Annotated in this window: 50 protein-coding genes and 1 pseudogene (1 of these 51 only partly in view); 26 read left to right on the forward strand and 25 right to left on the reverse strand. The window is 74.0% G+C overall.

The annotated features are described in order from the left end of the window. Window positions 1-91 precede the first annotated feature (91 nt). The 4 genes from AC0B61_RS32135 to AC0B61_RS32150 form a co-directional block, all read right to left on the reverse strand. Window positions 92-904: a metallophosphoesterase gene (locus AC0B61_RS32135; protein WP_471745231.1), complete on the reverse strand. Its 813-nt coding sequence runs from the start codon at window positions 902-904 to the stop codon at window positions 92-94. A 19-nt stretch (window positions 905-923) separates the two neighbouring features. Next, window positions 924-5,570 carry a hypothetical protein gene (locus AC0B61_RS32140; protein ID WP_471745233.1) on the reverse strand — a complete coding sequence of 1,549 codons (4,647 nt, stop codon included), beginning with the start codon at window positions 5,568-5,570 and terminating at the stop codon, window positions 924-926. A gap of 96 nt (window positions 5,571-5,666) precedes the next feature. After that, window positions 5,667-6,542, reverse strand: a complete 876-nt coding sequence (locus AC0B61_RS32145; RefSeq protein ID WP_471745235.1) for a hypothetical protein — start codon at window positions 6,540-6,542, stop codon at window positions 5,667-5,669. Between the two features lie 109 nt (window positions 6,543-6,651). Further along, window positions 6,652-8,205: a hypothetical protein gene (locus tag AC0B61_RS32150; protein ID WP_471745237.1), complete on the reverse strand. Its 1,554-nt coding sequence runs from the start codon at window positions 8,203-8,205 to the stop codon at window positions 6,652-6,654. A 196-nt stretch (window positions 8,206-8,401) separates the two neighbouring features. Between AC0B61_RS32150 and AC0B61_RS32155 the strand changes: the two genes are divergently transcribed. The 5 genes from AC0B61_RS32155 (at window position 8,402) to AC0B61_RS32175 (ending at window position 12,734) form a co-directional block, all read left to right on the forward strand. Next, on the forward strand, window positions 8,402-9,454 hold the full coding sequence (locus tag AC0B61_RS32155; protein ID WP_471745239.1) for an IPT/TIG domain-containing protein: 1,053 nt from the start codon (window positions 8,402-8,404) through the stop codon (window positions 9,452-9,454). 230 nt (window positions 9,455-9,684) lie between these two features. Further along, complete coding sequence (locus tag AC0B61_RS32160) at window positions 9,685-10,218, forward strand: hypothetical protein (RefSeq protein ID WP_471745241.1); 534 nt, start codon at window positions 9,685-9,687, stop codon at window positions 10,216-10,218. 177 nt (window positions 10,219-10,395) lie between these two features. Beyond that, a complete protein-coding gene (locus tag AC0B61_RS32165; protein WP_471745329.1) occupies window positions 10,396-11,160 on the forward strand; it encodes a LamB/YcsF family protein in 765 nt (254 codons plus the stop codon). Continuing rightward, window positions 11,157-11,783, forward strand: coding sequence for a 5-oxoprolinase subunit PxpB (gene pxpB, locus AC0B61_RS32170; RefSeq protein WP_471745243.1), 627 nt, complete (start codon window positions 11,157-11,159; stop codon window positions 11,781-11,783). Before AC0B61_RS32165 ends, pxpB begins: the two co-directional genes overlap by 4 nt. A gap of 87 nt (window positions 11,784-11,870) precedes the next feature. Continuing rightward, window positions 11,871-12,734 carry a 5-oxoprolinase subunit C family protein gene (locus AC0B61_RS32175; protein WP_471745245.1) on the forward strand — a complete coding sequence of 288 codons (864 nt, stop codon included), beginning with the start codon at window positions 11,871-11,873 and terminating at the stop codon, window positions 12,732-12,734. Window positions 12,735-12,793: 59 nt separating this feature from the next. On the opposite strand, the gene AC0B61_RS32180 is transcribed toward AC0B61_RS32175, so the two are convergent. After that, a complete protein-coding gene (locus AC0B61_RS32180) occupies window positions 12,794-13,564 on the reverse strand; it encodes an alpha/beta fold hydrolase (RefSeq protein ID WP_471745247.1) in 771 nt (256 codons plus the stop codon). A gap of 136 nt (window positions 13,565-13,700) precedes the next feature. Between AC0B61_RS32180 and AC0B61_RS32185 the strand changes: the two genes are divergently transcribed. The 3 genes and pseudogenes from AC0B61_RS32185 to AC0B61_RS32195 all read left to right on the forward strand — a co-directional run bounded on the left by AC0B61_RS32185 (window position 13,701) and on the right by AC0B61_RS32195 (window position 16,084). After that, window positions 13,701-14,237, forward strand: coding sequence for a PadR family transcriptional regulator (locus AC0B61_RS32185; protein ID WP_471745248.1), 537 nt, complete (start codon window positions 13,701-13,703; stop codon window positions 14,235-14,237). 74 nt (window positions 14,238-14,311) lie between these two features. Beyond that, a pseudogene (locus AC0B61_RS32190) lies at window positions 14,312-15,023 on the forward strand (class I SAM-dependent methyltransferase). A 218-nt stretch (window positions 15,024-15,241) separates the two neighbouring features. Next, window positions 15,242-16,084 (forward strand): undecaprenyl-diphosphate phosphatase, encoded by an 843-nt coding sequence (locus AC0B61_RS32195; protein WP_471745331.1) that lies wholly within the window; start codon window positions 15,242-15,244, stop codon window positions 16,082-16,084. Between the two features lie 118 nt (window positions 16,085-16,202). Here the strand turns inward: AC0B61_RS32195 and AC0B61_RS32200 are convergent, their stop codons facing one another. Further along, window positions 16,203-17,714 (reverse strand): HEAT repeat domain-containing protein, encoded by a 1,512-nt coding sequence (locus tag AC0B61_RS32200; protein ID WP_471745250.1) that lies wholly within the window; start codon window positions 17,712-17,714, stop codon window positions 16,203-16,205. 288 nt (window positions 17,715-18,002) lie between these two features. On the opposite strand from AC0B61_RS32200, the gene AC0B61_RS32205 reads away from it, so the two are divergent. Beyond that, the gene (locus tag AC0B61_RS32205; protein WP_471745252.1) at window positions 18,003-18,584 is read left to right on the forward strand and encodes a PAS domain-containing protein; all 582 of its coding nucleotides are present in this window, start codon (window positions 18,003-18,005) and stop codon (window positions 18,582-18,584) included. Window positions 18,585-18,612: 28 nt separating this feature from the next. Here the strand turns inward: AC0B61_RS32205 and AC0B61_RS32210 are convergent, their stop codons facing one another. Next, window positions 18,613-20,094 (reverse strand): DNA-binding protein NsdB, encoded by a 1,482-nt coding sequence (locus AC0B61_RS32210; RefSeq protein WP_471745254.1) that lies wholly within the window; start codon window positions 20,092-20,094, stop codon window positions 18,613-18,615. Window positions 20,095-20,581: 487 nt separating this feature from the next. Between AC0B61_RS32210 and AC0B61_RS32215 the strand changes: the two genes are divergently transcribed. Further along, window positions 20,582-21,820 (forward strand): aminoglycoside phosphotransferase family protein, encoded by a 1,239-nt coding sequence (locus AC0B61_RS32215; RefSeq protein WP_471745256.1) that lies wholly within the window; start codon window positions 20,582-20,584, stop codon window positions 21,818-21,820. Window positions 21,821-21,847: 27 nt separating this feature from the next. On the opposite strand, the gene AC0B61_RS32220 is transcribed toward AC0B61_RS32215, so the two are convergent. The 4 genes from AC0B61_RS32220 to AC0B61_RS32235 form a co-directional block, all read right to left on the reverse strand. Further along, window positions 21,848-23,191: an acyl-CoA dehydrogenase family protein gene (locus tag AC0B61_RS32220; protein ID WP_471745258.1), complete on the reverse strand. Its 1,344-nt coding sequence runs from the start codon at window positions 23,189-23,191 to the stop codon at window positions 21,848-21,850. A 166-nt stretch (window positions 23,192-23,357) separates the two neighbouring features. After that, window positions 23,358-23,441, reverse strand: coding sequence for a putative leader peptide (locus tag AC0B61_RS32225; RefSeq protein ID WP_350603588.1), 84 nt, complete (start codon window positions 23,439-23,441; stop codon window positions 23,358-23,360). Window positions 23,442-23,507: 66 nt separating this feature from the next. Continuing rightward, the gene (locus AC0B61_RS32230) at window positions 23,508-24,002 is read right to left on the reverse strand and encodes a hypothetical protein (protein ID WP_030058989.1); all 495 of its coding nucleotides are present in this window, start codon (window positions 24,000-24,002) and stop codon (window positions 23,508-23,510) included. A gap of 718 nt (window positions 24,003-24,720) precedes the next feature. Further along, a complete protein-coding gene (locus AC0B61_RS32235) occupies window positions 24,721-24,945 on the reverse strand; it encodes a DUF397 domain-containing protein (protein WP_471745333.1) in 225 nt (74 codons plus the stop codon). Window positions 24,946-25,318: 373 nt separating this feature from the next. Between AC0B61_RS32235 and AC0B61_RS32240 the strand changes: the two genes are divergently transcribed. Continuing rightward, window positions 25,319-25,858, forward strand: a complete 540-nt coding sequence (locus tag AC0B61_RS32240) for a PTS-dependent dihydroxyacetone kinase phosphotransferase subunit DhaM (RefSeq protein WP_471745260.1) — start codon at window positions 25,319-25,321, stop codon at window positions 25,856-25,858. Between the two features lie 50 nt (window positions 25,859-25,908). Here AC0B61_RS32240 and AC0B61_RS32245 read toward each other — a convergent pair whose 3' ends face one another. From AC0B61_RS32245 to AC0B61_RS32255, 3 genes are all read right to left on the reverse strand, one after another. Then, window positions 25,909-26,397 carry an NUDIX hydrolase gene (locus AC0B61_RS32245; RefSeq protein WP_471745262.1) on the reverse strand — a complete coding sequence of 163 codons (489 nt, stop codon included), beginning with the start codon at window positions 26,395-26,397 and terminating at the stop codon, window positions 25,909-25,911. Between the two features lie 34 nt (window positions 26,398-26,431). Beyond that, the gene (locus AC0B61_RS32250; protein ID WP_471745264.1) at window positions 26,432-27,010 is read right to left on the reverse strand and encodes a sugar transferase; all 579 of its coding nucleotides are present in this window, start codon (window positions 27,008-27,010) and stop codon (window positions 26,432-26,434) included. Window positions 27,011-27,220: 210 nt separating this feature from the next. Next, on the reverse strand, window positions 27,221-27,493 hold the full coding sequence (locus AC0B61_RS32255; RefSeq protein ID WP_471745266.1) for a hypothetical protein: 273 nt from the start codon (window positions 27,491-27,493) through the stop codon (window positions 27,221-27,223). 728 nt (window positions 27,494-28,221) lie between these two features. On the opposite strand from AC0B61_RS32255, the gene AC0B61_RS32260 reads away from it, so the two are divergent. Beyond that, the gene (locus AC0B61_RS32260; RefSeq protein WP_471745268.1) at window positions 28,222-29,037 is read left to right on the forward strand and encodes a polysaccharide deacetylase family protein; all 816 of its coding nucleotides are present in this window, start codon (window positions 28,222-28,224) and stop codon (window positions 29,035-29,037) included. 294 nt (window positions 29,038-29,331) lie between these two features. Here AC0B61_RS32260 and AC0B61_RS32265 read toward each other — a convergent pair whose 3' ends face one another. After that, complete coding sequence (locus AC0B61_RS32265) at window positions 29,332-30,102, reverse strand: glutamate racemase (protein ID WP_471745270.1); 771 nt, start codon at window positions 30,100-30,102, stop codon at window positions 29,332-29,334. Window positions 30,103-30,159: 57 nt separating this feature from the next. Between AC0B61_RS32265 and AC0B61_RS32270 the strand changes: the two genes are divergently transcribed. Together AC0B61_RS32270 and AC0B61_RS32275 are read left to right on the forward strand one after the other, a co-directional pair. Then, complete coding sequence (locus AC0B61_RS32270; protein WP_471745272.1) at window positions 30,160-31,308, forward strand: glycosyltransferase; 1,149 nt, start codon at window positions 30,160-30,162, stop codon at window positions 31,306-31,308. A gap of 103 nt (window positions 31,309-31,411) precedes the next feature. Next, window positions 31,412-32,158 carry an SAM-dependent methyltransferase gene (locus AC0B61_RS32275; protein ID WP_471745274.1) on the forward strand — a complete coding sequence of 249 codons (747 nt, stop codon included), beginning with the start codon at window positions 31,412-31,414 and terminating at the stop codon, window positions 32,156-32,158. A gap of 18 nt (window positions 32,159-32,176) precedes the next feature. On the opposite strand, the gene AC0B61_RS32280 is transcribed toward AC0B61_RS32275, so the two are convergent. From AC0B61_RS32280 to AC0B61_RS32290, 3 genes are all read right to left on the reverse strand, one after another. Further along, a complete protein-coding gene (locus AC0B61_RS32280) occupies window positions 32,177-33,052 on the reverse strand; it encodes an alpha/beta fold hydrolase (protein WP_471745276.1) in 876 nt (291 codons plus the stop codon). Window positions 33,053-33,133: 81 nt separating this feature from the next. Next, window positions 33,134-33,808, reverse strand: a complete 675-nt coding sequence (locus AC0B61_RS32285; protein WP_471745278.1) for a thiol:disulfide interchange protein DsbA/DsbL — start codon at window positions 33,806-33,808, stop codon at window positions 33,134-33,136. A 312-nt stretch (window positions 33,809-34,120) separates the two neighbouring features. After that, window positions 34,121-35,287, reverse strand: a complete 1,167-nt coding sequence (locus tag AC0B61_RS32290; RefSeq protein ID WP_471745280.1) for a glycosyltransferase family 4 protein — start codon at window positions 35,285-35,287, stop codon at window positions 34,121-34,123. A gap of 432 nt (window positions 35,288-35,719) precedes the next feature. Between AC0B61_RS32290 and mscL the strand changes: the two genes are divergently transcribed. The 4 genes from mscL (at window position 35,720) to AC0B61_RS32310 (ending at window position 41,290) form a co-directional block, all read left to right on the forward strand. Further along, window positions 35,720-36,166, forward strand: a complete 447-nt coding sequence (gene mscL / locus AC0B61_RS32295; protein ID WP_471745282.1) for a large conductance mechanosensitive channel protein MscL — start codon at window positions 35,720-35,722, stop codon at window positions 36,164-36,166. A 378-nt stretch (window positions 36,167-36,544) separates the two neighbouring features. Continuing rightward, window positions 36,545-37,360, forward strand: a complete 816-nt coding sequence (locus tag AC0B61_RS32300) for a DUF6643 family protein (protein ID WP_471745284.1) — start codon at window positions 36,545-36,547, stop codon at window positions 37,358-37,360. A gap of 270 nt (window positions 37,361-37,630) precedes the next feature. Continuing rightward, complete coding sequence (locus tag AC0B61_RS32305; RefSeq protein WP_471745286.1) at window positions 37,631-38,506, forward strand: MOSC domain-containing protein; 876 nt, start codon at window positions 37,631-37,633, stop codon at window positions 38,504-38,506. Window positions 38,507-38,782: 276 nt separating this feature from the next. After that, a complete protein-coding gene (locus tag AC0B61_RS32310; RefSeq protein ID WP_471745288.1) occupies window positions 38,783-41,290 on the forward strand; it encodes a right-handed parallel beta-helix repeat-containing protein in 2,508 nt (835 codons plus the stop codon). 289 nt (window positions 41,291-41,579) lie between these two features. On the opposite strand, the gene AC0B61_RS32315 is transcribed toward AC0B61_RS32310, so the two are convergent. Both AC0B61_RS32315 and AC0B61_RS32320 read right to left on the reverse strand, forming a co-directional pair. Next, window positions 41,580-42,722 carry a PLP-dependent cysteine synthase family protein gene (locus AC0B61_RS32315; protein ID WP_471745290.1) on the reverse strand — a complete coding sequence of 381 codons (1,143 nt, stop codon included), beginning with the start codon at window positions 42,720-42,722 and terminating at the stop codon, window positions 41,580-41,582. Between the two features lie 112 nt (window positions 42,723-42,834). Then, complete coding sequence (locus AC0B61_RS32320) at window positions 42,835-44,109, reverse strand: ROK family protein (RefSeq protein ID WP_471745292.1); 1,275 nt, start codon at window positions 44,107-44,109, stop codon at window positions 42,835-42,837. Between the two features lie 17 nt (window positions 44,110-44,126). Between AC0B61_RS32320 and AC0B61_RS32325 the strand changes: the two genes are divergently transcribed. Beyond that, window positions 44,127-45,437, forward strand: a complete 1,311-nt coding sequence (locus AC0B61_RS32325; protein WP_471745294.1) for an MFS transporter — start codon at window positions 44,127-44,129, stop codon at window positions 45,435-45,437. Window positions 45,438-45,568: 131 nt separating this feature from the next. Further along, window positions 45,569-46,141: a HutD/Ves family protein gene (locus AC0B61_RS32330; protein WP_471745296.1), complete on the forward strand. Its 573-nt coding sequence runs from the start codon at window positions 45,569-45,571 to the stop codon at window positions 46,139-46,141. Between the two features lie 96 nt (window positions 46,142-46,237). On the opposite strand, the gene AC0B61_RS32335 is transcribed toward AC0B61_RS32330, so the two are convergent. Further along, entirely contained in the window at window positions 46,238-47,098 is an 861-nt protein-coding gene (locus AC0B61_RS32335; protein ID WP_471745335.1) for an esterase/lipase family protein, read from the reverse strand. Between the two features lie 345 nt (window positions 47,099-47,443). On the opposite strand from AC0B61_RS32335, the gene AC0B61_RS32340 reads away from it, so the two are divergent. Next, window positions 47,444-48,757, forward strand: coding sequence for a PucR family transcriptional regulator (locus tag AC0B61_RS32340; RefSeq protein WP_471745298.1), 1,314 nt, complete (start codon window positions 47,444-47,446; stop codon window positions 48,755-48,757). A gap of 162 nt (window positions 48,758-48,919) precedes the next feature. Here the strand turns inward: AC0B61_RS32340 and AC0B61_RS32345 are convergent, their stop codons facing one another. After that, complete coding sequence (locus tag AC0B61_RS32345; RefSeq protein ID WP_471745300.1) at window positions 48,920-49,282, reverse strand: peptidoglycan-binding domain-containing protein; 363 nt, start codon at window positions 49,280-49,282, stop codon at window positions 48,920-48,922. Between the two features lie 162 nt (window positions 49,283-49,444). Next, a complete protein-coding gene (locus tag AC0B61_RS32350; RefSeq protein ID WP_471745302.1) occupies window positions 49,445-50,200 on the reverse strand; it encodes an acyltransferase in 756 nt (251 codons plus the stop codon). Window positions 50,201-50,421: 221 nt separating this feature from the next. On the opposite strand from AC0B61_RS32350, the gene AC0B61_RS32355 reads away from it, so the two are divergent. Further along, window positions 50,422-51,186, forward strand: a complete 765-nt coding sequence (locus AC0B61_RS32355) for a maleylpyruvate isomerase family mycothiol-dependent enzyme (RefSeq protein WP_471745304.1) — start codon at window positions 50,422-50,424, stop codon at window positions 51,184-51,186. A gap of 160 nt (window positions 51,187-51,346) precedes the next feature. Here AC0B61_RS32355 and AC0B61_RS32360 read toward each other — a convergent pair whose 3' ends face one another. After that, window positions 51,347-52,120, reverse strand: a complete 774-nt coding sequence (locus tag AC0B61_RS32360; RefSeq protein ID WP_471745306.1) for an enoyl-CoA hydratase family protein — start codon at window positions 52,118-52,120, stop codon at window positions 51,347-51,349. Between the two features lie 451 nt (window positions 52,121-52,571). On the opposite strand from AC0B61_RS32360, the gene AC0B61_RS32365 reads away from it, so the two are divergent. Continuing rightward, a complete protein-coding gene (locus AC0B61_RS32365) occupies window positions 52,572-52,763 on the forward strand; it encodes an ATP-grasp domain-containing protein (RefSeq protein WP_471745308.1) in 192 nt (63 codons plus the stop codon). A gap of 64 nt (window positions 52,764-52,827) precedes the next feature. Further along, on the forward strand, window positions 52,828-53,232 hold the full coding sequence (locus AC0B61_RS32370) for a RidA family protein (protein WP_471745310.1): 405 nt from the start codon (window positions 52,828-52,830) through the stop codon (window positions 53,230-53,232). 71 nt (window positions 53,233-53,303) lie between these two features. Here the strand turns inward: AC0B61_RS32370 and AC0B61_RS32375 are convergent, their stop codons facing one another. Further along, on the reverse strand, window positions 53,304-54,776 hold the full coding sequence (locus AC0B61_RS32375) for an MFS transporter (protein WP_471745312.1): 1,473 nt from the start codon (window positions 54,774-54,776) through the stop codon (window positions 53,304-53,306). 157 nt (window positions 54,777-54,933) lie between these two features. Here AC0B61_RS32375 and AC0B61_RS32380 point away from each other — a divergent pair, with 157 nt between their 5' ends. Together AC0B61_RS32380 and AC0B61_RS32385 are read left to right on the forward strand one after the other, a co-directional pair. After that, complete coding sequence (locus AC0B61_RS32380) at window positions 54,934-55,920, forward strand: ArsR/SmtB family transcription factor (RefSeq protein ID WP_471745314.1); 987 nt, start codon at window positions 54,934-54,936, stop codon at window positions 55,918-55,920. Window positions 55,921-56,176: 256 nt separating this feature from the next. Beyond that, on the forward strand, window positions 56,177-56,640 hold the start of the coding sequence (locus AC0B61_RS32385; RefSeq protein ID WP_471745316.1) for a glycosyl hydrolase family 18 protein. Its footprint extends 1,840 nt past the window's final position; the window shows 464 of its 2,304 coding nt (coding positions 1-464); the start codon lies at window positions 56,177-56,179; its stop codon lies beyond the right edge, outside the window.

The following is a 56,640-nucleotide window of genomic DNA, read 5'->3' on the forward strand; positions in this document are numbered from 1 at the left end:
ACCAACTCCCCATCCCACTGTCCCAGCACACCAGCAGTCTGACCCCACACCGAGTGACGCGGGGCCAGAACCCCTGATTTTCAGTGAACTTCTAGTCGACCGGGACGACCCGGTAGTGGGTGGTGATCCGGCCCTCCCCGTCCAGGACGTGGAAGGCGAGCATCGGCGGCTGGTCGAAGGAGATGCCGTCCCCGCCCTCGCAGGGCAGCGTGACGGTGGAGACCACGCCGGGCGCGACCAGCAGCGGCAGGCCCGCGAAAGTGGTCGCGGCAGCCGTGTGGGAGTGGCCGCAGAGCAGGGCCGCCACCCGGGGGTGGCGGCGCAGCACCCCCGCGAGGTCGGCCTCGCCGAACTGGCGGATCTCGTCGACCATCGGCAGGTGCAGCTCGACCGGCGGGTGGTGGAAGGCCACCAGGGCGGGCAGGTCGGTGCGGCCGGCGGCGAGCCGGGTATCCAGCCAGTCCAGCGTCTCCTCGTCCAGCAGGCCGTCGTCCCGGCCGGGTATCGACGAGTCGAGCATCAGCACGTCGGCGCCGGGCAGTTGGTGGAGGCGGTTGATCGGCCCCGCCGCCGGCCCCTCCCCCTGCTTCGCCGCCTGCGCCTCCCCTGCGGCCTCCGCCGCGGCCTCGCCGAGCAGCACCTCCCGGTACGGCACCCGGGAGTCGTGGTTGCCGGGGCAGACGAGTACCGGGTGCCGGGAGGTCAACGCCTCGGCCACCTGCCGGTACTCGCCGGGCAGGCCGTGGTCGGCGAGGTCGCCGGTGACCAGCACCCCGTCCAGCGGGCCGGGCAGGGCGTCGAGGTACGCCATCACCTGCTCGGCCCGCCGCCGGGCGCGCTTGCCGCCGTCCCGGCGGTGGACCTGGCCGAGGTGGATGTCACTGAGGTGCGCGATCGTCAGCATGGCGGTCACGCTAGTCAGTTCACGGCCGTTCGGGAACCTCGGCCCCTTGCTGCGCGGGGATCTCCGCTGCCGGCTGGACGGGAGCCTCCGCGGGGCGCTTGAACATCCGGGTGGCCGTGATCTCGCCGTGGATGGCGGGGCCGTCCGGGTCCTGGGCGGCGGGCAGGCCGGGGCGCAGGTGCTCCTCGACCGAGATGTACTTCAGGCCCGCCCGCAGGTCGGCGTCGTTGCGCAGCCGGATCACCAGCGGGAACTCGGCGAGCGCGGTGGTGTCGAACAGGCCGGTGGTGTAGATGAGTTGGACGCCGAGCGCGTCGGCCACGGCGCGCTGGAGCTCCAGCAGGTAGGTGGCGTTGGCGCGCCCGATCGGGTTGTCCAGGAACAGCGTGCCGGCGTGCCGCAGTTGGGACTGGCCGCGGTCGTTGGCGCGCAGTGCGGCCATCGTGCAGTACAGCGCGATGGCCGCGGTGAGCAGCTGCCCGCCGGAGAACACGTCGGACATCTGGCCGACGCCGACCCGCTCGGCGCGCAGCACCGCGTCGGGCTTGAGGATCTCGACGCTGACGCCCTTGGGGCCGATCGCGGCGGCGACCCCGCGCAGCAGCAGGGACATGCCGTCGCGGCGCAGGTCGCTGTTCTTCCTGACGGCGGCGCGGGTGGCCTCGTCGATGACCTCGCCGAGGCGTTCGACCAGGGTGGTGTGGTCCGGGTCCTCGAAGCGGATCCGCAGGAACTCCTGGCCGGACCACTCCCCCAGGCCTTCGGGCAGCCGGGAGAGGCGCTGGGCGGCGCGCAGGGTGGTGAGCGAGGACTCGACCAGGCCGCGCAGGCGGTCCACGATCGAGCCGCGGTTCTTCTCCAACTGGGTGAGTTCGTCGGTGAGTACGCGCAGCCGGGGGGCGAAGGCGGCGGCCCAGGCGGCGGCGTGCTCGGGCAGCGCGGCGGCGGGCAGTTCGCGGATCTGCTGGCGGGCGGGGGTGCGGACGGCCTCGAAGCGGGCGGCGTTGGCGTGCCGGACGAGCGCGTCGGAGGCGTCGCGGACGGCGAGTTCGGCGCTGGACAGCTCGCCGGTGGCGGTGCGCAGGCTGCGGCGGGCCTCGGTGGCGCCGGTGCGGGCCTCGGCGAGGGAGGCCAGGTACGGCTCGACCGGGTCGTCCGGGTCGTCCTGGTGGTCGCGCAGGCCGTCGCGCAGCTGGCCGGCCAGCTCGTCGAAGTCGGCGGCGGAGGACTGGGCGGTGTCGAAGGTGCGCTGCAGGTCGGTGTGCGCCGTGCGGGCGGCGTCCAGGGCCTCGCGGCGTTCGGCGAGGCGGCCGGCGGCGGTGCGCAGCAGGGCCTGGGCGTGCTCCGGGTCGGTGGGGACGAGGTCGTCGGGCAGCTCGGTGTGCGCTTCGCCGTCAGTGGGGGCGGAGCGCTCGACTTCGCCGCGCAGGCGGCCGAGCTGCTCGCTGGCGGTGGCGGAGCGGGCCTCGATGGTGGCGACGAGTTCCTCGGCCCGGGCGGCGGCGGCCTGGCGGGCCGGGCCGTCGGCGCCGTCGGGGCTGCCGAGGAGTTCCTCGGCGCGGGTGCGCACCTTGTTGGTGAGGCGGTCGAGTTCGGTCGCGGCGGCGGCCTCGTCGCCCTCGGCGCGGGCCTGCTCGGCGCGCAGGTCGGCGCCGACGCCGACCTTCTCGTACAGCTGGGAGGCGGCGCGGTAGGCCTCGCGCAGGGCGGGCAGGGCGGCGGGGGCGGTGTCGGCGGGCTCGTCGCTCTGCTCGGCGGCGGGGATCTCGGCGCGTTCGGCGCGCAGCGCGCGGGCCGTACGGCGGGCGTCGTCGGCGGCGCGTTGGGCGGCGCGGCGGTCCTCGTCGCAGGTGCGGGCGCGTTCGGCGCACAGGGCCTGGCGGCGGTCGCACTCGGCGGCGTCCTCGGCGAGTTCGCGCTGGCGGCGGCTCCAGTTGGCGCGCTCCCGGAGGCGGAAGGCGAGGCCGGAGAGGGCGTCGGCGCGGCGGCGGGCGCGCTGGGCGCGCTCGCGGTGCTCCTCGTGGGCGGAGGCGGCGGCGGCGTGGTCGGTCTCGGCCTCGTCGTGGTCGGCGCGCAGGGTGGCCAGGGTGGCGGCGGCCTGTTCGGCGTGGGCGCGGGCGGCCTCGGCGGCGGCGGCGAGTTCGGCGAGGGTGCCGGGCGGGCAGCTGGCGTGCCAGGAGGCGAGGCGGGCGGCGAGGGCGCGGTCGGCGCCGAGGCGGGCGGCGAGTTCGCGGATGTGTTCCTCGCGGGCGCTCGCCCGGGCGCGCAGGTCGCGGCGCTCGTCGTCGGCGGCGGACTCGTCGTGCATGGCCGGGTTCGGTGGTACGACGAAGAAGGGGTAGGAGGCGGGGCCGTCGGGCTGGGTGATGGGGGCGATCAGCGAGGCCGCGGCGCCGACGGCCACGGTGGAGCGCGGCAGCAGGGCGGCGGCCTGCACGGCCTCGCGGGCGCGCTCCAGCGAGTCCGGGTCGGTGACGACCACGCCGTCGACCAGTTCGGGGCGGGCGGCCAGGATCGCGTCGTGGTCGGCCGGGTCGACGGACTGGGCGAGGTAGCGCCAGCCGGGCAGGGCCGGGATGCCGTGCTCGGCGAGGTACTCGACGGTGGCCAGCACGTCCGGGCCGGGCGGCAGCAGGCCGCCGTCGCCGAGGGCGGCGAGGATGCGGGCGTCGTCGGCGGCGGCCGTGCGCAGGTCGAACAGGGTGCGCTCGGCGGTGGCGATGGCCTCGTCGAGGAGTTCGCGCAGGTACTCGGCGTTGCGGTCGAGGACGGCGGGGGTGAGGAAGCCGGCGTCCTCCTCGGCACCCGAACCGTCCTCGCTCCAGTCCGTGGGGGCGGGTGTCAGGGAGAGCAGGTCGGCGAGGCGCTGCTCGGTGGCGAGGAGGGCGGCGGTGCGCTGTTCGGCGGCGAGGGCCCGGGCGGCGGCCTTGCGGGAGTCCCCGGCGCGTTCGGCGGCGAGTTCGGCGCGGCCGGTGGCGGCGGCGGATTCGCGCAGCCGGGCGGCGGCGGCCTCGGCGACCGTACGGGCCTGGGCGAGTGCGGCGGCGGCGGCCTGCTCGACGTCGGCGGCGTGCAGCGCGGCGCGGGCCGGGTCCACGTCGCCGTCGGCGTCGATGAAGCCGGCGGCGACGGCGGCTTCGGTCTCCTGCTCGACCTCGGCGAGGCGCTGGCGCAGGTGGTCGGCCTCGCTGCGGGCCTTCTGGGCGGCGGTGGCGGCCTCGGTGGCGTCGGACTGGGCCTTGGCGCCGTCCTCCTGGAGCTCGCCGGCGCGCTGCTCCTCGGTGTCGGCGCGGGACTCGGCGGCCGCTGCGGCGGCCTCCAGGGCGCGGGCGAGGGCGGTCGCGGCAAGGGCGCGGGCGGCGAGGGCGGGGGCGGCGTCCAGCTCGGCCTCGCGGATGGCGGCGGCGACCCGGGCGACCCGGTCGGCGGCGGCGCGCTGGCGCAGCACCGCCTCGGCGGCCTGCCAGGCGGCGTGCAGGGTGCGGGCGTCGATGAGTTCGCGGCGCAGCGCGGCGGCTTCGGCGGTGGCCGCGGTGAGGCTCAGCGTGGCGTACCGGTAGGTGAGTTCGTCGGCGATCAGGGTGTGCCGGGTGCGGTCGGCCTCGGCGGCGGTGACGGCGCTCGCGGCGGCGGCGACCTCGATGGCGAGGTCCTGGGCGCGGTCGCGTTCGGCACTGGCGCGGGAGCCGAGGGCGTGGGCGAGGCGGCGGGTGCGGCGCTCGGCGGTGCGGTGGACCTCGCGGACGGTTTCGCGGGCGGTGGTGGCCTCGGCGATGCGTTCCAGCAGCTCCAGCGAGCCGGCGGTGAAGTCGCGTTCGGCGGTGAGTTCGGCGCGGCGGCCGAGTTTGGCGGCGAAGCCGTGGACGAGGTCGGCGAGGCCGTCGGTGTCCCGGGTGTCGGTGACGGCGCGCAGCAGGAGGTCGGTGAAGTCGCTGTCGTGCTTGACCGCGAAGAGGCCGGCCGCTTCGCCCTCGTCGGCGTTCATCTCGCGCTGGTAGCGGAAGAGTTCGGGGTCGAGGCCGAGTTCGCCGAGGTGCTCCGTCCAGCGGTCGTGGCCGTCCTCGAAGACCAGGTCGAGGTGGGGGTGGGCCTTGCCGGCCTCGGTGAGGGCGTCGCGGAAGCCCTTCATGGTGCGGCGGCGGCCGCGGGCCTTCTGGTCGCCGGCCAGGCTGACCCGTTCGGCGACCGGCAGCGAGTCGAGGGTGAGGCCGGGGCCGGGGCGGAAGGAGTACCAGGTCTCGGCGAACTTGCGCGGGTCGGAGGAGACCTGGCGGCCGCGCCACTCGCTGACCTTGCCGACCACGATCGGCTCACCGGTGACGGTGTGCTGCCACTCCAGGGCGACGTGGCCGCAGTCGTCGGCGAGCAGGAACTTGCGCAGCACGCCGGAGCTGGCGCCGCCGAGGGTGTTGCGGTGGCCGGGGAGCATGACCGAGAAGATCAGTTTGAGGAGGACGGACTTGCCGCCGCCGTTCTCCAGGAAGAGCACGCCGGCCGGGGCGGGGCGGCGGACCGGGCCGTCGGGCTCCTCGCCGAACAGGCCGATCTGCTGCGGGGCCGGGTCGGCGACAGGCTCGCCGACGCCGCGCAGGTCGAGCACCGTGTCGGCGTATCGGGCGCCGGCCGGTCCGATCGAGTAGAGGCGGACCCGGTTGAGCTCGTACATGTGCGGCGGTTCTCCGTGGCTTGCGTGGCGGGAGGGGTGGGTGGGCGCTGGCGCGGAGCCGGTGGATCCGACTCTCGGCGCGGGTGGATCCGGTTCTCAGAGCGAGTGGAACGGCAGGCCCGCGTCGGCGACCAGTTCGTCGCCGGTGTCCGGCGGCAGCAGGCTGGCGGTGCCGTCGGAGACCGGGACGACGCCCAGGTCGAGCAGTTCGGCCATGGCGGCGCTGCCCGCCAGGTCGCGTACCTGGAGCTGGTAGCGGGCGGTGGTGCGATAGGTGCCGCCGGAGTCGTCGGAGACCTTCTGCAGGAAGCCGGACTCGACCAGGAACATCACGGCCTTGGCGACGATGCCGATGGTGGAGCCGGACAGCCGGCGGGCGTCCTTGGTGGCGCCGGTGGCGGTGCGCCGGGCCCAGACCCGCCAGGCGGCCTCCAGGCCGGGGGCGTCGGACTGCGGGTCGGTGTTGGCGCCCTCGGCGTCGGCCTGCTCCTCCAGGCGGCGGCAGGCCTGGCGGACGAAGGAGTCGATGCCGTTGACCGTGATCCGGCCGAGGTAGGTGTCGTCGGCGAGGTCCTCGGGTCGGGGGAAGGCCATCGCGGCGACGGCCAGGTGGGCCAGGCCGTGCAGGAAGCGGTCGGTGGACTCGGAGGCGGCGCGGCGCGAGTAGTCGCCCATCCGGACGGCGAACAGCGAGTCCTCGGCGGCGGCGACGGCCATGCCGGCGCGCGGCGAGACCTCCAGGACGACCAGGCCCATGCCGGTGGCGATGGCGTCGGCGAGCCGGGCGAACGGCGGGTCCTCGCGGTGGCGGCGCACCAGCTCGGCGTACTCGGCGTCCCGGGCGGGCAGCAGCTTGGCCTGGAGGCCGAAGGAGACCAGCCGGGCGGCGTCGGCGACGTCGGCCGGGGTGATCGGTGCCGGGGCCGCGGGTTCGGTCTCGGCCGCCCAGGACGTGTCGTGGTGGGTCGTCACGGGCGGTACTCCTCGGGGGTGGCGCGGTGCTTGCGGTCGGTCAATGTGGTGTCCCGGAGCTCGTGTGTCCCGGAGCTCGGACGGGCCGGAGCTCGGGTGGGCCGGCCGGTCAGCCGGCGTCCTTGCGGTCGGCGGCCATGCCGGCCGCGTCGAGCAGGGCGCTGCCGACGATCAGGTCGGCGCCGCCGAACTCCGGGTCGTGCAGCGCGGTGCCGTCGTCCACGGCGAACAGCAGCCGCTCCTCGCCCTGGCGGTAGGCGGTGCCGACCGGAGGGCTCGCGGCGTGCACGGCGAGCAGGGCGACCAGGTACGGCAGCTCCGGGTCCTGCTTGCGGGCGTCGGCGAGCAGGCCGGAGAGCCGGCGGGGGGCGTCCGGGGGCAGGTCGAGCAGGACCAGCGCGGATTCCAGCTGGGCCTCGGAGAACCGGCTGTCGTCGGGGGTGGCGACCAGGTCCGGGTCGGGCAGCTCGGCGCCGAGGTGCTCGCGCTCGACCGGCGGGGTGAGCAGCAGCTCGACCAGGTCGGCGACCCGGACGGAAGCCGGGGTGCGCAGCCCCGCTCCGCGGGCGAAGAAGGCGTCGGTGGGGCGGACGGCCTGCTCGACCGGCAGCCGCAGCAGGGGGGCGAGCAGCTGCCCGTACAGGTCGATGCCGCTGCGGGCGCCGGGGGCGGCGAAGGCCTGCCGGTCCTGCTCGGCGCGGAACAGCGGGCCGGCCTCCAGCAGACGGGTCTGCAGCTTCGTGTGGCGGCGGATGCAGTCCTTGACGATGTCGAGCAGCTCGGCGGCGCGGCGCTTGTGCTCGGCGCCTTCGGCCGTGTGGGGCTCAGCCTCGTCACGGGCCTTGCGGATGTTGGTGAGAATCGCGTTCTCGTGCCGGTAGCGGTCGGCGATGTGGTCCAGCGCCTCCTCGATGAGGTCGGGGACGGTGCGCATCCAGTCGACCGCCCGGACGTTGCGGCGGGTGGCGTCGAGGGCGCGGCGCAGCGTCTCGGTGTACTGGACGGTGCGGTAGCGGGCCTGCTCGGCGGCGAGCTGGGCGTCGGCCAGGCGGCCGCGGCGGATCAGCACCTCCAGCTTGACCTCGGCGGCGATCTGGGCCGAGGTGACGTCGGTGTCGAGCGCGCCGACCAGGACGTTGACCGCCTCGTCGGTGGTGCGCAGGTAGACGCCGCCGTCGGGGCCGGGGACCTCCTCGATCAGCTTGAAGTCGTAGTCGCGGCGCACGTACGCGCCGTCGGCGCCGAAGGTGCCGTAGACGGCGCGGAAGCCGCGGTCCACGCTGCCGACGTTGATCAGCGACTCCAGCACCCAGCGGGCGACCCGCTCGTGCTCGGCGGTGGGGCGGCCGACGGCCTGGGCGGCGACCCGGGGCAGCAGGCGGGCGAGGACTATCTCGCGGTCGGCCCCGGTGTCGAAGTCCATGTGCAGGGTGACCAGGTCGATCGCGGCGAGGCCGACCTCGGCCATCGCATAGCCGCCGTACTCGCCCGCCAGGTTGACCTTGCGGTTGTCGAGGTCGTGCAGGGGGGCGGTGCAGGCCAGCGCCTTGAGCCGGCGGGCCAGGCCCTCGTCGGCGGCGGGGCCGGGCGCGGGGCGCGCGGCGGCCGGGCCGGCGGACGGTCGGAGGCCGGGCCCGGTGGTCGGGTCTGCGATGGCGGTCACGGAGGACAAGATTAGAGGTTCGCACCGACATCGACCGAAACGGCCCTTGTGGGCACCCGGAGCGGCCGGTGCGGAGCAGGTGGGAGGCACTTCGGGGGGTTCGTCCGGAACGCGGTTTCGACGGTATTCCGCCATTCTCGAACCGGTATTCGATAAACCCGTGGGGGCTGCGCGTCGGTTCGGTGATGATCGACCAATGATCACCCGACTGGCCAAAGCGGGCCTTGCCGCCGCGCTGTCCGTGACCACCCTCGCCACCGGCGCCACCGGCGCCGCGGCCACGCCGGCCGCCACACCGGCCGCCACACCGTCGACCTCCGCGCAGCACGTGACCGTGTCGCAGAGCGGGAACTACCCCGGCGGGTTCTTCACCTCCGGCACCATGTCGGCGAGCTGGGTGTCCGCCGGGAGCGCGGACCTGACCGGCCCGACGCACTTCACCGTCGACCTGCCGCCCGGCGTCACCACCGACGGCGCCCAGTTCTACTCCACGCCGTACGACTACACCTTCACCGAGACGCTCTCGCCCGACGGCCGCCACCTGGAGGCCGTCCTCACCGGCACCCGGGTGGTCGGGAAGAGCGAGTTCATGAAGCTCAACCTGCGCACCACGCCCGGGGTGCCGATCGCCGGCGTGATCACGGTGACGGCCGCCAACCCGAACGACACCGACCCGACCGGCCACGTCTCCCGCTACGACCTCGGCGCCGGCGGCTACCTGCCGCCGACCGTCCAGTCCGCGCCCGCCGTCACCGGCCTCGCCACCACCACCGGCCCGGGCACGGGCGGCACCGCGGTGACCGTCAGCGGCAGCAGCCTCGCCCACGGCATGGTGCTGGTCGGCGGCGTCCCGGCGGCGGGCAGCTGCACCGACACCGCCTGCACGGTGACCACGCCCGGCGGCTCGGGCACCGCCGCCGTCAGCGTGGTGACGCCCGGCGGCAACGCCGTCGCGCCGACGGGCTTCGACTACACCGGCGCCGCACCCCCGGCCCCGCCCGCCCCGGCGGTCACCAGCCTCAGCCCCACCGGCGGTCCGGTCGCCGGCGGCACCCGGGTGAACGTGATCGGCAGCAACCTCACGTACGGGACGGTCGCGTTCGGCGGGGTGCCGGCGGCGCACGTCTCCTGCGGCCCGTCCTTCTGCACGGCCACCGCCCCGGCGGGCTCCCAGCCTGGGCCGGTGGGCGTCACGGTCACCACGGCGGGCGGGACCAGCGCGCCGGTGACGTACACCTATACGGCGTAGCGCTGCCGCCATACGGCGTAGTGCCACCGCTTTCGGTGCCCGGGTGCTTCGGCGCCCGGGCACCGTCGTGTTCCCGGACACCGTCGCGTTCCCGGGCGCGGAAGGCGGCGGAGCCGGCGCCGCACCCGACCTCCACGGCGAGTTGAACACGTTCAAAAGAAGGGTCTAGAGTCGGTTCCGCGCAGGCGGGACAAGACCCCGCCCGTTCTTCGGCATGGAGGTTTCGCGACATGGACGACGACCCCGAGGTCACGGCGGCCATCCTCCGCAAGGTCCGGCGCCGGCTGTGGTTCTTCCTGGCCTGCCTGGTGCTCAGCGGCCTGACCGCCTTCCCGCTGGAGACCGAGACCCGCTGGCTGGTCGACTTCGCGACCGGGCCGGCCGCCCCGCTGAGCGACCACTTCCCCGCCGCGACAGCGTGGTTCGAACGGGTCCACGAAGGCGTCACCGAGACCAACCGGCACTACCCCTTCCTGGCCTACGGCACCGACTGGCTGGCCTTCGCCCACCTGGTGATCGGCGCCGCCTTCTGGGGGCCGCTCAAGGACCCCGTCCGCAACATCTGGGTGATCCGCTGGGCGGCGCTCGCCTGCGGGGCCGTCATCCCACTGGCGCTGATCTGCGGGCCGCTCCGGGGCATCCCGCCGGTGTGGCGACTCATCGACATGTCGTTCGGCGTCTTCGGCGTCATCCCTCTGCTGATCGTGTTGCGGGCGCTGCGTCCGCTGGAACGTTCCTTCCCGGAGCCGCAGCCCGCGCGCTGAGCCACGCGCCCGAGTCACCTCGGCCCGCACGCCCTCGTGGCGCCACCCTGGGGCGTGCGGGTCGGCTCGCACGCCGCGGGGCCCGCCGGGGCCAGGGCCGCGGACAACGGCCTTCACTCACAGGCCCTACCATCTGGCTCAACAGCTGCTGGGAGGCGGACGGGCGTGGCCGATGCGGTGATCGATCTCAATGCGGACCTCGGTGAGGGGTTCGGGCGCTGGACCCTGACCGACGACGAAGCACTCCTGTCCGTGGTGACCAGCGCCAACGTCGCCTGCGGCTTCCACGCCGGAGACCCGTCCACGATGCGCCGGGTCTGCGCGCTGGCCGCCGAACGCGGTGTCCGGATCGGCGCCCAGGTCTCCTACCGCGACCTCGCCGGCTTCGGCCGCCGCGCCATGGACGTCCCGCCGGAGGAACTCGCCGACGAGATCGCCTACCAGATCGGCGCACTCCAGGTCTTCGCCCGCGCCGCAGGATCCAAGGTCTCCTACGTCAAACCGCACGGCGCCCTCTACCACCGGGTGGTCTCCGACTCCGACCAGGCCGAAGCCGTCGTGGCCGGCGTGCTGCGGGCCGGCGCGGTCTGCGAGGGGCCGCTGCCCGTACTCGGCCTGCCCGGCTCCCGGCTGCTGGAGGTCGCCGAGGGCGTCGGACTCCCGGTGGTCACCGAAGCGTTCGCCGACCGCGCGTACACCCGCACCGGCACCCTCGTCCCGCGCCGCGAGGCCGGTGCGGTGGTGCACGACCCCGAGGCGGTGATCACCCGGGCCGTCGCCATCGCCCGCGACGGCGCCGTGGAGGCCATCGGCGGCGAGCGGATCGCCGTCGAAGCCCGCTCGCTCTGCGTCCACGGCGACACCCCCGGCGCCGCCCAGCTCGCCTGGCGGGTGCGCGGCGCCCTGGCCTCCGCCGGGGTCCGGGTCGAGGCGTTCACGTGACGGCCCGCGCCGTACGGCGGGTCGGCGAGCGGGCGCTGCTGGTCGAAGTCCCCGGGACGGCCGACGTCACGTCGCTGTACGGATGGCTGCGCGAGCAACAGGAGGCCGGAGCCCTCGGCGAGGTCGAGGAGCTGGTACCGGCCGCCCGCACCGTCCTGCTGGACGGCGTCGCGGACGTCGACGCGGTCGCTCGGCTGCTGCGCACGGCCCGTCCGACGGCGGCCGAGACGGCGCGCGGGCCGCTGCTGGAGGTCCCGACGGTCTACGACGGCGCCGACCTCGCCGAAGTCGCCGCACTGTGGGGGGTGTCCGAGGAAGCGGCCGTCCGCATCCACACCGAGCCCGAGTACGTCGTCGCCTTCTGCGGCTTCGCCCCCGGCTTCGGCTACCTCACCGGCCTGCCCGCCCAGTACGAGGTGCCGCGCCGGGACACCCCGCGCAGCACCGTACCGACCGGCTCCGTCGCCCTGGCCGGCCCGTACACCGGCATCTACCCGCACCCTTCCCCCGGCGGCTGGCGGCTCCTCGGCCGCACGGCGCTCCCCCTCTGGGACACCGACCGCGAACCCCCGGCCCTGCTGTCCCCGGGGGTCCGGGTCCGGTTCACGGCGCAACGGGCGTGAGGGCGGGCGTGGCGACGGGCGTGAGGGCTCCGCGGGCCCGGTGCCGGGACGACCGGCCGAACCAGGAGGCGGGATGAGGAGGCGGGGATGAGCGGGCTGGTGGTGGTGCGGCCGGGGCCGCTGACCACGGTCCAGGACCTCGGGCGGCGCGGTGTCGCGCACCTCGGAGTGCCGAGGGCCGGGGCACTGGACGAACCGGCGCTGCGCGCGGCGAACCGGCTGGTGGGCAACGAGCCGGGGGCCGCCGCCCTGGAGACCACGCTCGGCGGGGTCGCCCTGCGGGCCGTCGGCGCGACGGTGGTCGCCGTCACCGGCGCGCCCGCGCCCGTGCGGGTGGACGGACGGGCGGCCGCGTGGGGTGCGTCGGTCGTGGTACCGGACGGGGCGGTCGTCGACGTGGGGACGGCGACCGACGGGGTGCGCTGCTACCTGGCGGTCGCGGGCGGGATCGCCGTCCCACCGGTGCTGAGCAGCCGCTCCGCGGACCTGCTCGCCGGCCTCGGGCCCGCCCCGCTGAGCGCCGGCGACCGGCTGCCGGTCGGCGACCCACCGCCGTACCGGGCCCGGCCCGAACTGGTGCCGCTGCCCGCTCCCCCGACCGAACTGGTGCTGCGGCTGCGGCTCGGGCCGCGCGCGGACTGGTTCACCCCGGACGCGGTGGTCCGGCTCGGCCGCGACGCCTACCGGGTCTCCTCCACCGGCAACCGGGTCGGGCTGCGCACCGAGGGCCCGGCGGTCGCGCGCGCCCGGGACGGTGAACTGCCCAGCGAGGGCATGGTGGTGGGCGCGGTGCAGATCCCGCCGGACGGGCAGCCGGTGGTCTTCCTCGCCGACCACCCGACCACCGGCGGCTACCCGGTGATCGGCGTCGTCCCGGCCGCCGACCTCCCCGCCGCAGCGCAGGCCCGACCGGGGACACCGGTGCGGTTCGTGCCGCTGCGAGAACGGTGAGCGGCGGCGGCACGCGGCAACGATGAGCGGGCACGGCGGCGGCAGGTCGGCCGTTCCGTTCAGCTCGCCCCGAGCGCCTCCGCTGCGGCGGCCGCGAAGCCGTCCGGATTGTCGAGCATGATGTTGTGCCCGCAGTCCGGGACGGCGACCACCCGTACGCCCGCCGCGCGCAGCGCTTCCGTGCCCGCCGGTTCGCCGTCCGCCGCCGGGTGGAGGAAGGTGCGCGGCAGGTCGAGGCCGTGCAGCAGTTCGCGCATGGTCGGCGTCGTCGCCCGGGCGAGGTGGCGGGCGCTGCGGTGGAGTGCCTCCGGGCCGGCCAGCCGCATCGTGGCCCACCAGAACGCGCCCACCCGCTCGGCGACTTCCTCCCGACCGCCGGCCAGGAACTCCGCCTCGGTGTAGCCCGCGAGGCCGCTGCTGCCGGGCCGCTGCCGGTCGGGGTCGATCCGGTCCAGGTTGGCGTCCACCAGGACCAGCCGGGAGACCAGCCCGGGGTGCCGGTGCGCGAGGACGATGGCGACCGCGCCGCCCATGCTGTGGCCGACCACCTCGACCCGGCGCAGACCGGCCGCCCCGACCGCCGCCGCGACGGCGTCGGCGTGCTCCTCCAGCGTGTACCCGAAGTCCGTCGGCCGGTCGCTGATGCCGAAGCCGAGGAAGTCGAGCAGCAGCGGACGGTGCCCGGCGAGCAGCGGATGGGCGGCGGCAGCGGAGAAGTACACCGGCGACGTGGCGCCCAGGCCGTGCAGGTAGAGCCGGGCGGGCTCGGCGCCGGGCAGTTCGACCCAGCGGATCAGGTCGCCGTTCGGCGTGACCGGGGCGTGGCGCATCGCGCGAACTCCTCTTGCAGGGGAAACCGGACGTCCGGGACACCGTCCGGGCATGCCGGAGACCATACCTCGACACCGAGGTATCACGCATTCGACATACCATCGGACCGAGGGCGGCACATGAGAGAGTGGCGCCATGGTCAAGCTCGCGATCCTCGGGTTCCTGTACGACCGGCCGCTGCACGGCTACGAGCTGCGCCGACACCTCTCCGCGCTAACCGGACACGTCCAGCCGATCAGCGACGGCACGCTCTACCCGGCGATCAAGCGCCTGGAAACCGCCGGACTCCTCACCCGCAGGACCGAGCCCGGCAGCGCCGCCGCACCCCGGCACACCCTGCACCTCACCGAAGCCGGCCGGAGCACGCTGCTCGACCGGCTGCGCGAGCCCGAACCGCTCGACATCAGCGACGAGAACCGCTGGTTCACCCTGCTCGCCTTCCTGCGCCACCTCGACGACCCCGCCGCCCAGGCCGCCGTGCTCCGCCGCCGACTGGCCTTCCTCTCCGAGCCGGCGAGCTTCTACTACGACGGCGACCGCCCGCTGGGCGCCGAGGAGTTCACCGACCCGTTCCGCCGCGGCCAGCTGCTGATCGCCCGCGCCACCACCGAGGCCGAACTCGCCTGGCTGCACGCGACGCTGGCCGAACTCGACGGCGCTCCCCGCACCTGACCCGCCCGACAACCTGGCCGAAACCGCCCAGCCGCCCCTTCCCCGCCCGCTCCACCCGTGTTCCGATGACCGCCATGGGCAACGAAACGCACGGCAACGGCGAGCGCCGCGCGGGCTACGACGGAACGGGCGCCGGCGCGATCACCCCCGACGGCTGCGCGGTCGAGGTGTGGAGCCGCCTCCCCGTCGGCAACGCCCCGGACGTGATCGAGGCCGCGGTGCCGCCCGGCGCGAGCATCCTCGAACTGGGCTGCGGCGTCGGCCGGATGACGCACCCGCTGGCCGACCGCGGCTTCGATCACGGCCGTGGACGAGTCCGCCGACATGCTGGCCCGGGTCCGTGCGGACGTCCGTACGGTGCGCGCCCCGATCGAGAAGCTGGACCTCGGCGAGCGCTTCGACGTCGTCCTGCTCGCCTCCTTCCTGGTGCACGCCGGCGAGGTGGCCGTCCGCCAGGGCCTGTTGGAGACCTGCCGCCGGCACGTCGCCGAGGCCGGCTGCGTGCTGGTGCAGCGCGAGGGCGAGGACTGGCACCGGAACGTGCCCCGCGAGACCCCGATCGGCCCCGACGCGTGGTCCCGGCTGGTCTCGGCCACGCCGGTCGGCGACGGCGTGAACTCCGTCCGTTGCGAGTACGTCTTCCCGGACGGCGTCTGGACGCAGACCTTCCTGTCCCGCCCGCTCAGCACCGGGGCCTTCGAGCAGGCGCTGGCGGACGCCGGCCTGGCGGTCGAGCGGTATCTGACGGAGGACCACACCTGGGCGCGGGCGCGGCCCGTCCGGTAGGCGGGGGGCCCTGCGCGCAAAGGCCGGACAAAGGGTGGACAAAGAACTGTCACTTTCACCCCGTACCATCGGCCGCGCGCCGGGCCCGCGTGCGCGGCCTGCGGGCCGGGCGGGTCGCGGTCGTCCGCACGCCCTTCGACCCGCGAGGACCCGCCCATGCCGCCGCCCATGCCGTCCCTGCCCCATGCCCGACGGATACCCCCGGCGGGTGCCCGGTGATCGACTGGTTCCACGGGGCCGTCCTCGGCCTGATCCAGGGGCTCACCGAGTTCCTGCCGGTCTCCTCCAGCGCCCATCTGCGGGTCTTCTCCGCGCTGCTGGGCTGGGACGACCCGGGCGCGGCCTTCACGGCCGTGACCCAGCTAGGCACCGAGACGGCGGTGCTGATCTACTTCCGCCGGGACATCGCCTCGATCGTGAGGACCTGGGCACTGTCGCTGTTCCGCCCGGCGCTGCGCTCGGATCCGGACGCCCGGATGGGCTGGTTCGTGATCATCGGCACGCTGCCGATCGGCATCCTCGGCAAGCTGTTCCAGGACTCCATCGAGACCCATCTGCGCGACCTGCGGATCATCGGCACCACACTGATCGTCTTCGGTCTGGTCCTGGCCTTCGCCGACCGCACCCGCGCGATCCGCCGCGCCCGTCCGATCACCGACCTCACGCTGCCGCACGCGGGCGTCTACGGCTTGGCCCAGGCGCTGGCGCTGATCCCGGGCGTGTCCCGCTCCGGCGGCACGATCAGCGCGGGCCTGCTGCTCGGCTACAGCCGGGAGGCGGCGGCGCGCTACTCGTTCCTGCTGGCGATCCCGGCGGTGCTCGCCTCGGGGGCGCTGGAGCTGTTCAAGATCGGTGAGGGACCGGCCCCGGCCTGGGGGCCGACCGTGCTGGCGACCGCGATCGCCTTCGCGGTCGGCTACGCGGCGATCGCCTGGTTCCTCAAGTACATCTCCAGCCACAGCTTCCTCCCGTTCGTGGTCTACCGGGTGCTGCTCGGCGTCCTGATCATCGGGCTGGTGGCCGGCGGCGTCCTGGCCCCCGACGCGGGCTCGGTGAAGTAGAACCACGTTTCACAACCGCGCGGCCGGGAGACGCCCGCGCCCCCGCAAAGCAGTGGGCCGGGACACCCGACGGTGTCCCGGCCCACTGGCCCACTGGCCCACTTGGCGTTGCGAGGACCTAGCGCCCGTACTCCCGGGCGGCGGTCAGCCGCCCGCGGACGGCGGCGTGGACCTCGGCCTCCTCGGCCGGGTCGGCGGCGAGCCTGCGCAACCGCTCCAGCACCCGTGCGTCGCCCGTGGTGGCGACGTGGCGCGCGGCGAGCTCACGCGTGGACTCCTCGCAGTCCCAGAGGCACTCGACGGCCGGCCCCTCGGGAAAGTGCACGTCAGTGGCGGCGAGTGCCTGGGCGGCGCGGCCGCGCAGCTCCGAGGAGGCGGCCTCCCCGTAGATGTGGCGCAGGACCGGTACGGCGTCGGCGGCGGCCAGCCGCCCCGCACCGTCCACCAGGGAGCCGAGCCCGGTACCGCCGACCCCGCGTACGGAGATCCAGCGGCGCAGACCGGCGACCACCAGCGGTGCGTCCGCCGGCTCCCCGGCGTCGGCGAGCAGTCGGACGGCGGCCTCGCCGAGGGCGCTGTCCGCGCCGCCGCCGGCCGGGTCGGCCCAGCGGCGGGCCTGGGCCAGCACCTCGGGGCCGCGCATCCGGCCGAGCAGTTCGAGGGCGGCCCGGACCATGCGGTCGTCCACGTCGGCGGCGGCGGCCTCGATCAGCCCGACGGCGGCCGGGTCGCGCTGCTCGACGAGGTAGCGCAGGGCCGCGCGGCGGGCGCCGGGCAGGCCGTCGCGGGCCGCTTCCAGCACCGCCGGACGGTCCTCGGGCCGGACGACGGCGGTCAGGCAGCGGGCGGCCGCCGCGGCGCGGCGGTCCACCGCGTCGGGGCCGGTCGGGGAGTCGCTGCCGCGCGGGGGCTCCGGGCGGGCGTCGGGCCGGCCGAGGAAGGCGCCCGCGCCGAGGCCGCCCAGGTCGCCCTGGTCGGCCCAGGCCAGCACGTCGGCGGTGGACCAGCCCGGGGTGACGCCGCTGCGGTTGACCTGGCGTTGCCACAGGTCGAAGGGTGACTGTTCGACGGCCGCGGCCACCCTCGGGTGGTAGGCGGCCCACAGCCGCCAGGGCCGGGGCTCGTACGCGTTGCGGATGAACTCGCGCAGTTCGGCGTCGCCCTCGGGGCCGGGCGGGAAGTGGTCCAGCACGGCGGTGCCGAGCAGCAGCAGACCGCGGTCGTCGTCGCGCAGGGCGAGCTCGTCGAGGGCCCAGGCCCAGTTGGCGCCGGTGGCGGTGTACTCGCGCAGCATCAGCAGCGCGTCGCGCCGGCCGTATGCGGCGAGGTGTCCCAGGACGGAGAGGGCGAGGCCGGTGCGGCTCTCGTCGTCGGTGACGAGGTCCTCGGCGGAGTGGAGGTGGTCCTCGATGCCGTCGAGGGGGGCCTCGAGCTCCATGTAGAGGCGGGCGTAGTAAAGGGAGCGGTTCTCGACCTGCCAGTCGGCTCGCGGATCCCTGGTGACGCACTCCTCCAGCGCGGCGATGGCCTCGGCGCGGTCGGCGGCCAGCGCGTGGAGCTGCCCGTCACCACGGCCTCGCTGCAGGAGGCCTAGGAGGCTGGCGCTGGGTGCTATCACTGGCTCGAACATGAGGTCAGCATCCGTTGCGGCGGTCGTAGTGGCAACGGGATTTCCGTCGCCGGGGGCTCTGGTGGGTACTGCGGTGGGCGCCCGGGCGCCGGAATCACCGAAGGTTACCGCCTCGGGCAGGCTTCCGCACACAGGGCGACGAAGCCTCCTGCCACAGTGGCATATGCCAGGGGAATTTTGCCTGCGATCTGTCCAAATCGCCCACGGGGGTGAGAACGCTGTGCGACAGTCTTCTCACTATCCGAACGACCCGCACGTGGCGGGCCCCACCCGAGCGATGGACTCGTCATGAACATGCCCTTAGGTGCCGCCCGCCCGCCGGGCACCGCCACGGTGGACGGCGCCCCGGCGGGCGCGGACGGCTCCGGCGAGGACGCCGGCAGCGGAACGGACGGCAGCGTGGACGGCACAGCACAGCAGTCGTCCGGCCCCTACCTCGGCGGCGCCGGCGACGACCACAGGAACGACCACAGCGACGACCGCGTGAACGACCGAAGGAACGACCGCGACAACGACCACCGGATCGACCGCGGCGACGACCGCAGCGTCCTCGGCTCCGCCGAATGGGACCTGCTGACCGACGGCATCCACTGGAACGCGGAGACCTACCTCCTCCTCGGGTGCGACCCCGACCACGGCCCGCTCAGCCTCGACCGGCTGCCCGACCGCCTCCCCGAGGCGGACCGGCCACTGCTGCGCCGGATGATGACCGACGCCCTGGTGCACGGCCGCGTCGCCGCCGGCACCCTGCGGATCCGCCGGCCCGGCGGACGGCACCGCAGCGTCGAGTACGCGGGCGAGCCCGTCCTCGGCGCGGACGGCACCGTCACCGCGCTGCGCATGCTGCTCCGCCCGGCACCGCCGGACTGACCCCCGGCCCCTGCCCGGGCCCGCGCCCTCACGTCAGCCGCGGCCGGTTCTTGGCGTCCGCCGCCCGTAGCTCCCGGCCCAGCTCGGCGCGCAGCTCGTCCACCACCGGCAGCCCCCGGTACGCCGCGGTCAACCGGTACATCTCGCGCAGCCGGTCCCAGGTGCGGTGCGAGGAGTTCTGGCCGATCAGGTTCATCGCCATCTTGGCCTGCAGCTCCGCCGCGTCCGGCTCGCCCGTGATCAGGTGCACCGAGGCCAGCGTGATCCGGTCGAACAGCGCCGACCGCAGCTGCCCGGTGCCCTCGCGCAGGGTGATCACCCGCTCCGCGTGCCTGCGGGCCCTGGGCGCCGCCGCCGGGTCGTGCTCGGCCAGCGTGCGCAGCACCAGGGCCTGCATGCCGCGCAGTTCGGCTTCGTCGAACACCTGCATCCAGGACGGCGGCGGCTCCGGCGACCCCTCGGCGAACAGATCCTCGGCCTCGCCGAGCAACCGGTAGGTGTCCTGCGAGTGCCCGATCGACGCGTGCGCCCAGGCCTCGACGGTGTTCAGCATGGCGCGCGTTCTGGGCACCAGCTCGCCACCGGCCGCCTTGGCCGCCGACATCAGGTCGAGCGCGTCGTCGGCCCGGCCCAGGTGCACCATCTGCCGCGCGGCCCGGGAGATCGCCTCGCCGGCCCGCGGCCGGTCACCGGCCGCCTGGGCGGCCTCGGCCGCGATCACGAAGTACCGCTGGGCGGTGGGCTCCAGGCCCACGTCGTGCGACATCCAGCCCGCCAGCACCGCGAGGTTGGCCGCCACCAGCCACAGCCGCTGCTCCACGACGGGCGCGTGTCGGTGCGTCAACAGACCGCCGACCTCGTTGAGTTGACCGACCACCGCCTTGCGCTGCAATCCGCCGCCGCGGGCCGCGTCCCAGGCCCGGAAGACCTGCACCGAGCGCTCCAGCGACTCCACCTCGTCGAGCCCCACCGGGCCCGCGTCGTACACATCCACCACCGGGCGCGCCCCGCCCCCGGTGACCACCTGTCGGGGCCCGGGCACGGAGGCCGCGTACGCGACCGCGTCCCCGCCCAGCCAGCCCTTCAGCGAGTCGGCGATGACCGCCCCGGCCGTGAGCGCGGCTCCGGCGCCCATCAATCCACGTCGGTTCAGCATGAGGTCCATTCCCGTGAACTCGGTGAGGACCGCGGCTGTTCGACCCGGCGACCATGGCACTGCTGCGGACGGTTCCGCTCCGGACCTGGTGGGCCGGTGTCGTTCCAGACCGAGGTCCTCAGTGGTGACGACACGGCCGAGCCGCTCCGTGAACACGGCCGCCAGCACCCTCGGCACCGGATCGCGCGGGATCTCCCCCTGCTCGATCCAACGCCGTACCCTCGACGTGTCGGTGGACAGGTGCGTCTGCCCTATCGCGGCACCCCGACGGTTGACCAGCCGCGCCAACTCGCCCTTCGACCATCCGGTCAGGACGAACAGATCGGCGAGTCGGGTGTTGGGTTCCCTGCTCAACGAAGCCCCCAGGTTCCTCGGCTCCTTCGAGGCTAGAGGCTCCGGCAAGTGCCAGGCGAGCATTCGCCACCGTTCGCCAGGGCCCGCCAGACTACTAAGCCAGTGCCCGACGGGTGTGTTGTAGGGGTGCGCCACCTCGCCCCCCGGGTCGGGCGGTGTCCCACCAGCGTCGGGGCGGTCCCCCGACGGTGTCACGGGACGCTCCCGGTCCTCACCCGAGGGGGTGGCGCGGCCGGGTGGCGCGGGAGCGCCGGGCACGGCCACGGCAGTCCGGCCGACCGCATTCCCCAGGGTGCGGACGGCTGGAGCACAGCCGAACCAGGGGTCCTGACCCCGCGTCCGTGCCCGGCGCCCGCGCACCACCCCGCCGTACCGCACCGCACCACCCGCAGGGCCGCCGTCACGCCCGGAAGCACACGGCACCGGCCCTCCCCCGCCCCCGCGGGGCCGCACCCGCCGACGGACCGGAAGGGACCACCCTCAGCCCATGTACTCCTCAGCGACGACCCCCACGCCGACCGCGCCCCGCGCCGCGCTGCGCCCCCCCACCGCAGCCACCGGCCGACCAGGCCCCAAGCAGGCTCCCCCCGCGAGCCGTCCGGTGGCCCCGCGCGGCGTCGACGGGCGGGCCACGGACGCCCGGGTCGTCCCGGCCGGCCGCACCGCGTCGGGTCCGACCGGCCGTACCGCGCTCGGGCTGCGCGGCCCCGAGACCGCTCCGCCGGTGGGCAGCCGGCTCCCGCTCGCCCGCCAGGCCGACGGGCAGGTGCTGCGCGCCCGGCGGCCCGGCGCGCCCGGCGGGCCCGAGCGGATCGATCCGTCGGCGCTGCAGACCCCGTCGGTCCGGGCCGCGCTGGCGAGCATCGCGCGGATATGTCCAGCGTTCACCCCGCGCCAGGTGCTGCGCGAGGGCAGCCGCCACATCCTGGTGGCGGGCACCATCGGGCGGGCCCCGGTGGTCGCCAAGTGCCTTGCGCCGCAGGCGGTGCGGAGTGAGTACTTCGAGCAGCTGGTGGCCGACTTCCACCACGAGGTCGCGGTGTACCGGGCGTTCGTCCGGCACCGCCCGCCGGTACGGCTGCCCCGGTTGGTCGCGGCCGACCACGACCGCTGCGTGCTGGTCATGGAGCGCGTCCCCGGCCGTCCGGCCGCCCGGGAGCGCCACCCGGTCAACGCGCCCACCCCGGGCGAGGTGCGGGCGCTGCTCACCGCCGTCCGGACGCTGAACCTGTGGCGGCCGCCGACCGACGTGTTCCAGCCCCGCATGGACTACCAGTGGGAGGTCGCCCGCTACCACTCGGTGGGCCAGCTCACCGACCGGGACGCCGGCGACCTGCGCGGCCTGCTGCACGGCCTCGGCCGCGCCCCCCTGCAGCTCTGCCACGGCGACGCCCTGCTCAGCAACATGCTGCTGGCGCCGTCCGGCCCGGTCCTGGTGGACTGGGAGCAGGCCGGCTGGTACCTGCCCGGGTACGACCTGGCGGTGCTGTGGAGCGTGCTCTCCGGGGACACCGCGGCGCGCCGCCAGATCAGCCAACTCGCCCAGAGCGGCGGCACGCTGGCCCGGGACGCGTTCCTGGTGAACCTGGTGCTGGTGCTGATGCGGGAGATCCGGCTGTACGACGTGCCGGGCGCCGGCGAGGAGCAGCGGATCATGATCCGCCGGCTCTACGACGACGCGGCGCTCGCCCGCCGGGCCGTCCGGGCCGCGGTCGGAACCCGCTGAACCCGCCGGACCGGCAGCACCACCGTGCTACGGCCGGGCGCCGCGCTCCAGGGCGGCCCGGCCGGCGGCTTCCAGGACGGTCTCGTCCGACGCCAGGTGCACCCGGCTGCTGAGCACGTCCCGCAGGTAGCGCTCCAACGGGTGGCGCCGGCTCAGGCCGGGGTTCCCGGTGAGGGCGACGGCCTGCTGGACCGCCGTCGTCGCGGCCCGGGTGGCCAGCAGGTGGGCCGGTCCGGTCCGGGCGACGGCGTCCGGCTCGCCCCGGTCCACCCGGGGCGCCAGGCCATCGACCAGTTCCTCGGCGCCGATCAGCTGGGCCTCGATCTCGCCGAGGGCGCAGCGGTAGCGGGGCAGGGTGCCGAGCGGTTCGGTCAGGTTGGCCGGGGTGCGCTGGCTGAGGAAGCGGACCAGCCAGGACTCGGCGGCGCGGGCGACGCCGATCGCCACCGCGGACAGGGCCAGATCGTGCCAGGCGCGGGAGAGTTCGGCCTCCGCGCCGTTCCGCGGCTCACGGCCGCCGAGGCCGAGCGCGAGGTCGGCCGGCACCCGGACCCGGTCCAGCACCACGTCGTGGCTGGCACTGGCCCGCAACCCGAGCTGGTCCCAGGTCGGATCGATCTCCAGGCCCTCGCTCTCGCCGCGGACCAGGAACGTGCCGATCCTCGGCTCCGCCTCGTCGGTCCGCGCGGTCACCGCCATCCAGGCCAGCGCCTCGGCGCCGGTGCAGTAGGTCTTCCGGCCCGTCAGCAGCCAGCCCTCGCCGTCCCGCCGGGCGACCGTCCGCGGCAGCTCGCCCGGCTGCGCGCCGGGCTCCGCCCGCAGCGTGTTGACCAGCGCGGGACCGCGCCGGGACTCCGTGAGCAGCCTCCGGTAGCCGGCCGTCGGCCAGTCGGCGCGACGGGCCTGAGCCGCGTGCCGCAGCAGGGTGAAGGCCGTGACCACGGCCACCGAGGCGTCCCCCCGGCCGAGTTGGGACAGCACCCGGACGGTGTCGGCGAGCGTGCCGCCCGGGCCGCCGTACTTGCGGGAGACGGTGAGGGTGAGCAGTCCGGCCTCGTGGACCGCCTCGATGCCCTGGTACGGGAAGGTCGCGTCGCGGTCGTGCTCCTCGGCGCGGGCGGCGAGCAGGTCGACCACGCGGGGCAGCCCGGCCAGGGCGGTCTCGACGGCCTCGCGGTCGGGCGAGTGGTCGTAGGCCGGGCCGGCCGTGTGGGCAGCCGAGCGGCCGGACTCCGGTTGGCCGGAACCGGGTTGACCGGAAATCGACGGCAGCGGAGCCGTCCGGGACCGGCGGGCGGTCGGACGCTCGGCGGGCGGGCGGTCCTCGGGCGAACGATCGGAGGACGGGCGGTTGGCGGCGCGGGTCGTCATGATGCGGTGCCTCCGGGCGGCAGCGTGGGCTCGACGAATGCGGGCGGCACGCCGTACGGGCGCGCGGTACCGACTGGCGGCCCCGGAGGTCAGTTCACGGCCCGCCCCCGGGTTTCGGCGCCGACCGGACCAGGCCGATCGACCGCCGCCGGGGGACGGATCCCCCTCAGCGGCCCGGACACGCCGCGCTGGCGGTGCGCCGCAGATCCAGGTGTCTGCGGCGGGTCAGCAGCGGGAGACGGCACGACATGTTCACGACTGTACGAACCGTTGATCGATAACGTCAAGCAGCGTCCGCCCTCCGGGCGGGCGCCGGTCAGCCCTGCTGGAACATGTCCGCCGGAAGCGGCTTCAGCAGCTGATACAGGTCGTCCGAAATCGGTCGGTCCCAGGACGCGATGGTGACCAGGACGCCGTCGCTGCGGCCGAACTGGGCGCAGAACACCCGCTCCTCGCTGACCTTGACCTTCTTCACGATCAGCAGGTCGTCCCCGAGCATGACCGGAAAGTCCTCGGCCGAGACGAACTCGACCGGCTCGTCGTTCTCCAGCGCCGCGAGCAGCTGCCGCACCTCGAAGGGCACGTCGTCGCCGGTCTCCCGGGCGGGCGAACCCTCGGGGAGGTTGCCGATGAACATCGCCGGGCCTCTGCCGCCGAACAGGTCGTAGCGCAGGAAGATCCCCTGGCAGGAGCCGTCCGGGCCGGTCATCATGGCCGCACCGAAGTCGCCGGGCCAGTCACCCGGGTCCATCGCGAGCACGTCGAAGTCCGGGCCGGCGGGCTGTCCGGAGCGACGGCGGAGAAAAGACATGGGAACATCGTACGTGTCCGGCACACCGCGTTCGCGAGGTGGGTGGGGCACCGACGGGGGGTGGCCGGGAGATCGACGCTCAGAGACCAATGTTGACTCTGAGCAACCGTCCGGGCTACGTTCGGTTCAGCACGACAGCCGTTCTGGGTTTCACCCTCCGGGGGGACGGCACGTCGCAACGCGGCCCTACACGCGTTTCCCTCACTGTGCACTTTTCGTGCCGAACTGCCGAGCACCCAGCTTCGTCATCGCAAACAGCACGAACACACAAGCCAACAGTTCCATGCATCACAAGCCAGATCCGCGGGGCCCCGGCCCGTCGCTCCCGTGGATCTGCTCGGGACACCGCCGCGTGGGGGCGTGCGGGTCCCGAGCGTCGGTGCCGAATCCGAGTCGCTCTCGGTTTCGGCGCCAGCCTCCCGGCGACTGCCGGCCCTTTACGGGGCCGGGACCGGCCGACGCACCCCGGTGCGCAGGGGATGACTGGGAGGATGGCCTGGCATTGCTGCCGGGCCGCACAGCAGGCGCCGTGTCTGGCCGCGTGGGGGCGGTGGGCACGGCGTCTGCCTGTGCTCAATACTCTGAGCTGCGTTTGTCTAACAGTCAACAGAAATTCTGACGGCGCACGCTCAATGGATCATCAGTTGTGATGTCCGGTCCCGACGGGATCGCCCGCGGAGCGGCCCCCGGCCGTGCCGGGGGCCGCTCCGCCCGTGGCTCAGGTGAGGTCGAACTCGCCGTCCCGCGCGCCGAGCACGAAGGCCCGCCACTCAGCCGGCGTGAAGACCAGGACCGGCCCGTCCTCCTGACGACCGTCCCGCATCCCGATGTACCCGTCCACAAAGGCGATCTGGACGTCCCCGACACCCTGGCTGCTGCACAACCACTCCGCCCCGGTGAAGTCCACCCTGGGCTTCCCGCTCGGCGCCAGCTCCGGCTGCACGCCCGCGGGCTCCGTGTCCGTTCCGCTGTTCACTGCCACTGACCGATCTCCTCCCGACAGCATTCGGGACCAGCCTAGTCACACCTCCCGGCCCCGGTCAGCGGGTTGACGAGGACTCCCCCGGCCGGGAACGGGAGACGCCGGAGGAACGGTCGAGGCGTGTCCCGACCGGCGGGGGCGGCGCGCAGCTGCCAGAGTGCTGGCAGGGCACGGCCCCGCCCCCGGGCCGCGCGATTCCCGGAGACCGGCCCCTCCGGCCGGCCGAGCCCCCCGCGGCCCCACACAGGCCGAACCGCAGCTCCGAACACCCCGGTCCCACTCAGTCCCACCCGGTCCCACCCCAACCCCACCGACCCGCCCAAGGGAGCAGCCGATGAGCCGCCGGGACGGCACCCGCGCCGACGTCATCCCCATCTCCGACGCCCCCTCGGCCCACCCCCCGGCACCCCGTACGCCGACCTCGCCCACGCCGCTGCCCCGGCCGACCCCCGCCCGGCCCACCGCACACGGCCGGGTCGGGATCGTCCTGGTGTCGCACAGTCAGGAACTGGCCACCGCCGTACGCTCCCTCGCGCTCGCATTGACCGGATCCGACTCCCCCGCCCCGGTCGCCGCGACCGGCGGAGACCCGTCGAACGGGCCCGGCATCAGCGCCGTACTGGTCGCCGCCGCGACCCGCCGGGTCGACCAGGGCCACGGCGTGGTCGTGCTGGCCGACCTCGGCGGTGCCGTCACCACCGTCCGCGCGCTGCTGTCCGACGCCGACGAGCACGGTCTGCCGTTCCCCGTCCGGTTCGCCAACGCTCCGTTCGTCGAGGGCGCGGTGGCGGCCACCACGACCGCGACGGCGGGCGGGGACCTGTCGGCGGTGCTCGACGCGGCCGAGGAGGCCTACCGGCAGCACAAGGGCTGACCGGCGCGGGGCCGGTCGGGAGTTGGCCGCCGCGGGGTCAGGCGGTTCGGTCAGGGCCGCTCCTTGCCGTCCCAGGTGTACACGGCCGGCCCCTCGCACTCCATCGCGTGGCGCAGCCGCTCGTGCTCGGTCTCGGTCATCGGCGGCAACTCGTCCAACGCGAACCAGCCGACCTCCAGGGACTCGTCGTCGTTCACCCGCGCCTCCCCGCCGACCGCGCGGCAGCGGAAGGTCAGTACCAGGTACTGCGTCACATCGCCGTTGGGGTACGTCACCTGCGGCGAGACCGTCACCGAGGCGAGCAGCTCGGGAACGGCCACCACACCGGTCTCCTCCAGGCACTCGCGCACCACGCCGTCGCCGGGCTGCTCGCCGGGGTCGAGGATGCCGCCGACCGGTGCCCACCGGCCGTCGTCGACCCGGCGGGCGAGCAGCACCCGGTCCTGGTCGTCCAGCACGACGGCGACGACGGCGCTCAGCCAGAGCGGGTGGTTGCCCACGGCGGAGCGGAGTTCGGCGAGGAAGGGAGGAATGGCCATGCCGCGCAGCCTAGCGGGGTGGTTCCCGGCCGCTTCAGCTCGGCCGGTCCGCAGCGGGGCGCAGCCGACCGGCCTCGGGGCGCAGCAGGGCCAGGACGGTGAGGCCGAGGATGCGCAGGTCGAGCCGGAGCGAACGGTGCTCGACGTACCAGAGGTCGAGTTCGGCCCGACCGTGGGTGCGGCACCTGCCGTGGGCGTGGCTGTGGGCCTGGGTATGGCCGTGAACCCGGGGGCAGCCGTGGGCGTGGAGCTGGGCCCAGCCGGTCAGGCCGGGGCGTACGGCGAGGCGGGCCCGCTCGCGGCAGGAGTAGCGGACCACCTGGTCGGGGCGGTCCGGCCGGGGGCCGATCACCCCCATCTCGCCGCGGGCGACGTTCCAGAGCCGTGGCAGTTCGTCCAGGCCGGTGTGGCGCAGCAGGGTGCCGAGCCGGTCGTCCGGACCGGTCCGGAAGCGCAGTATCCGGAACTCGCGGCCGTGTCGCCCCGTCCGGGGGTGCCGTTCGAGGACCGGACCGCCGGTGGTGCAGCGCAGCAGGACGGCGATCAGCAGCGCCAGCGGCAGCGCGACGATCGCGGTCAGGGCGGCGACCGCGAGGTCGCCACCGCGTTTCATGAGGCGGACACGGCCCTGTCCGATCTGCCGCTCATCGCTCCCCCTCCACGGCACTTCGAGCCGGAAGAACGCATTCACAGTAGAGGCGCGATGAAGCCGCCGTCCGGGAATGGTGAAAGAAGGGCGCACGGAATTGTCCGACAGGACGATATTCGGACGGTCTGACCAATTCCGCTCGATCTGCCGGCCCGCCGACGGGCCCGCCCGCCGCTAGAGCACGGCGCGCCGCCGGTCCCGGAACAGGCCGAAGGCGATCCGGCCGAGCATCAGCACGCCGGCCGCCAGACACCCCGCCACCGCCATCGCCCAGGCCGGACCGTCACTGTCCGGAACGATCACGGCCACGACGATGCCCGCCGCCAGGCAGGCCAGGCCCACCACCGCGAGCGGGAGCTGGTGGGTGACCAGGGCTCCACCCCTGCACGCGCGCGCCATCCGGGAGGCGCCGTGCAGGTGGAAGGGGTCACGGTCCGCATCTGCCATGAGGCCAAGGTACCCCGGGCCGCGGCGGCAGGCAGCCCGCAGGGAGTGAAGGTTCCACCACGGTCCGCGATCGCGGGATCGGGGCTGGTCAGCGGCGCTCCAGGGGTGTCGAGATGCGCATTCCGGCTACACAATCAGTCCACGAAAAATCCTCGTCCCCCCGGTACAACCATCCCTGTGGTGCAGCGGTCTCAATGGCATTGAGTGATCCAGGAGCCGTTCGAGGGACGGGTGTGAACCCCCCACCGAGAACAGGAAAGTCCAGGGGCGGAGCCGCCGCCCCTGGAGTCGGAGGCCGGGCTCCGTCCTCCGGCGGTACCGCCACGCCGCTCGGCGAACGAGGGGGAACCGTGCCGCAGTCCCAGTCCACACCATCGATCTCCATGGCCCGTGCCAGGCCCGTCTCCGGCATGCGCGCACTGCCGCCGCCGCCCTCCGGCTGCGCGGCGGACCGGCATGACGGCTGCCGGCCCGACCGGGTCCGACCTGACGGGAGCCGACACGACGGCAGCCGATACGACGGAGCCCGGTACGACGGGGTCCGGTACGACGGGGCCCGACATGAAGGAAGCCGACATGACGGGAGCCGGCACGGCGGGGGCCGTCGCCGACTCTCCGTAGAAGCGGAACAGCAGGACGCTCGGGGCGAATGGCTGCGGTTCGCCCCCGTCCAGCCGCTGTTCCGGGCCCGGGCCGCCCAGCGCCTCGCCGTACTCGCCTACCACGGGGTGACCGACCACCGGTCCTTCGGCGCCCAGCTCGACCGGCTCCAGCGACTGGCCACCCCGGTCTCGCTCACCGCCGTCCTCCAGGCCGTGACCGAACGGCGGCCGCTGCCGCCCCGGAGCGTCCTGGTCACCTTCGACGACGCCGACCGGAGCGTCCTCACCCACGCCCTGCCCGCCCTCGACGCCCGACGCATTCCAGCCACCGCCTTCGTCATCTCGGAGCTCATCGGCACCGAGCGCCCGTTCTGGTGGCACGAGGCCGACTTCCTCGCCCGACACGGGGGCCGGGCCCGCTCGCTCGACTGCGGACACCCGTCCCAGCTGCTCCACCGGCTCAAGGCGATGCCGGACCCGGACCGCCGACGGAGCCTGCACGAACTGCGGGCCAGCGCCGACCGCCGACCGCCCCGTCAGGATCAGCTCACCCCCGCCGACCTCCTCGCCCTGCAGGACGGGGGCGTCGCCATCGGCAACCACACCCAGGGGCACCCGTGCCTCGGACGCTGCGACGACGACACCGTCCGCACCGAGATCACCGGCGCCCACGAAGCCCTCACCCGCTGGCTGGGGGAACCCCCGATCGCCTTCGCCTACCCGGACGGCGGCCACGACGTCCGCGCTGAAACCGTCCTGCAGGAGCTCGGCTACCGCCTCGGCTTCCTCTCCGACCACCGCCTCGGCCCCCGACTCCCCTCCAACCCCCTCCAGATCAGCCGCCTCCAGGTCGACTCCACGACCAGCAGCCGCCGCTTCGACACCATCCTCTCGGGCCTCGAACCGGCCTACCGCCGCTGGCGCCGCCAAGCCGTCGCCTGATTCCCGACGGGCGCTGCGTGGGAGTCGGCCGACCCGACTTCCCACGCAGCGCCCGTCGGTTTGGCCGACTTCTCGCGCACGTCGAGCGGGCTGCGGGAATCTCTCCGTTGCCGCGCGGGAAATCGATCCGGCCGACGTTCCGCTCATCGGCCCGGACGCTGGGGTGGCCGTTTGGTTATGGCGTGCGGCGGTCGACCAGTGAAATTCATGTCCGGCGCGGAGCGGCCACCTGGACCTCCCCGGTACGCGGGAAGGCCCAGGTGGCCGGCCTCGGAAGGTCCGCCGTGCCGGGGATCAGCCGATGAGGGTGGCCAGCGCGTTGCCCTGCGGGTAGAGGGCGGCGACCGGGGGCAGTTCGGCGGGCGCGCCGGCGTGGAGGACGGTGAGCGTGCCCGCCCCCGTCCGGCCGGGGTCGCCGGCGCGGCGCAGGGCCTGGGCGGCGACGGCGTCGGCGGAGCCGTGGAAGGTGAGCGCCGGGGAGGCGGTCGGGGCGACGGCGGCGCGGATGCGGTCGGCGACAAGTTCGTAGTGGGTGCAGCCGAGCACGATGGCGTCGGTGCCCCCCGGTGTCCGGCTCGCTGCGTCGGCGATCGCGGCCGTGATCGCCTCCTCGTCGCCGTGCTCGACGGCGTCCGCGAGGCCCGGGCAGGCGACCTCGGTGACGTCCGCGGTCCCGCCGAAGTCGCGGATCAGCCCGCGCTGGTAGGCGCTCCCGGTGGTGGCCGGGGTGGCCCAGATGGCGACCCGGCCGCCCTGCGCCGCGGCGGGCTTGATGGCCGGGACGGTGCCGATCACCGGCAGCGCGGGCTCCAGGTCGGCGCGGACCGCGGCGAGCGCGTGGACGGAGGCCGTGTTGCAGGCGATCACCAGCACGTCCGGTCGGAGCGCGGCGGCGGCCCGGCAGCAGCCGAGGGCCAGCTCGGTGACCTCTTCGGGCGTGAGCGGCCCCCACGGCATCGAGGCCGGGTTGGAGGACAGCACCAGGTCGGCGTCCGGGCGCAGCTTCCGAAGGGCGGCGGCGGCGGCCAGCAGACCGATTCCGGAGTCCATCAGTGCGATCTTCACGGGGCAAGACTTTAGTCGATCCGTCCGTCCGGCCCGGTTCTGCGGCAGACTGCCAGGGTGACCGTGCTGCTGTGGATCACCGTGTTCTCCCTGCTGGTCTGGCTCTGGCTGGCGTGCTGCCACGGCTTGTTCTGGCGCACCGACGTCCGGCTGCCGCCGCGTCGCCCGCCGGTCCGCTGGCCGCAGGTGGCGATCGTGGTGCCGGCCCGGGACGAGGCGGCGGTGCTGCCGGTGAGCCTGCCCACGCTGCTGGCGCAGAAGTACCCGGGGCGGGCGCGGGTGATCCTGGTGGACGACCACAGTTCGGACGGCACCGGGGCGATGGCGGCGGAGCTGCGGACGATCGACGGTTTGGACCTGACCGTCACCACGCCTCCCCCGCTGCCGCCCGGTTGGACGGGCAAGCTGTGGGCGCTGCGGCACGGGGTGGAGCTGGCCGGTCCGGACGTCGGGTTCCTGCTGCTGACGGACGCGGACATCGCACACGGCCCCGAGTCGCTCGCCGAGCTGGTGGCCGCGGCCGAGAGCAACGGCCTGGACCTGGTGTCGCAGATGGCCCGGCTGCGGGTGAAGACCGGGTGGGAGCGGCTGATCGTGCCGGCCTTCGTGTACTTCTTCGCCCAGCTGTACCCGTTCCGCCGGAGCAACCGCCCGGGTGCCCGGACGGCCGCCGCGGCGGGCGGCTGCTCGCTGGTTCGGCGCGAGGCGCTGGAGCGGGCCGGCGGGGTGGCGGCGATCCGGGGCGCGGTGATCGACGACGTGTCGCTGGCCCGGGCGGTGAAGTCCACCGGTGGGCGGATCTGGCTGGGCCTGGCCGACGCCGTGGACAGCGTCCGCCCGTACGCACGGCTGGACCAGCTGTGGCGGATGGTGTCGCGCAGCGCGTACGCCCAGCTCAGGCATTCGCCGCTGCTGCTGCTCGGCACGGTGGCGGGGCTGGCGCTGGTGTACCTGGTGCCGCCGTTGGCGACCGTCGCCGGGCTGGTGGCGGGCTCGCCCGCGGTGGCGGCGGCGGGCGGGGCGGCGTGGGCGCTGATGGCGGGCACCTACCTGCCGATGGTCCGGTACTACGGGCAGCCGGCTCCAGCCGTGCTGCTGCTGCCGTTCACGGCGGGGATGTACCTGCTGATGACGGTGGACTCGGCGGTGCAGCACTGGCGCGGCCGGGGCTCGGCGTGGAAGGGCCGGACGTACTCGCGGGCGTGAGCCGGGTGGCCGTCCCGGTTGTTCCGCTCGTTCCGCTCGTCCCACTCGTCCCGTGACCCGGAATTCCCCGGCGCGACGGCCCGGCCCGATCCATACTGCTCGGATGGACCGTCAGCGCATCTCCCGCCTCGCCCATGCCCACCACCCGATCGCGGCTCCGCTGGCGGACGGATCGGTGGCCCGCCTGCTGGACCGCGCGACGGCCGGCACGGACGAGGGCCGGGCCCTGGACCTCGGCTGCGGCGAGGGCGCCTGGCTGCTCCGGACACTGGCCGCCCGCCCACGCTGGCAGGCGGTCGGGGTGGACCTGGACGCCGCGGCGCTGAGCCGTGCCCGGGACACCGCGACCGCGCTCGGCGTGGTGCGCCGGATCGGCCTGCACCACGTGGACGCACGGGAGTTCACCGCGAAGGAGCCGTTCGACCTGGTGCTGTCCGTCGGCGCCACCCACGCCTTCGGCGGGCTGCTGCCGACGCTCGCCGCGGCCCGCGAACTCCTGGCTCCGGGCGGTCGGCTGCTGGTCGGCGACGGGTTCTGGCAGCGCGATCCCTCCCAGGAGGCGCTGGACGGACTCGGCGCCGCCCGGGAGGACTTCGCGAACCTGGCAGGGACCACCGACCAGGTCCTCGCCGACGGCTGGACGCCGGTCATCGGGCACGTCAGCACCGAACAGGAGTGGGACGACTACGAGTTCTCCTGGACGGGTGCGCTGGCCGAGTGGGCACTGGACCACCCCGACGACCCGGACGCGGCGACCGCCCGGGAGGCCGCGGACCGGCACCGCGCGCAGTGGCTGCACGGCTACCGGGGGACGCTCGGGTTCGTCACGTACCTGCTGCGCCGGGACTGAACTCGCCCGGGTCGGCGGCTACTTCTGCGTCCGCGCAAGGAAGTCGTCGATCAGCGGGGCGATTTCGGGCAGCTTCTCCTCCAGCGCGAAGTGCCCGGTGTCGAACACGTGCAGCTCGGCCTCGGGCAGGTCCCGCAGGTAGGCGCGGGCGCCGGCTTCGGTGAAGAACGGGTCACCGTTGCCCCAGAGGATCAGCGTGGGCGGCTGGTTGGCGCGCAGCCAGGCCTGCCAGGCGGGGTAGAGCTCGACGTTGGAGAAGTAGTCGAGGGCGAGTTCGACCTGGATGTCCTTGCGGCCGGGCAGGTCGAGGAAGTGCTGGTCGAGCGTCCAGCCGTCGGGGGCGACCAGGCTCGGGTCACCGGTGCCGCCCTCGTACTGGCTGCGGGTGATCTCCAGGGTGAGGATCGAGCGGGCGGCTTCCTCGGCGCCCGGGACGCCGCGCCGGTTGGCGATGAACGCCCGCGCCTGGTCGGAGAGCCCCTCCTCGTAGGCGTTGCCGTTCTGGACCACCAGGCCGGTGATCCACTCCGGGCGACGGGTGGCCAGCCGCAGGCCGACGGGGGCGCCGAAGTCGAAGACGTACAGTGCGAAGCTGTCCAGGCCGAGGGCGAGGCAGAATCCCTCGATCACGTCGGCGAGGGTGTCGAAGCGGTACGGGAAGGCGTCGGGCGCGGGGCTGTCGCTGTGGCCGAAACCGGGGTAGTCGGGGGCTATCAGGCGGTAGCGGGTGCCAAGCGCGTCGAGCAGCCGGGCGTACTGGTGCGAGGCTGACGGGAAGCCGTGCAGCAGCAGGAGGACGGGGGCGTCGGCCGGGCCGGTCTCGCGGTAGAAGACGCGCACGCCGTTGACGTCGACGTGGCGGTGGTGGATGTGGGGGATCGTCAGCTCGCTCATGCTAACCATTAAACAGCATTTTAACGGTTATACAAGGTGTCGGACGAGCGAGCTGACCCGACGTCACCGGGCTGATGCGGCTCAGCCCGTCTTCAGCTGCTCCTGCTGCACCAGGTAGTCGAGCACCTCGGGCATCGCTTCGACACCGCCGGCCTTGGTCGGCGAGGTCCGGTACTCACCCTGGACGATGACCGTCGGCAGCTCGTTGACGCCGTAGCGGACGAACGCGGCAGCGGCGTCCTCGACCGACTGGCCCACCTCCGCCGACCGGTAGGCCTGGCCGAAGAGTTGGGCGTCGACGCCGTGCTGCACGGCCCAATCGGTGGACGAAGCCTCGCTGGTGAGGTCGACCCCGTCGTTGTGGACCGCCCGGAAGACGCTGGTCTGCAGGCGCTCGACCAGGCCCAGGCGCTCCAGCGTGTAGTACATCCGCGCATGGCCGCGCTGCACGGCCTCCTCGTGGCTGCCGGGCCAGATCGCCGGGACGCGGCGCAGCGCGACGTCGTCGCGGTGCCTCTCCGCCCAGGCCTGCAGCGGCTGTTCGAGCGCCTGGGAGTGGCCGCAGTCGTACCAGAAGAACTCGACCGCCTCGGTCCGGGAGCTCTCGCGCACCGGTTGCGGGCGGTCGAGCCTGACGAACTGGGCGCCCTCCGAGGGAGGTTGGTGGGACATCGCGCCGGCCTGGACGGGGGACGCGGCAATCCCGACGGCGACGGCGAACAGGACGGTGGACCGCAGCAGCGACTTCGAATTCACACCGGGCAGTGTGGTGGGGGTGGTTCGTTACCGACGAGTTGGCACCCGGTGGAGGGCCGGGATTCGCCCGAAAGGCGTAGCAGGCGTGGACGGTGCAGACGGCGTGGACGGCGGCGCGCGGGCTCTGCAGCGCGGCCTCGGCGCAGGGGAGTTCGAGACCGGGCCTTTGCGACCTTGAGCTTGGAGCCTTGGGGCCTTGGGGCCTTGGGGCCTTGGGGCCTTGGGACCTTGGGGCCTTGGGACCTTGGGGCCTTGGGGCCTTGGGACCTTGGGGCCTTGGGGCCTTGGGGCCTTGGGACCTTGGGGCCTTGGTCAACCGGTCGGGACCGCGCCTTCCGTCGACACCTCGGCCACCAGCCGCTGCCACGCGTCCACCACCGCGCCCAGCTCGAAGTGCTCCAGCGCGTGTGCCCGGGCCGCCGCGCCGAGGCCCGCCCGGTCGACCGCCAGCACCTTGCCCAGTGCCTCCGCGGGGGCGAGCGGGTCGCCGGGGGCGACGAGTGCGCCGGTGGCGCCGTCCCGGACGACCTCGCGCACCCAGCCGACGTCGGTGGCGACGGCGGGCACCCCGGCGAGGGCCGCCTCGATCAGCGCGCCGGGCACGCCCTCGCTGTCGCTGGTGAGCAGCAGCGCGTCGGCGGCGCGGTAGAGCGGGGCCGGATCGGGCAGGGGGCCGAGGAAGTGGGCGCGGGCGGCCGCCGGGTGGCGGGCCAGCGTCTCGCGCAGCGGGCCGTCGCCGGCGACGGCGAGCCGGACGTCGGGCAGGCGGTCGAGCACGTCGAGGGCGAGGTCGAGCCGTTTCTCGGGCGCTATCGCGCCTATCCAGGCGACCAGCAGGACGTCTGCCGGAAGGCCCAGCTCGTGCCGGGCGGCCCGCCGGTCGTCCCGGCCGTCGGCGGGCGGATAGCTCTCGGCGGCACGGGAGTTGGGGATCACGTGCACCTTGCCGTCGGGCAGTCCGAACTGCTCCTCCAGGACGGCCCGCGCCTCGTCGGTGAGCGTGGTGACCGCAGCGGCACGGTGCATCAGCGTGCCGCCGCGCACCCGGCGCAGCCGGGTGGCGGTCCAGTACCGGGGGTGGCCGACGGAGACGTAGACGAAGGGCGTGCTGGTGCCGGTCAGGGCGAGGGCGCAGGCGGCCAGGGTGTCGGAGCCGTGGGCGAGCACCACGTCGGCGGCGCGCGCGGTGGTGCGCAGGGCCCGCAGGGTGGTCGGGCGCAGACGGCCGGGTCCGAGGACGGCGGCGGTGCGCAGCAGTCCGGCGGCGTCGGGACAGTCGCCCGGGTCGGTCGCCGCAGCCCCGGCGAGGACGGGCGGGTGCGGGGCGAGGGCGCACAGTGCGGAGGACTGGCCCCGGCGGCCCAGTTCCCGGTGGAGGTCGCGGGCGAAGTTCTGGGCGCCACCACGGCGCGAATCACTGATCAGGTGCAGGACACGCGGACGGGTTCCGGCCGAGTCGGCCGGTATACGGTCGGGCATGGACCGACCTTGGCACAGCGCCCCGCCCGGTACAGCCCCTTCGCGCAACCTGGTGGTGGTCCATCCGCCCGCGCCCGTACACCCGATGTGCGCCAGAGGCCCGCCGTCGTGCGCCGGTTGAGACCGCCGTGCGCCCCGGCCCACCCCTGCCGCGCTCCGGTTCGCTTCCGGTCGCTCCGGTCGCGCCGTACCGCCTCCGGCCGTCCTCCGATCGCCCTCCGCCCCCGCCCCGATCCCGCTCCGATCCCTCGATAGGCCCGTACGCGGAGCGCCCGGGCGGCGCCCGGCCCGATGCCCGGCGGCACCGGAGCGGTTACGCGGATCGGGTGAACGCGGTTGGACCTCGGCCCGGACCGCTCGGCAGGATGTCCCGCCGGGGCACCGTCGGGCCGCCCCATCTCCCCCTCCCCCGTACGGATTTGGAGTCACCCGGTGATCAAGGGATTCCGCAGCTTCCTGCTGCGCGGAAACGTGGTGGACCTCGCGGTCGGCATCGTGATCGGCGCGGCCTTCACCGCGGTCGTCACCGGGTTCGTCACCGCCTTCCTCACCCCGCTGGTCGGGGTCGCGGCCGGCGCCGTCGGCGACTTCACCCAGAAGACCTTCGAGGTGGGCGGCACCCGGTTCCCGTACGGCGTCTTCGTCAACTCGGTGATCGGCTTCGTCCTGACCGCCGCCGCCATCTACTTCGCCGTGGTGCTGCCGGTCGGCAAGCTGCAGACGCGCTTCGAATCGGCCAAGGCCGAGCCGGCCGCGAAGGTGGACTGCCCGGAGTGCCTGAGCTCGATCCCGGCCGCCGCGACGCGCTGCTCCTTCTGCTCCTCGGAGGTCGGCAAGCCGGGCCTGCCGGCGCAGGCCCAGGCGCTGCAGTCGCACTGAGCCGGCGCAGAACCGGGTGGTCAGCGGGCTCGAACCCCGTGGTCGGCGAGCTGACCGGGACCTTATCCCCGAAACATTCACGAGCTCCCGTCGCCCCTCGGCGGGGGCTCGAATGCGCCCGGCGCACGCCCTGTCCGCAAAAGTTTCTCCGCCGGGCCCGCAACCATCCACCGGCCGGTCACCGCAAGGCCTTCCGGCCCCATCGTCCGGCTACTGTTCGATCACTGACGGGCCGCCAAGGCTGTCCGGAACTGGACGTCGGTATGTCCGTTCTTACTACTTTCGAAACCTTTGTGCGAGCGAAGACTGTGTAAACACTCGAACTGCTCCCCCTCCCGCTCTCCTCAGCAGGCGCATTGTGGGCTTACCGTATGCCCCATGACCTCGCCCCGCTCCTACGACGGAGTCGGCTACCCCTCTCCGTCCTTCTCCTCCGGCACGCCGATTTACGACAGCCTCGTGGCTGAGCGCGGCGTCCCCCAGATCGCACCCATCAACGTGCCGGCCGCCCTCCCGCCGGCGCTGTCGTCCGGTTACGGATCAGGCCACGGCCCGTCCTACGACAACCGGTACGGCAACGGGTACGAGAACGCCGGCAGCAACCTCCCCGCGCTGCCGCCCGCCCGCCTCGCCCTGGGCCCCGGCCCGAGCAGCGGTCCCTCCGCCGGCCCCGCCACGGCGTACATCCCCGCGCAGCCCGCGCCGGCGTACGCCTCCCCCCAGCCGCCGGTCCCCGGCTACGGCGCCCCCCAGCCGTACCAGCGACAGCAGACCGGCGCCCCGACCTTCACCCAGACTGCCAGCGGCGGCTACCAGCCGACCGGCGGCCAGAGCTTCGGCGGTCAGAACACCTTCATCGGCGGCCAGAGCTTCGGCGGCCAGGGCGGGCAGCCGAACTTCGGCGCCCAGGCGGCCGGCGGCCAGGGCGGTTTCGGCCAGGCCCAGCCCGGCGGACCGCAGAGCTTCGGCGGCCAGCAGTCCTTCGGCGGCCCGAACGCGGGCGGCCTCGGCTTCCAGGGCCAGGGCGGCGACCAGTCCTTCGGCGGCGCCCAGCTCCGCCCGGCCATGGCGCCGGTCGCGCCGGTCCGCCCGATGCAGCCGCAGCGCCCGGGCCCGTACGGCGAGCCCGGTCACACCTCCTTCAACGCGGGAGGGCAGGGCGGCGGCTACCAGCCGCAGGGCCAGGGCTACTGAATCGCTGACACCCCGAGGCCGTCCCCCCAGGCGGCCCACACCCGCACCACCTGAGCACCACCCGGCGCCCCCTGAACGCCGGGCGAACGGAGAAACGGGTCATCCACGGACCGCCCGGAACGCCCCCCACGGCGTCCCGGGCGGTCCGTGCGCGTACGGGGCCGCATAGCGGCGCTGCGTACGGGGCAGTACGGGCGCTGCGTACGGGGTTGGGTAGAGGGGCCACGGGGGCCCTGCGGACGACCGGAAGGCGGCTGGCAGGATGGGGGAATGCAGCTCACCGGACTCCACGTCTACCCCGTCAAGTCCATGTACCGCCTGAGCCCGGACACCGCCCTGGTCCACCCCTGGGGCCTGGCCGGAGACCGCCGCTGGATGCTCGCCGACCCGACCGGACGCTTCGTCAGCCAACGCCAGAACGCTGCCCTCGGACAGATCCGGCCCGGGCTCCTCCCCGACGGCTCCCTCGCGCTGACCGCCCCCGACGGCTCCCGGATCGAGGTCCCCGCCCCCGCCGTCGCCACCGGCGCCCCGCTCGCCGAAGTCGAGGTCTGGGGCACCCGCTTCCGCGCCGCCGAGGCCGCCAAGGAGGCGCACCAGTGGATCGCCGAGCACCTCGGCGACTACCGCCTGGTCCACCTCGACGACCCGCGCGCCCGGCCCGTCGACCCCGAGTACGGCGAGCCCGGCGACAGCGTCTCGATGGCCGACGGCTTCCCGCTGCTGCTCACCACCACCGCCTCGCTCGACCGGCTCAACGAGCTGGTCGCCGCCGAACACCCCGAGGGCCACGAGACCCTGCCGATGGAGCGCTTCCGCCCCAACGTGGTCGTCACCGGTGCCGAGCCCTGGGCCGAGGACAGCTGGCGCCGGATCCGGATCGGCGAGCTGACCTTCAAGGTGGTCAAGCCCTGCGGCCGCTGCGTCATCACCACCACCGACCAGGAGACCGGCGAGCGCCGCGGCAAGGAGCCGCTGCGCACCCTGGCCCGGCACCACCGGCTGATGAGCACGGCCGCGTTCGGGCAGAACCTCATCCCCGAGCGGCCGGCCGGCGTCGAGGGCGACGAGCTCGGCGCGCTGCACCTCGGTGACACCGTCGAGGTACTGGAGGCCGGGGCGCACTGGCCCGCCGACGCGCGCTGACCTTCATCGCGCCCCGAGGTCCGGAGTTCGGGTCCGGGGTTCGGTGTCCGGGGTTCGGAGTCCGGGCCCGCCGCCCCGGACGGAACCACCGCTGTGCGTGCTCGTTGAAACAAGTGGTCGGAACCTGTGGCCGCGGTGAGCGCTACCGGTGTCCGCGCGACAACGGGCGGCCGGACCACCCACGTGGGCGCGCTACGGTGGGCGGACGGCCCGCGCACCGTAGCGCGTTCGGCCCGATGATCGCCGGCTCGACGAAGGTGGGGACGACAGACCGTCATGGCTGAGCACAGGGTCCGGGTCACCCAGGACAGCGCATCCCGCTGGCGTCGCCGCGCGGGAGAGTACGACACGCTCGCGGAAGCCCTGGCGGCCGCCGAACCGGGCGACACCGTGACCGTCCGACCCGGCACCTTCCGGGAGAACGTGCTGCTGGACAAGCCGGTGACGATCGTCCCGGCCCAGGGCCCCGGCACCGTGCGGATCGAACCGCCGTCCGGGGTCGCGATCACCGTCACCGCCGCCGCGACCGTCCGCGATCTGGTCGTGGAGGGCGGCGAAAGCTCCTCCCCGGCCGTCCTGGTCACCGGCGCCCAGGCGACGCCCTCGTTCAACGGCTGCCGGATCGAGACCCGTTCGGCCAGCGGGATCGAGATCACCGCCGGCGCCCGGCCCACCCTGCGCGGCTGCGTCATCGCCAACCCGGGCGGACTCGGGCTGCGGCTGCGCGGCGAAGGCACCGCCGCCGCCTTCGAGGACTGCGAGGTCGCCGCCGCCGGGCAGGCCGGGCTCGCCGTCCTCGGCGGCGCGACCGCCGTCCTCGACCGCTGCCGCATCCACCACGCCTCCGGCGCCGGCGTGCTCCTCTCCGACCCCGGCAGCGCGGCCGAACTGTCCGGCTGCGAGATCTACGAGATCCGCGGCAGCGGCGTCCAGGCGGAGGCCCAGGCCGGCGGGCGGCTGGTCGACTGCGAGATCCACCGGGTCACCGGCAACGGCCTGACCCTCGACGGCGAGGCCGAGTTGGTACTCACCGGCTGCCGGGTGCACGACCTGCCGGAGAACGGCGCGGACCTGCGCGGACGAGCCCGGCTCAGGCTCGCGAACACCACCGTCCGGGACTTCGGGCGCGGCGCCCTGTCGGTCTGGGACCAAGGCACCGAGGCCGTCGCCGAGTCCTGCCAGATCCACAGCTCGACCGGCGAGTACCCGGCGCTGTGGGTCAGCGACGGCGCCCGGCTCACCCTCACCGACTGCTCGCTGCACGACCTGCCGGACGCCCTGTTCGTCCTCGACCGGGACTCCGCCGCCACCGCCGAGGGCTGCTCGTTCAGCCGGATCCGCAGCTCGGCGGTCTCGGTCAGCGGCGGGGCCACCGTCTCCCTCGCCGCCTGCCGGGTGCAGGAGGCCGGAACGGGGCTCTGGTTCCGCGACCACGGCAGCGGCGGGCTGCTCACCGACTGCGAGATCTCCGACGTCGCGACCGGGGTGATCGTCACCAAGGGCGCCGACCCGGTGCTGCGCGACTGCACCGTCCGGGCCAGTACGGACGCCGGGGTCTACATCTCGGCGCAGGGGCGGGGCACCTTCGAGGACTGCCGGGTATCGCACGGCAAGGGCTTCGGCTTCCACATCATCGACGGCTGCCGCACGCAGCTCATCCGGTGCCGGGCGGAGCAGAACGAACGGGCCGGATTCGAGTTCTCCGAGCCGGGGCCGGTCGCGGAGGGGTGCACCTCGGACGACGTGGGGGCGGCGCCGCAGGCGGTCGCTCCGGCGGGGCCGGCGGGTCTGGCGGGTCCGGGTGGCGGAGCGGGGCTGGGGCTTGGCCCGGGGCGCGGGTCCGGACCTGGCTCTCCGTACGGCGGTGCGGACGTACCGGCGCCCCGGACGCCCCAACTCGCCACCGTGGGACAGCTGTTGGCACCGCCGGTGACGGCTTCGGCGGCGATCTCACCGATCCCCGACTGCCGACCGGCCGACGAGGCGCTCGCCGAACTGGACTCCCTGGTCGGACTGGCTACGGTGAAGCAGGAAGTGCGCACCCTGATCGACCTGATCTCGGTCGGCCGGCGGCGCCGCCAAGCCGGGCTCAAAGCCCCCTCGTTGCGCCGCCATCTGGCCTTCACCGGCGCCCCCGGCACCGGCAAGACCACCGTCGCCCGGCTGTACGGCGAGATCCTCGCCTCGCTCGGGGTGCTCCAGCGCGGGCACCTGGTCGAGGTGGCCCGGGTCGACCTGGTCGGCGAGCACATCGGTTCCACCGCGATCCGCACCGCGGCCGCCTTCGACCGGGCGCGCGGCGGAGTCCTCTTCATCGACGAGGCGTACGCGCTCGCTCCGGAGGACGGCGCTCGGGACTTCGGGCGCGAGGCGATCGACACCCTGGTCAAGCTGATGGAGGACCACCGGGACGAAGTGGTCGTCATCGTGGCGGGCTACACCGCCGAGATGGAGCGCTTCCTCTCCGCCAACCCCGGTGTCTCGTCCCGTTTCTCACGCACCATCAGCTTTCCGGACTACACGGCGGACGAGCTGCTGGAGATCGCCCGGGCACAGTGCGCGGAGCACGAGTACGCGCTCTCGGAGGAGACGGAGCACGCGCTGCTGGAGCACTTCGGGCGGCTCGATCGCGGGCCCAACTTCGGCAACGGGCGCACCGCGCGACAGGTCTTCGAGACCATGATCGAGCGGCACGCGGTACGGATCGCCCACCTCACCGACCCGTCCACCGAGGAACTCCAGCTGCTCGTCCCGGCGGATCTGCCGACTGTTCCGCTGCCGTAGGGTCCGGTCGGGGGACTCGCGGGTGGCGCCAGCCCGTAGCCCAGCAGCCGCCGCACCAGCAGTTCCATCGGCGCCGCTGCCACCCGCGCCCGTACGCTGATCGCCGACACGCTGACGTGCTGGTCGCCGTGGGCATCGGCTACGTCGGCGCCAGCTACCTGGTGGCGCCGGAGAGCGTCGTCTCCGGTTTCGGCCTGCCCGAGTGGCCGCACGGCGAGGCGGCGGCGACCGGAGCGGCGACCGGGGCGCTGGGCGAGCCGTCTGACGGGACGTCGGACCGGCTGCGGCGTCAGCCCTTCCACGGGCCGCCGGCGAGGAAGGACTCCAGCGCGGCCCGGTACGGCGCGATGTCGATCCGCTCACCGGCCAGCCAGTCGTCCGAGTAGTACTTGTCCAGGTAGCGGTCTCCCGGATCGCAGATCAGGCCGACGACGCTGCCCGTCCGCCCGTCCGCGCGCATCTCCGCCACGATCCGCAGCGCGCTCCAGAGGCCGGTGCCCGTGGAGGCGCCGGCCTTCTTGCCGAGCACCTGCTCCAGCACCCGCACGGCGGCGATCGACGCGGCGTCCGGCACCTTCATCATCCGGTCGACCGCCCCCGGGACGAAGCTCGGTTCCATCCGGGGGCGCCCGATGCCCTCGATCCGCGAGCCGCTCCCGCAGACGGCGTCCGGGTCGTGGTTCACCCAGCCGTCGAAGAAGCAGGAGTTCTCCGGGTCCGCGACGCAGATCCGGGTGTCGTACTGCATGTAGTGCACGTACCGGGCGATGGTCGCCGAGGTGCCGCCGGTCCCGGCGGTGGCGACGATCCAGGCCGGCTCGGGGTGCGGCTCCAGGCGCAGCTGCGCGAAGACCGACTCGGCGATGTTGTTGTTGCCGCGCCAGTCGGTGGCCCGCTCGGCGTAGGTGAACTGGTCCATGTAGTGCCCGCCGGTCTCCTCGGCGAGCCGCGCGGAGGCCTCGTACACCTCGTCCGAGCGTTCGACCAGGTGGCACTCGCCGCCGTGGAACTCGATCAGGTCGATCTTGGCCTGGCTGGTGCTCTTGGCCATGACGGCGATGAACGGCACCCCGATGAGCTGGGCGAAGTACGCCTCCGAGACGGCGGTGGAGCCGCTGGAGGCCTCGATCACCGGCTTGCCGGGGCGGATCCAGCCGTTGCAGAGCCCGTAGAGGAAGAGCGAGCGGGCCAGCCGGTGCTTGAGCGAGCCGGTCGGGTGGGTGGACTCGTCCTTGAGGTAGAGGTCGATGCCCCACTCGGCGGGCAGCGGGAAGCGCAGGAGGTGGGTGTCGGCGGAGCGGTTGGCGTCGGCCTGGACCTTGCGCACCGCCTCCTTCAGCCAGGCGCGGTACTCCGGGTCGGACCGGTCGACGTCGACGGTCGGCTCGATGCCTCGATCGGTACCGGGCCGGGTGCCGGGCTGGGTGCTCATGGTCGCTTCTCCCTCGCGGTGACCCCCCACTGCTCACTACGAGTGTATGAGAGTCACGATAAGTGACCGTTGTCGAAGACCCAGCTTCCGCTTATCACCGCGGGAGAGGTGCCTAGACGGGCACCGACTGCGGGTCCGCCAGATACGGTCCCCACCCCAGCTCGGCCGCGCCCGCGAGCGCGCCGTGCGTCAGCTCCGCGCCGACGATCGGCACCCGGCCGCTGCGTCCCCAGAGGCAGCGCTCGGCGACCACCGCGCGCAGCCGCTCGGGCGCGGCCTTCAGCAGGTCGAGGTGCAGGCCGCTGAGGACCACCCGGTCGGGGTTGAGGATGTTGGCGACGCCGGCCAGCCCGAGCCCGAGCCGGTCGATGACGTGCTCCACCGCCGCGCGCGCCCGGTCGTCCGTGGCGGCCGCCCGGCACAGCTCTCGCGCCTGGTCGAGCAGTGGGCGCCCCCGATCCGGCGTGAGCCCTGCGGCGGCGAACAGTGCGTCGGGGTCGGTCTCGGAGTTGAGGCAGCCTCGGTTTCCGCACATGCACGGCCGTCCCTGCGGGTCGACGGTGAGGTGGCCGACCTCCAGGGCGAGGCCGGCGCTGCCGGTGTGCAGATGCCCGTCGATGACCAGCGCGCCACCGACGCCGCGGTGGCCGGAGGTGACGAAGAGCAGGTGGCGGGCGCCGCGGCCGGCGCCGTGCCGATACTCGGCGAGCGCGGCGAGGTTGGCGTCGTTGGCGATCGCGGCGGGCATCGGACGCAGGGCCTTCGGGCCGTGGTCGGCGCGGCCGACCTCGACGTCGTACAGGTCGGCGACCGGGGTGCCGCTGGGCCAGGCAAAGTGCAGCGCGGCGAGCGCGGCACCGTCCGGCTCGGTGACCGGGTTGGGCAGCGCGAGCGCGGCGCCCAGGCAGCGGCGGTCGGTGGCGCGGGCGAGGCGGGCGCCCGCCTCGGCGACGGCGCGCAGCATCCGGACGGGGTCGGTGGCGGCGGGCAGCGGCAGGTGGACGGGCGGGTCGAGCAGTCCGCCGAGGCAGGCCAGGGTGACGCTCAGGCCGTCGGCGTGGATCTGCCCGGCGACCACGACCGGCCCCTGCGGGTCGATCGCGAGTCGGTGCGAGGGACGTCCGCGACCGCCGCCGGCCGGGCGCGAGTCGACGGTGATCAGGCCGAGCGCTTCCAGCTCGGCGGTGACCGCCCCGGCGGTGGCCCGGGTCACGTCCAGCGCGCGGGTGAGCGCCGAGCGGGTCGGCGTCTGGCCGGTGTGGATCAGCGAGAGCGCGGGGCCGAGCAGCGTCCGACCGCGGTCGGGGGCCGCGCGCCGATGGCCGTCGCGCTGCGCGTCGGGGTCGTTCCCGGTGCCGGGCCGCGGGCTTGATGGTGAGAGCTGCACGCCCCTATTGTGACTTTGTGCCGCTTCGAAACAAAATCAGTTCCCACCCCACCCCGGACCACTCCTCCCCCCAGTCTCGCAGCACACCCCCGGTGACCGACAGCCCCTGGGGCCCCGCACGACTCGCACTCACCGCGTTCTTCGCCGTCGACGGCTTCCTCTTCGCCGCCTGGGTCGTCCGCATCCCGGACGTCCGCAGCCAGGTCAGCGCCTCGCACAGCGGCCTCGGACTCGCCCTGCTCTGCCTGTCCATGGGCGCCGTCATCACCATGCCCATGGTCGGACGCCTCTGCCTGCGGTACGGCTCGCGCCCGGTCACCGTCGGCTCGCTCGCCCTGCTCAGCCTCGCCGTTCTGCTGCCCGCGCACGCCCACTCCGTCGCCACGCTCGGCGGCGTACTACTGCTGTTCGGCGCCGGATACGGCGGCGCGAACGTCGCGATGAACAGCGCGGCCGTCGACCTGGTCGCGCAGCTGCGACGGCCCGTCATGCCCAGCTTCCACGCCGGATACAGCTTCGGCGGACTGGTCGGCACCGGCGTCAGCGGACTACTGGCCGGGCCCCTGAGCACCGCGTGGACGCTCGCGCTCAGCGGGGCGCTGGGCATGGCCGTCACCGTCGGCGCGGGCATCGTGCTGCTGCGGAGCCCGGCGGCGCCGCTGGTCGCGCCCGAGCGGGCGGCGGGTGCGGCGGGCGGCCGGACGGCCGGCGCGGCTGGCACGGCTGGCACGGCTGGCACGGCTGGCGGTGGGACGGCTGGCGCGGGCGCGGGCCGGCCACGCGTCCGGCTGCTGGTGCTGCTGCTCGGCGTCACCGCTCTGTGCACCGCGTACGGCGAGGGTGCGATCGCCGACTGGACCACCCTCCACCTCACCGACGACGTCCACGCGACCGCCGCGGTGGCCGCCACGGGCTACGGCGCGTACGCGTTCGCGATGGCCGGCGGACGGGTCGGCGGCACCTGGCTGTCCATAAGGCTCGGCCAGAACCGACTGATGCTGGCCGGCGGACTGACGGCCGCGGCGGGCATGCTGGTGGCCGCACTCGCACCGGTGGTGCCGCTGGCGATCGGCGGCTTCGTCCTGGCCGGCCTCGGGTTGGCCAACCTCTTCCCGCTCGCCATCGCCCAGGCCGGCGCGGCGGGCGGCCCGCAGGGCGTGGCGCTCGCCTCGTCCCTCGGGTACGGCGGGATGCTGATCGGCCCGGTGGTGATCGGCTTCCTCGCCGACGCGGCCGGACTGCCGATCGCCCTCACCACGGTCGCGGTGGCTGCCACAGCGGCGGCGCTCCTGCCGCTGGCGGTCGGGCGACGCTCGGACAACAGGTGACAGGCGATGGATAACAGATAACAGCTGACAGATTTCAACATCTGTCAGCTGTCAGCTGTTATCCGTCCGCTGTCGTCCACCTCCGCCCCTCCTGCCGACGGCCCCGCCCCGTAGTGGCAGGATGCGTGGCCATGACGACCAGCGCACCCTTCCAGGTACTGCGGGCGAGCGAGCGCCCGGCGACGGCATGGCTCAACGGGGGCGGGGTGACCAGGGAGGTCGCCGGGTTCCCGACCGGGGCCGGGCTGGACGGGTTCGACTGGCGGGTCAGCCTGGCCGACGTGGCCTCGGCCGGGCCGTTCTCCCTCTTCCCCGGCATCGACCGGGTGATCACCCTGGTCGAGGGCGCCGGCATGGTGCTCACCGTCGACGGCGTCGAGCAGCTGGTCGACGCGCCGTACCGGCCGTTCGCCTTCTCCGGCGACGCCACCACGGACTGCCGACTGCTGGCCGGCCCGGTGGTGGACTTCAACGTGATGACCCGTCGAGGGCGGGTCGAAGCCACCGTGGACCCGGTCACCGCGCCCGCCACCGTCGAGGTCCCGGCCGGGGGCACCGTCCTCCTGGTCTGCCTGGCCGGATCGGCCCTCCTGGGCAACGCCGAACTCGCCGGCTACGACGCGGCGTTGCTCGACGCCCCGGGCACGTACGAGCTGCGCCCGAGCGGCGTCACTGCCGTCATCAGCTTCCGCCCCGCCCACTGACCAGCTCCGCCCATCGACGGCCCGGACGCCCGCGCTCCCGCCCCCGAATCGGCGAGCAGGAACGGGAGCGGGAGCGCGCGAGCGCCGGTGCCGCCGTCAGCCGCAGAGCGCCGGCGTGGCGTGCGCCGGGTCCAGGGCGTTGGTCACCAGGTGCAGCGCCGTCGGCGAGAACGCGATCGCGACGTGTTCGACGAGCGAGACCGGGCAGTGGTTCTGCAGCACCTCGTTGTCGACGGCGGGACCGTTCAGGAACTGGGTCCGCCACGGGGTGACGACCTCGTCGTACACGGTCGAGATCACCGTGTAGCTGACGCCCGGCACGGTGTCCGGGCGGGAGGCCATCGTCCTGTTGAAGTCGGAACCCACCGCCTGGTCGCGGCAGGCCTGGCAGACGGTGTAGATCAGGTCCGCCACGCCCGGGAAGTACGGCGCGAGGTTGACGATCCCGTCGAGCGTCGTGCCGTGGCTGGAGGGCGCCAGCCCGATCAGCTTGCCGACCTTGGACGCGCCACCGAGGAACTTCAGGTAGTAGTTCGGCAGCATGCCGCCCTGCGAGTGCCCGACGATGTCGACCTTGGCCGCTCCCGTCGCGTTGCGCACCAGGTCGACGAAGCGGGCGAGTTGGGCGGCCGAGTCCGGCACCGCGCCGAGGCCCCCGATCGGGAGCAGCAGGCCGCTGCCGGTGGAGGTGACGCCGGGGATCGTCCCGTAGTCGAGCGCGAAGACGCAGTACCCGAGGCTCTTCAGTAGCGGGGAGAGCGCCAGCCAGTTCTCGTAGCGGTTCGCGAAGGTGCCGTGCACCAGGACGACCGGGTCGGGGTGCGCGGCGGTGGGTCGGCAGTTCCAGTCGTTGGCGCCGGGCGGCGAGGCCACCGTGTCGCCGTCGGGCGGCAGTTCGCCGGCGGCAGCAACAGCGGCAGCCCCGGCACGGGCACCGGCCCCGGCAGCAGTGGCGATGGCCGGGACCGCCTGGCCGCCCGGAGCCGCGTACGCAGGAGCCGTGGTCGCGCCGACGAGCAGTGCCCCCGCGAGCACGGCCGCACCGAAAGCACCGAAAGCACCGAACGCGCCGGACGCGCCGAACGCGCCGGACGAGCCGGACGAGCCGGACGAGCCGAAGGCGCCGGCCGCGCGGCTGAGCCCCCGGCGCAAGGGACTTGCGGAGAAGCGGAGAAGTGGGGTTCTCAACTGTTGCCTCCACAGCGGAAGTTTGTTACCAACAGGTAACCCGAGTGGATCCATCATGCGGTCGCCCCTCCGGCCGGGCCCTTGGGTGTTCCCCAGACCTGGACGGTGTTCTCTGTGACCGGTCACAACGCACCCCACTGCCCACCCCCGAACACTTCCGCCCAGGCGCCGGGTTGGCGGATCCCGGTGATCGGCGGGCTGCCCGCCGATCAGCGACTCCTCTGCGGCGTCCGCGAGTTGGCCGAGTCCGTGGTCGCCGCCCTGCTGGACCGGGTGCCGGTCTACCACCGCCTGCCCCGCGAACAGCTCACCGGCGAGCTCACCCGGGACACCGAGCGCCGGGTCCGCGCCCTCGCCCACACCGTCCGCACCGGACTGCCCGCTCCGGCCGAGGAGTTCACCGCCGTCCGGGAGGCCGCCGCCCGCCGCGCCGAGGAAGGCCTGCCGCTGGACGCCGTCCTGCTCGCCCAACACCTCGGGCTGGAGGTCTGCTGGGAGTTCGTCACCCGCCACGCCCGGGATGGCGACGCCGCCGAGCTACTGGTCCTCAACCGGCTGCTGCTCGACCAGCTCCGGCAGGCCTCCACCGCCGCCGGCGCGGGCTACCTGGAAGGGCGCCGCCCCGCCGCCGACCGTCGCTACGCGGCGCGACAGTCCCTGCTCACCGCACTGCTCGCGGGCACCCCCGCCGACGAGGCCGCCACCCGGGCCGGACTCCGGCTGCCTGCCGGCTACGCCGTGCTCTGCCTCTCCGTCGCCGAGCACCCCGACGAGCGCTCCCCCGGCGTCGACCCCGGCATCGCCGGCCGCCGCAAGCTCCGTCGGCTCGTAGCCGAACTCGACCACCGCACCCGGCAGTTGGCGCTCACCGCGCTCGCGCCGTCGGGCGGACTGGTGCTCGTCCCGTTCGACCCGTCCCCGGGATCAACCGACGACCCCATCGCCGAAGCCCCGTGGCCGCACCTCGCTGCCACCCTCGCCGCAGCGGCCCGCGCGGCCGGTGCGCCCGTTCTCGCCGGAGCCGCCGCAGGCGCACCCGCCGAGGTACCCCAAGCGGCCGCTCTCGCCTACGAAGTCCTCGATGTCGCCCAGGCGTTCGGGCGCCCGCCCGGACTGCACCGGCTGGACGACATCCTCCTGGAGTACCAGCTCACCCGCCCCAGCCAGGCTCGCGCCCGGCTCGCCTCCCTCCTGGAACCCCTGGCCGACAGCGGGGAGTTGCTCACGACCCTGCGCACCCACCTGGGCAGCGGCCTCAACCGCCGGCACACCGCGAGCGCCCTGCACCTGCACCCGAACACCGTCGACTACCGGCTGCGCCGCATCGCCACCCTGACCGGCCTGGACCCGACGCACCCCGCCGACGCCCTGCGGATCACCGCCGCCCTAGCCGCACGGACGGCCGAACAGGCTGCGCCCGTCCGGTAGTTCCGACCAGTCTCGCCCACCCGACCGAACCCGACTCACCCTGTCCTACCCCCGGACGCGGAAGCAGCGCGTACACGGCACGGCACCCGCACCACCGACGTCGGTCACGACGACGACGGCACGGGTGCCGCGAAAGGTCCGATCAGCAGGCCGGACCGGGCCTCAGCAGTTGATCGAGCCGTGGGTCAGCACCCAACCGTTCAGCTTGTCCCAGGTCAGCGGGCCGACGATGCCGTCCGGCGAGAGGCCGGTGCACCGCTGGAACCGCCAGACGGCGTTGTCGGTCCCGGCGCCCCAGATGCCGTCCTCGTCCAGCCTGGTGCTCCAGGACGAGTACGTGATGTGGTTGAGCTCGCACTGGAGCTGCTTCACCGCGTCACCGGTGTTGCCGTAGCGGAGCGTGGGCTGGGCATTGGTGTAGCCGCAGTACTGCGAGGCCTGCGCCGAGGCGGTGGGCGCGGTCGCGATCCCGGCCGCCAGCACGAGTCCAGCGGTGACGAGACCGCCGACGAGACGGTTGCGCATGGGAGTCCCCCGTTCCATGGGTCTATCGATGTCAATCGATGTCAATCAACGCCAGTCCATGTCGACCGATGTCGATCAAGGTCAAGGTCAAGCAAGCGGCACAATAACCGACGATTCGTCAGTAAAACGGAGGGATCGTCTAAAGGATCGACAAAACGATCATCAGTCCTGCTCTCCCGGCAGCCTCAGGTCCCACCCGACCAGGGCACGCAGCTGCTCCGCCGTCACGCCCTCCGGCACCGGCTGGGGCGCGTCATGGCGCAGCGGCGGCTGCCAGCCTTCCTCCTCGGTCCATCGGCGGACCACCTTGGCCGGCGCCCCGGCGACAACGCTGTGGTCGGGCACCTCGCCGCGCACCACCGCGCCCGCCGCGACCACCACGTTGCGGCCGATCCGAGCGCCCGGCAGGATCACCGCGCCGGTGCCGATCCAGCTGCCCGCGCCGATCTCCACCGGCACGTTGCGCGGCCACTGCTTGCCGATCGGCAGGTCGGTGGCCCGGTACTCGTGCGCCTGGTCGGAGATGTAGACGCCGGGCCCGGTCCACACGTCGTCACCGAGCACGATCGACTGGTGGCCGACGATGTGGCTGTCCCGGCCGATCACGCAGCCGCCGCCGATCCGCACGATCGGTTCCGGCCCGAGGTCGAGGCCGGGCAGGAAACCGGCGCTGATGGTGACCCGCTCACCGATGATCGAGAACGGCCCGATGGTGATCCACTGCTCGTTGAACACCGCACCGAGCGGGAAGGCCAGGGTCGTACCGTCCCCCAGCGCGCCGAACCGGTACGGCCCCGGGCTCTGGTTGGTGACCGCGCCGGTCCGCTGCACCCAGCGCCAACCCCGGTGAACGAGGCGCCCTGCGGCACGGCGACCACCGGCCCGAACGGCGGAGACGAGGGAGCGGGTTATCGGCATGCGCTCACGTTACCGGCCCGTAGCAGTCGCCCGGCCGTCAGGCGGCCAACATCACACCGGCCACACCAGCCACCCCTTCCCCGGCGACCAAAAGCACCGACCACACCAGCGGCACACCACCGACCACACCTCCGGGCACACCTCCGGGCACACCTCCGGGCACCCGAAGGAAAGTCCGAAATCCGCGACCGGCGGCAGCCCGCAGTGGAAGACTCCGCCCCATGAAGATCACCGAACACATCGACGCGCTGCGCCACGAGGGCGTCCGACTCGCCGAAGCCGCCGCCCGTACCGAGCTGTCCGCCCCCGTCCCGACCTGCCCGGACTGGCAGTTGGCGGACCTGCTGCGGCACGTCGGCTACGTCCACCGCTGGGCCGCCGCCATCCCGTCCCGGGGCTTGTCGGCGCCACTGAACGAGGCGGACGCGGAGGCTGCCGTCGGACCGCTGCCGTCGGACGCCGCACTGCTCGATTGGTTCCGCGAAGGCCACGCCGCCCTGGTGGACACGCTCACCAAGGCCCCGGACGATGTCGAGTGCTGGACCTTCCTGCCCTCCCCCAGCCCGCTGGCGTTCTGGGCCCGGCGCCAGGCGCACGAGACCGCCATCCACCGCTACGACGCCGATTCGGCCGCCGGAATCCCCGGCCCGGCCATGGACACCGTGCTCGCCCTCGACGGCATCGACGAACTGGCGCGCGGCTTCATGACCCGCAGCAGGGCCACGCTGCGCAGCGACCGGCCGCGCACCCTCCGGATCCAGCCCACCGACGGCGTACCCTCCTGGCACCTGACGATCACCCAGGAGACGCCGACCGTCACCACCGACGAGAGGCCCCAGCCGGCCGACCTCACCCTCACCGGGCCCGCCCACGAGCTCTACCTGCTGCTGTGGAACCGGCTGCCTGCCGATCAGGCGCGGGGAGTCGAGGCCAGCGGGGACCAGGGCCTGCTCGACCTCTGGCGCGAAGCCGCCACGATCAATTGATGTGACGGGCCGGGGGCGGGCGCAGCGCTCACGCAACGGCCGCAGCGCCCGCGCCCACGCCACGCCCACGCCCACGCCCACGCGACCACGGTCGTGTCCTGTCCCCGCGACGAAGGTTCGTGCCCGCGCAGCGACGGCGAGCCTCGCGGGCACCCGGCCGTCAGCGCACCCAGCGCGCGGGCCGCTTCTCCAGGAACGCCCGCATGCCCTCCTGCGCCTCCGCCGAGCCGAACAGCCGCGCCGACAGCTCCACCAGCTCGTCCGCGTCCCGTGTGAAGGAGCGCACCACGTCCGCGTTGGCCAGCCGCTTCGACTCCGCCAGGCCCTGCGGCGAGCCCTGGCGCAGCGCGTCCAGCAGGCCCTTCAGCACGACGCCGGTTTCCTCGGCGGATCCGGTGGCGCTGCTGATCAGGCCGATTCGGGCGGCCTCGGCGGCGTCGAAGACCTCACCGGTGAGGTAGTAGCGGGAGGCGGCGCGCGGCTCCAGCTTGGGGCGCAGCGGGAGGGAGATGACGGCGGGCGCGAGGCCGAGCCGGACTTCGGTGAAGGCGAAGGTCGAGGCCGGTCCGGCGACGGCGAGGTCCGCCGCGCCGACCAGGCCCAGGCCACCGGCCCGGACGTGCCCGTCGATGACGGCGATCACCGGTTTGGCGCAGTCCACGATCGCCCGCTGCAACTCGACCAGGCCGCGCGGGCCGACCGTCGGGTCCGCGCCGGTCGCCTCCGAGAGGTCCGCGCCCGCGCAGAACACCTTGCCGGTGTGGCCGAGCACCACGGCGCGGACGTCCGGATCGGCGGCGGCCGTCGCCAGACCGGCGTGCAGCTCGGCCATCAGGCGGGTGGAGAGCGCGTTGCGGTTGTGCGGCGAGTCGAGGGTGATTGTGGTGACGGCGTCGGCGGTGCTGACGCGAACGAGGGGCTCTGCGCTGGTCATCGGCGGGGCCTGCCTTCCGGCTGAGGGTGGGTCGGACTGCGGGCGCGGTCCGGGGTGCCCGGATCGCGCCCGGACGACTCTGGCACGCCCACCCGCCCCTCGGCCAGAGCCAACCCGCACCACCCCACCTCGCCTACGGCGGAAAGTGGGTCGGCCCTCGCCTCCGGGGTCGGCGGCCACCGCACCCGCGCCGTAATCCGGTGGTCGCAGCCGTCGCGCCCACGGCTGCAGCATCGCCATGACCAGCGACACCGCCCGGACGACCGACACCGCGCAGGCCGGGCTCGACGGTGCATGTGTACGGCGGGCCGGGTCGCTGTTCGGCGATGCCGTCGGGCGGAAGCTCGGGGAAGGAGTCCGGCGGAGAGGCCGCCGAGGTGCTCGCGTTCGCCCCCGACGTCCTGGCCGCCTGGTGGCGGAGGCGCGCCGCTGCCGAGCGCCGTCGTCGTGGATGTCGGATGTCGGGCGTACGGAGGACGACGGTTGGGCCGTGGTGGAGGCCAACGCGGCCTGGGCCAGCGGTGGTTACGCCGCCGATCCGGACGCCGTGCCGGACGTGGAGTTGCGGACGGGCGAGCCGACCGCCCAACTCCCCTCCACTAACCGACCGTTCCTTCGCAACCTACCCGAGGTAGTGCGCTGAGACCGACGGGGTTGGGGACCGCGGTACTTGCGTCTGCGGTGACTCATGACGCAGGATCCGCGCCATGACCACCTCTCACCTCACCCACATCACCGAACCGCCCGGGGTCGCACCCGGCACCGGCTACACCCAGGTCGTCACCGGTACCGGCCGGCTGGTCCAGGTCTCCGGCCAGGTCGCCTTCGACGAGCACCGGAACCTGGTCGGCGTCGGCGACCCTAAGGCGCAGGCAAGGCAGATCTTCGAGAACCTGAGCCGCTGCCTGGCCGCCGCCGGGGCGGGGTTCGAGCACGTCGTGAAGTTCACCTTCTTCATGACCGACATCGCCTACCTCCCGGCCATCCGCGATGCGCGCGACGAGTACCTGGGCTCCCTGCCCCTGCCGGCCGCCTCCGCGATGCAGGTCGTGGCCCTGTTCAAGCCCGAGGTGCTGATCGAGATCGAGGCGACGGCGATCGTCCCCGAGTAGCCGAAAACGGGACCGGCCGGTCGTGCGCGACCCGCGCCGGCAGCAACGGCCCAGGCCTCAGGCCTCAGGCCTCAGACCGACTCGGGGCTCCCGTCCCGCCGTCCGGCCCACCGGACGACGGGACGCATCGCCAGGCCCGCCGCCGCGAGCACCGCGCCCAGGACGATCCAGCCGACCGCGCCGCACCCGATCACCAGGGTGCTGACCAGCGCCGGACCGGCCATCATCGCGGCCGCCGTCCCCGCGTTGTACACACCCTGGTAGGCGCCGTGATCGCGCTCGTCCGCGAGGTCGTAGCTGAGCGCCCAGCCGCCCGCCTGCCCGACGACCTCACCGAGGGACTGCAGCGCGACCCCGCCGAGCACCACCACGGCCGCGACGGCCGCGGGCAGACCGTGCGCCAGCGAGATGACCAGGCAGGAGGCCGCGAGCGCCATCCCGGCGCGCCCGCAGGCCCGAGCGGCGACGGACCGTTCCTCGGTGCCGCGGGTGGCCCTCACCTGCAGGGTGATCACCAGCAGCGTGTTGACGATCAGGGTGCCCGCGACGGTGATCCGCGGCGCGTCGGTCTCCTGGACGATCCAGAGCGGCACGCCGACCTCCAGGACGGCGAACTGCAGACAGAGCACGGCGTTCAGCACGGTCACGGCGAGGAACGGGCCGTCCCGCAGCGCCGGGTTCCGGCGCCGGCCCTGCTTGGTGCCCTTGCCCGAGGGGTCCGACGGGTTCGGAACACCGGACCCCGCCGACGGCTCGGCCACCGACGGCTCGGCCACCGCTGGCCGGCTCACTGCCGGCCGCAGCAGCTCGGCGAGGCGGTGGAACAGCACGGCGACGACCACGAAGGAGGCCGCATCGGCCAGGATCGCCGTCAGGTAGACCGGCCGGTTGTCCAACTGGAGGGCGACCGCGCCCAGGGCCGTGCCCAGGCAGATGCCCACGTTGGTCACCACCCGCAGGTAGGCCCGGCCCGCCACCCGGCGTTCGGCGGGCAGCACCTCGGCGTAGAGCGCGTTCCGTACGGCGGCGGACCCGCGGTCGACTGCGGAGACCAGGCAGGCCAGCGCGACGAAGGCCGGATAGCTGTGCACCAGCGCGTACCCGGCGGTACCGACCGCCTGTACCGAGACCAGCGCCACCAGCACCCGCCGGGCGCCCCAGCGGTCGGCGGCCCGACCGGCCGGCACGCTGGCGGCGACTCCGCACAGACCCGCGGCGGTCATCCCGAGCCCCAGCTGCGCGGCGCTCAGACCGAGCACGCGCGTGAAGAACAGCACCGCGACGGAGAGGGAGAGGCCGTTGCCCACGGTGTTGACCAGGGTGATCCCGGCCAGCCGACGCACCGTCGGGTCCGGGTGCAGGCGCCGTCGCACGACACCGAGGGCACCCCCGCCACCGGGCGACGCAGGCCCGGCAGGGGCGTCGGGCTCGGCAGGGGCGTCGGGCTCGGCAGGGGCGTCGGGCTCGGCAGGGGCGTCGGGCTCGGCAGGGACTTCGGGCACGGCACGGGCAGGTGCGGAGGACTCCGCCGTCGAGGTGGTCATGCAGCGATCCCACCGCCCGCCGAAGCGGTCCCGGTACTCCTTTAGGCTCTGGCTAAATCCGAAGCCGGACTCCCAACCCCCGGCTCCCGACCCCGGTTCCCGATCCGGTCCGATTCCCGACCCGGTCCCGACCGGATCCCCGCAGAAGGACACCCGCGTGCACCGGTTCACCCTCCGCCTCGCGGACCTCGCCACCACCTGGTTCGCCGCCTCCCCGATCCACGAGGCCGTGCTCAGCCTGCGGATGTGGAGCCACCCGGGCGTCTACCACCTGCAGACCCGGGCCTTCGAACAGCTCAGGCCCGCCTTCGAACGCCTCGACTCCCGACTTCTGCTCTCGCTCGTCGCGGAGAACCGCTTCATGCCGGACTTCCTGACGCCCCGCCCAACCTCTCCCTCGCCCGAGTTCCACGCCGAACTCGCCATCGTGCGCGCGCTGCCGCCGCAGCAGTTGCGCCCCGAACTGGAGCAGACGTACCTCCTGCACGGCCAACCGCTTCCAGCCGTGCTCGCCGCCGGACTCGCCGACCCGGAGCGGCTGTTGGCGCGAATCGCCGACGCACTGGAGGAGTACTGGGAGCTGTGCCTCGCGCCCGCCTGGTGGCCGCAGGCCCGGGCGGCGCTGGAGGCCGACCTGGTCTACCGCGCCCGGCTGCTCGCCCGGCACGGCGCGGCAGCTCTCTTCGCCGACCTGGACCACCGGCTCCACTGGGAGAACGGTGTGCTGTCGATCAACCGGCACTGGACGGGCGGGGACGTGGAGACCGCGGTGGACGCGCGCGGCCTCGTGCTCTGTCCGACCTTCTTCGTCCGCGGCGCGATCACGATGATCAGCAACGACCGTGCGCCGCAGATCAGTTACCCGGCCCGCGGGCAGGCGGGCATGGCCGGCCAGGGCGCACCGGTACCGCCGCAGGCCCTGGAGGCGCTGGTCGGTGCGCCGAAGGCCCGCCTGCTGGCCATGCTCACCGAGCCCGCTTCCACTACCGACCTCGCCTATCGCCTCGGCGTCACTCCGGGTGCGGTCAGCCAGCACCTGTCCGTCCTCGCGGCCACCAGGCTGGTCAACAGGGCCCGCCACGGCCGATCGGTGCTGTACCGGCGCAGCCCGCTCGGGGACGAGCTGACGGGGGCGAACAGATGACAGGTGACAGATGACGGACGACGGCGAACAGATTTCAGGTGACAGATAACAGATAACAGATGTTGAACTCTGTCAGTTGTCACCAGCGCCATCCCCGCCCCCACCCTCCAACTGGTACAGACCTGTTGACGCATTGGTCCAGTCCTCCTACAGTGCCCATGCCCCCGCCTCCCCACGACGAGGGCGCCGATCGCACACGGATCAAACCCCGGTTCTACATCACCCTGTTCCAACCCCCACAGCCACAGGGAGAACCATGTCCGCTCGATCCCGGGCCGGGCGCCCACGCGCGCGCAGCAGACTGCTGGCACTGCTCTCGGCCCTACTCCTCCCCCTGGCCGCGCTCACCGCGCTGGCCACCCCGGCGAACGCGGCCGGAAGGCTCACCGCCACCTTCACCACCGCCGACAACGGCTCCTGGTGGCAGGGCACCTACATCGTCCACAACGACAACGCGACCGCCGTGTCCGGCTGGAGCCTGGAGTTCGACCTCCCGACCGGCGTCACCCTCGGCAGCACCTACAACGGCACCGCCACCGTCAACGGCCGACACATCACCGTCGCCGCGGCGTTCTACAACTCCACCGTCAACGCCCACAGCACCACCGAGCCGTACAGCTTCTGGTTCGTCGGCACCGGCCCGGTCTCCGCCCCGCTCAACTGCCGTGTCAACGGGGACAAGTGCGACGGCTCCGCCGATGCCCCGCCGTCCGCGCCGGG

Source organism: Kitasatospora sp. NPDC023385, from assembly GCF_055664045.1.

Excerpts from the sequence above, each read along its gene's own strand:
- AC0B61_RS32350 (WP_471745302.1), bottom strand. The coding sequence starts at position 50,200 with ATGCCGATAACCCGCTCCCTCGTCTCCGCCGTTCGGGCCGGTGGTCGC.
- AC0B61_RS32135 (WP_471745231.1), bottom strand. The coding sequence starts at position 904 with ATGCTGACGATCGCGCACCTCAGTGACATCCACCTCGGCCAGGTCCAC.
- AC0B61_RS32305 (WP_471745286.1), top strand. The coding sequence starts at position 37,631 with ATGCAGCTCACCGGACTCCACGTCTACCCCGTCAAGTCCATGTACCGC.
- AC0B61_RS32300 (WP_471745284.1), top strand. The coding sequence starts at position 36,545 with ATGACCTCGCCCCGCTCCTACGACGGAGTCGGCTACCCCTCTCCGTCC.
- AC0B61_RS32245 (WP_471745262.1), bottom strand. The coding sequence starts at position 26,397 with ATGGCCATTCCTCCCTTCCTCGCCGAACTCCGCTCCGCCGTGGGCAAC.
- AC0B61_RS32365 (WP_471745308.1), top strand. The coding sequence starts at position 52,572 with ATGTCGGATGTCGGGCGTACGGAGGACGACGGTTGGGCCGTGGTGGAG.
- AC0B61_RS32375 (WP_471745312.1), bottom strand. The coding sequence starts at position 54,776 with ATGACCACCTCGACGGCGGAGTCCTCCGCACCTGCCCGTGCCGTGCCC.
- AC0B61_RS32200 (WP_471745250.1), bottom strand. The coding sequence starts at position 17,714 with ATGTTCGAGCCAGTGATAGCACCCAGCGCCAGCCTCCTAGGCCTCCTG.
- AC0B61_RS32205 (WP_471745252.1), top strand. The coding sequence starts at position 18,003 with ATGAACATGCCCTTAGGTGCCGCCCGCCCGCCGGGCACCGCCACGGTG.
- AC0B61_RS32250 (WP_471745264.1), bottom strand. The coding sequence starts at position 27,010 with ATGAAACGCGGTGGCGACCTCGCGGTCGCCGCCCTGACCGCGATCGTC.
- AC0B61_RS32160 (WP_471745241.1), top strand. The coding sequence starts at position 9,685 with ATGGACGACGACCCCGAGGTCACGGCGGCCATCCTCCGCAAGGTCCGG.
- AC0B61_RS32225 (WP_350603588.1), bottom strand. The coding sequence starts at position 23,441 with ATGTCGTGCCGTCTCCCGCTGCTGACCCGCCGCAGACACCTGGATCTG.
- AC0B61_RS32360 (WP_471745306.1), bottom strand. The coding sequence starts at position 52,120 with ATGACCAGCGCAGAGCCCCTCGTTCGCGTCAGCACCGCCGACGCCGTC.
- AC0B61_RS32230 (WP_030058989.1), bottom strand. The coding sequence starts at position 24,002 with ATGTCTTTTCTCCGCCGTCGCTCCGGACAGCCCGCCGGCCCGGACTTC.
- AC0B61_RS32355 (WP_471745304.1), top strand. The coding sequence starts at position 50,422 with ATGAAGATCACCGAACACATCGACGCGCTGCGCCACGAGGGCGTCCGA.
- AC0B61_RS32290 (WP_471745280.1), bottom strand. The coding sequence starts at position 35,287 with ATGCCCGACCGTATACCGGCCGACTCGGCCGGAACCCGTCCGCGTGTC.
- AC0B61_RS32240 (WP_471745260.1), top strand. The coding sequence starts at position 25,319 with ATGAGCCGCCGGGACGGCACCCGCGCCGACGTCATCCCCATCTCCGAC.
- AC0B61_RS32255 (WP_471745266.1), bottom strand. The coding sequence starts at position 27,493 with ATGGCAGATGCGGACCGTGACCCCTTCCACCTGCACGGCGCCTCCCGG.
- AC0B61_RS32310 (WP_471745288.1), top strand. The coding sequence starts at position 38,783 with ATGGCTGAGCACAGGGTCCGGGTCACCCAGGACAGCGCATCCCGCTGG.
- AC0B61_RS32315 (WP_471745290.1), bottom strand. The coding sequence starts at position 42,722 with ATGAGCACCCAGCCCGGCACCCGGCCCGGTACCGATCGAGGCATCGAG.
- AC0B61_RS32175 (WP_471745245.1), top strand. The coding sequence starts at position 11,871 with ATGAGCGGGCTGGTGGTGGTGCGGCCGGGGCCGCTGACCACGGTCCAG.
- AC0B61_RS32370 (WP_471745310.1), top strand. The coding sequence starts at position 52,828 with ATGACCACCTCTCACCTCACCCACATCACCGAACCGCCCGGGGTCGCA.
- AC0B61_RS32215 (WP_471745256.1), top strand. The coding sequence starts at position 20,582 with ATGTACTCCTCAGCGACGACCCCCACGCCGACCGCGCCCCGCGCCGCG.
- AC0B61_RS32220 (WP_471745258.1), bottom strand. The coding sequence starts at position 23,191 with ATGACGACCCGCGCCGCCAACCGCCCGTCCTCCGATCGTTCGCCCGAG.
- AC0B61_RS32280 (WP_471745276.1), bottom strand. The coding sequence starts at position 33,052 with ATGAGCGAGCTGACGATCCCCCACATCCACCACCGCCACGTCGACGTC.
- AC0B61_RS32155 (WP_471745239.1), top strand. The coding sequence starts at position 8,402 with ATGATCACCCGACTGGCCAAAGCGGGCCTTGCCGCCGCGCTGTCCGTG.
- AC0B61_RS32140 (WP_471745233.1), bottom strand. The coding sequence starts at position 5,570 with ATGTACGAGCTCAACCGGGTCCGCCTCTACTCGATCGGACCGGCCGGC.
- AC0B61_RS32275 (WP_471745274.1), top strand. The coding sequence starts at position 31,412 with ATGGACCGTCAGCGCATCTCCCGCCTCGCCCATGCCCACCACCCGATC.
- AC0B61_RS32180 (WP_471745247.1), bottom strand. The coding sequence starts at position 13,564 with ATGCGCCACGCCCCGGTCACGCCGAACGGCGACCTGATCCGCTGGGTC.
- AC0B61_RS32330 (WP_471745296.1), top strand. The coding sequence starts at position 45,569 with ATGACGACCAGCGCACCCTTCCAGGTACTGCGGGCGAGCGAGCGCCCG.
- AC0B61_RS32345 (WP_471745300.1), bottom strand. The coding sequence starts at position 49,282 with ATGCGCAACCGTCTCGTCGGCGGTCTCGTCACCGCTGGACTCGTGCTG.
- AC0B61_RS32185 (WP_471745248.1), top strand. The coding sequence starts at position 13,701 with ATGGTCAAGCTCGCGATCCTCGGGTTCCTGTACGACCGGCCGCTGCAC.